Source organism: Novosphingobium sp., assembly GCF_049240505.1.
Taxonomy (GTDB): Bacteria; Pseudomonadota; Alphaproteobacteria; order Sphingomonadales; family Sphingomonadaceae; genus Novosphingobium.
The window spans coordinates 1-56,667 of record NZ_JBMLSM010000173.1 but is presented as its reverse complement, the minus strand read 5'-3'; the positions used below and the strand labels follow the sequence as shown (position 1 = coordinate 56,667).

The 56,667-nt window shown below is 61.7% G+C and carries 50 protein-coding genes and 1 tRNA gene (1 of these 51 only partly in view); 18 read left to right on the top strand and 33 right to left on the bottom strand.

The features are described 5' to 3' along the window. Together gabT and ACOVQ0_RS14070 are read left to right on the top strand one after the other, a co-directional pair. Positions 1-407, top strand: the end of a protein-coding gene (gabT, locus tag ACOVQ0_RS14075; RefSeq protein ID WP_421885569.1) for a 4-aminobutyrate--2-oxoglutarate transaminase. Its footprint begins 892 nt before the window's first position; the window shows 407 of its 1,299 coding nt (coding positions 893-1,299); its start codon lies beyond the left edge, outside the window; its stop codon occupies positions 405-407. Between the two features lie 114 nt (positions 408-521). Beyond that, positions 522-2,891 carry a TonB-dependent receptor gene (locus ACOVQ0_RS14070; RefSeq protein ID WP_421885567.1) on the top strand — a complete coding sequence of 790 codons (2,370 nt, stop codon included), beginning with the start codon at positions 522-524 and terminating at the stop codon, positions 2,889-2,891. Between the two features lie 292 nt (positions 2,892-3,183). Here ACOVQ0_RS14070 and ACOVQ0_RS14065 read toward each other — a convergent pair whose 3' ends face one another. The 3 genes from ACOVQ0_RS14065 to ACOVQ0_RS14055 are packed head-to-tail and all read right to left on the bottom strand — an operon-like array spanning position 3,184 to position 6,617. Next, positions 3,184-4,236 (bottom strand): AraC family transcriptional regulator, encoded by a 1,053-nt coding sequence (locus ACOVQ0_RS14065; protein ID WP_421885565.1) that lies wholly within the window; start codon positions 4,234-4,236, stop codon positions 3,184-3,186. Positions 4,237-4,289: 53 nt separating this feature from the next. Beyond that, positions 4,290-5,711: an aldehyde dehydrogenase family protein gene (locus tag ACOVQ0_RS14060; RefSeq protein ID WP_421885562.1), complete on the bottom strand. Its 1,422-nt coding sequence runs from the start codon at positions 5,709-5,711 to the stop codon at positions 4,290-4,292. Between the two features lie 15 nt (positions 5,712-5,726). Beyond that, positions 5,727-6,617, bottom strand: coding sequence for a fumarylacetoacetate hydrolase family protein (locus ACOVQ0_RS14055; protein WP_421885560.1), 891 nt, complete (start codon positions 6,615-6,617; stop codon positions 5,727-5,729). A gap of 142 nt (positions 6,618-6,759) precedes the next feature. Between ACOVQ0_RS14055 and ACOVQ0_RS14050 the strand changes: the two genes are divergently transcribed. The 4 genes from ACOVQ0_RS14050 to ACOVQ0_RS14035 all read left to right on the top strand — a co-directional run bounded on the left by ACOVQ0_RS14050 (position 6,760) and on the right by ACOVQ0_RS14035 (position 10,808). After that, on the top strand, positions 6,760-7,560 hold the full coding sequence (locus ACOVQ0_RS14050) for an acetoacetate decarboxylase family protein (protein ID WP_421885557.1): 801 nt from the start codon (positions 6,760-6,762) through the stop codon (positions 7,558-7,560). 86 nt (positions 7,561-7,646) lie between these two features. Continuing rightward, complete coding sequence (locus tag ACOVQ0_RS14045) at positions 7,647-7,862, top strand: hypothetical protein (RefSeq protein WP_421885554.1); 216 nt, start codon at positions 7,647-7,649, stop codon at positions 7,860-7,862. Between the two features lie 155 nt (positions 7,863-8,017). Continuing rightward, the gene (locus ACOVQ0_RS14040) at positions 8,018-10,186 is read left to right on the top strand and encodes a catalase (protein ID WP_421885551.1); all 2,169 of its coding nucleotides are present in this window, start codon (positions 8,018-8,020) and stop codon (positions 10,184-10,186) included. 13 nt (positions 10,187-10,199) lie between these two features. Then, positions 10,200-10,808 carry a hemerythrin domain-containing protein gene (locus ACOVQ0_RS14035; RefSeq protein ID WP_421885548.1) on the top strand — a complete coding sequence of 203 codons (609 nt, stop codon included), beginning with the start codon at positions 10,200-10,202 and terminating at the stop codon, positions 10,806-10,808. Between the two features lie 31 nt (positions 10,809-10,839). Here ACOVQ0_RS14035 and cydX read toward each other — a convergent pair whose 3' ends face one another. The 3 genes from cydX to ACOVQ0_RS14020 are packed head-to-tail and all read right to left on the bottom strand — an operon-like array spanning position 10,840 to position 13,698. Beyond that, positions 10,840-10,950, bottom strand: a complete 111-nt coding sequence (gene cydX / locus ACOVQ0_RS14030) for a cytochrome bd-I oxidase subunit CydX (RefSeq protein WP_421885545.1) — start codon at positions 10,948-10,950, stop codon at positions 10,840-10,842. A gap of 12 nt (positions 10,951-10,962) precedes the next feature. Continuing rightward, entirely contained in the window at positions 10,963-12,111 is a 1,149-nt protein-coding gene (gene cydB / locus ACOVQ0_RS14025) for a cytochrome d ubiquinol oxidase subunit II (protein ID WP_421885542.1), read from the bottom strand. A gap of 12 nt (positions 12,112-12,123) precedes the next feature. Next, positions 12,124-13,698 (bottom strand): cytochrome ubiquinol oxidase subunit I, encoded by a 1,575-nt coding sequence (locus tag ACOVQ0_RS14020; RefSeq protein WP_421885539.1) that lies wholly within the window; start codon positions 13,696-13,698, stop codon positions 12,124-12,126. 154 nt (positions 13,699-13,852) lie between these two features. Between ACOVQ0_RS14020 and ACOVQ0_RS14015 the strand changes: the two genes are divergently transcribed. After that, positions 13,853-15,463 (top strand): ATP-binding cassette domain-containing protein, encoded by a 1,611-nt coding sequence (locus tag ACOVQ0_RS14015; RefSeq protein ID WP_421885537.1) that lies wholly within the window; start codon positions 13,853-13,855, stop codon positions 15,461-15,463. Then, entirely contained in the window at positions 15,460-17,058 is a 1,599-nt protein-coding gene (locus ACOVQ0_RS14010) for an ATP-binding cassette domain-containing protein (RefSeq protein WP_421885534.1), read from the top strand. Before ACOVQ0_RS14015 ends, ACOVQ0_RS14010 begins: the two co-directional genes overlap by 4 nt. Here the strand turns inward: ACOVQ0_RS14010 and ACOVQ0_RS14005 are convergent. The 3 genes from ACOVQ0_RS14005 to ACOVQ0_RS13995 form a co-directional block, all read right to left on the bottom strand. Then, positions 17,028-17,813, bottom strand: coding sequence for a sulfite exporter TauE/SafE family protein (locus ACOVQ0_RS14005; protein ID WP_421885648.1), 786 nt, complete (start codon positions 17,811-17,813; stop codon positions 17,028-17,030). The genes ACOVQ0_RS14010 and ACOVQ0_RS14005 overlap by 31 nt on opposite strands. Positions 17,814-17,884: 71 nt before the next feature. Continuing rightward, entirely contained in the window at positions 17,885-18,808 is a 924-nt protein-coding gene (locus ACOVQ0_RS14000) for an MBL fold metallo-hydrolase (RefSeq protein WP_421885531.1), read from the bottom strand. A gap of 26 nt (positions 18,809-18,834) precedes the next feature. Next, positions 18,835-19,038 carry a YgaP family membrane protein gene (locus tag ACOVQ0_RS13995; protein ID WP_421885528.1) on the bottom strand — a complete coding sequence of 68 codons (204 nt, stop codon included), beginning with the start codon at positions 19,036-19,038 and terminating at the stop codon, positions 18,835-18,837. Between the two features lie 148 nt (positions 19,039-19,186). Here ACOVQ0_RS13995 and ACOVQ0_RS13990 point away from each other — a divergent pair, with 148 nt between their 5' ends. Together ACOVQ0_RS13990 and ACOVQ0_RS13985 are read left to right on the top strand one after the other, a co-directional pair. Continuing rightward, positions 19,187-19,531, top strand: coding sequence for a rhodanese-like domain-containing protein (locus tag ACOVQ0_RS13990; protein ID WP_421885646.1), 345 nt, complete (start codon positions 19,187-19,189; stop codon positions 19,529-19,531). A 70-nt stretch (positions 19,532-19,601) separates the two neighbouring features. Beyond that, positions 19,602-19,937, top strand: a complete 336-nt coding sequence (locus ACOVQ0_RS13985) for an ArsR/SmtB family transcription factor (protein ID WP_421885525.1) — start codon at positions 19,602-19,604, stop codon at positions 19,935-19,937. 3 nt (positions 19,938-19,940) lie between these two features. On the opposite strand, the gene ACOVQ0_RS13980 is transcribed toward ACOVQ0_RS13985, so the two are convergent. Genes ACOVQ0_RS13980 through ACOVQ0_RS13960 form a run of 5 tightly spaced genes read right to left on the bottom strand, consistent with a single transcriptional unit; the run spans position 19,941 to position 24,202 of the window. Further along, the gene (locus ACOVQ0_RS13980) at positions 19,941-21,053 is read right to left on the bottom strand and encodes an alpha-hydroxy acid oxidase (protein ID WP_421885523.1); all 1,113 of its coding nucleotides are present in this window, start codon (positions 21,051-21,053) and stop codon (positions 19,941-19,943) included. Further along, entirely contained in the window at positions 21,050-22,027 is a 978-nt protein-coding gene (locus tag ACOVQ0_RS13975) for an FAD:protein FMN transferase (protein ID WP_421885643.1), read from the bottom strand. The genes ACOVQ0_RS13980 and ACOVQ0_RS13975 overlap by 4 nt, the downstream gene beginning before the upstream one ends. A 5-nt stretch (positions 22,028-22,032) precedes the next feature. Further along, complete coding sequence (locus ACOVQ0_RS13970; RefSeq protein WP_421885520.1) at positions 22,033-23,013, bottom strand: DUF4198 domain-containing protein; 981 nt, start codon at positions 23,011-23,013, stop codon at positions 22,033-22,035. 22 nt (positions 23,014-23,035) lie between these two features. Continuing rightward, positions 23,036-23,518, bottom strand: a complete 483-nt coding sequence (locus ACOVQ0_RS13965) for a DUF2271 domain-containing protein (RefSeq protein WP_421885518.1) — start codon at positions 23,516-23,518, stop codon at positions 23,036-23,038. Positions 23,519-23,542: 24 nt separating this feature from the next. After that, a complete protein-coding gene (locus ACOVQ0_RS13960; protein ID WP_421885640.1) occupies positions 23,543-24,202 on the bottom strand; it encodes a PepSY-associated TM helix domain-containing protein in 660 nt (219 codons plus the stop codon). Positions 24,203-24,557: 355 nt separating this feature from the next. Between ACOVQ0_RS13960 and ACOVQ0_RS13955 the strand changes: the two genes are divergently transcribed. The 3 genes from ACOVQ0_RS13955 (at position 24,558) to ACOVQ0_RS13945 (ending at position 28,556) form a co-directional block, all read left to right on the top strand. Then, positions 24,558-26,954: a TonB-dependent receptor gene (locus ACOVQ0_RS13955; RefSeq protein WP_421885515.1), complete on the top strand. Its 2,397-nt coding sequence runs from the start codon at positions 24,558-24,560 to the stop codon at positions 26,952-26,954. A 138-nt stretch (positions 26,955-27,092) separates the two neighbouring features. Next, positions 27,093-27,863: an energy transducer TonB gene (locus tag ACOVQ0_RS13950; RefSeq protein WP_421885512.1), complete on the top strand. Its 771-nt coding sequence runs from the start codon at positions 27,093-27,095 to the stop codon at positions 27,861-27,863. 9 nt (positions 27,864-27,872) lie between these two features. Then, complete coding sequence (locus ACOVQ0_RS13945) at positions 27,873-28,556, top strand: Fe2+-dependent dioxygenase (RefSeq protein WP_421885509.1); 684 nt, start codon at positions 27,873-27,875, stop codon at positions 28,554-28,556. 3 nt (positions 28,557-28,559) lie between these two features. On the opposite strand, the gene ACOVQ0_RS13940 is transcribed toward ACOVQ0_RS13945, so the two are convergent. From ACOVQ0_RS13940 to ACOVQ0_RS13910, 7 genes are all read right to left on the bottom strand, one after another. Next, on the bottom strand, positions 28,560-29,093 hold the full coding sequence (locus ACOVQ0_RS13940; protein WP_421885507.1) for a RidA family protein: 534 nt from the start codon (positions 29,091-29,093) through the stop codon (positions 28,560-28,562). A gap of 138 nt (positions 29,094-29,231) precedes the next feature. Continuing rightward, complete coding sequence (locus tag ACOVQ0_RS13935; protein WP_421885505.1) at positions 29,232-30,254, bottom strand: glycosyl hydrolase family 8; 1,023 nt, start codon at positions 30,252-30,254, stop codon at positions 29,232-29,234. Next, a complete protein-coding gene (gene bcsD / locus ACOVQ0_RS13930; protein WP_421885637.1) occupies positions 30,244-30,684 on the bottom strand; it encodes a cellulose biosynthesis protein BcsD in 441 nt (146 codons plus the stop codon). The genes ACOVQ0_RS13935 and bcsD overlap by 11 nt, the downstream gene beginning before the upstream one ends. A 5-nt stretch (positions 30,685-30,689) precedes the next feature. Next, positions 30,690-34,109: a cellulose synthase subunit BcsC-related outer membrane protein gene (locus ACOVQ0_RS13925; protein ID WP_421885502.1), complete on the bottom strand. Its 3,420-nt coding sequence runs from the start codon at positions 34,107-34,109 to the stop codon at positions 30,690-30,692. Further along, a complete protein-coding gene (gene bcsA / locus ACOVQ0_RS13920) occupies positions 34,093-38,499 on the bottom strand; it encodes a UDP-forming cellulose synthase catalytic subunit (RefSeq protein WP_421885499.1) in 4,407 nt (1,468 codons plus the stop codon). The genes ACOVQ0_RS13925 and bcsA overlap by 17 nt, the downstream gene beginning before the upstream one ends. Continuing rightward, positions 38,496-39,224: a cellulose synthase operon protein YhjQ/BcsQ gene (locus ACOVQ0_RS13915; RefSeq protein ID WP_421885496.1), complete on the bottom strand. Its 729-nt coding sequence runs from the start codon at positions 39,222-39,224 to the stop codon at positions 38,496-38,498. The genes bcsA and ACOVQ0_RS13915 overlap by 4 nt, the downstream gene beginning before the upstream one ends. After that, the gene (locus tag ACOVQ0_RS13910; protein WP_421885493.1) at positions 39,224-39,541 is read right to left on the bottom strand and encodes a hypothetical protein; all 318 of its coding nucleotides are present in this window, start codon (positions 39,539-39,541) and stop codon (positions 39,224-39,226) included. Before ACOVQ0_RS13910 ends, ACOVQ0_RS13915 begins: the two co-directional genes overlap by 1 nt. A gap of 361 nt (positions 39,542-39,902) precedes the next feature. Between ACOVQ0_RS13910 and ACOVQ0_RS13905 the strand changes: the two genes are divergently transcribed. Then, positions 39,903-39,979, top strand: a tRNA-Met gene (locus ACOVQ0_RS13905). Positions 39,980-40,146: 167 nt separating this feature from the next. Here the strand turns inward: ACOVQ0_RS13905 and ACOVQ0_RS13900 are convergent. The 3 genes from ACOVQ0_RS13900 to ACOVQ0_RS13890 form a co-directional block, all read right to left on the bottom strand. Then, on the bottom strand, positions 40,147-40,980 hold the full coding sequence (locus ACOVQ0_RS13900) for a 3-keto-disaccharide hydrolase (RefSeq protein WP_421885490.1): 834 nt from the start codon (positions 40,978-40,980) through the stop codon (positions 40,147-40,149). Positions 40,981-41,041: 61 nt separating this feature from the next. Beyond that, on the bottom strand, positions 41,042-41,416 hold the full coding sequence (locus ACOVQ0_RS13895) for a C-glycoside deglycosidase beta subunit domain-containing protein (RefSeq protein WP_421885486.1): 375 nt from the start codon (positions 41,414-41,416) through the stop codon (positions 41,042-41,044). A 13-nt stretch (positions 41,417-41,429) separates the two neighbouring features. After that, entirely contained in the window at positions 41,430-42,488 is a 1,059-nt protein-coding gene (locus ACOVQ0_RS13890; protein WP_421885483.1) for a sugar phosphate isomerase/epimerase family protein, read from the bottom strand. Between the two features lie 299 nt (positions 42,489-42,787). Here ACOVQ0_RS13890 and ACOVQ0_RS13885 point away from each other — a divergent pair, with 299 nt between their 5' ends. Further along, positions 42,788-43,615, top strand: coding sequence for a nuclear transport factor 2 family protein (locus ACOVQ0_RS13885; protein WP_421885480.1), 828 nt, complete (start codon positions 42,788-42,790; stop codon positions 43,613-43,615). A 168-nt stretch (positions 43,616-43,783) separates the two neighbouring features. After that, the gene (locus ACOVQ0_RS13880) at positions 43,784-46,180 is read left to right on the top strand and encodes a TonB-dependent receptor (protein WP_421885477.1); all 2,397 of its coding nucleotides are present in this window, start codon (positions 43,784-43,786) and stop codon (positions 46,178-46,180) included. Between the two features lie 230 nt (positions 46,181-46,410). On the opposite strand, the gene ACOVQ0_RS13875 is transcribed toward ACOVQ0_RS13880, so the two are convergent. Next, positions 46,411-47,094 (bottom strand): response regulator transcription factor, encoded by a 684-nt coding sequence (locus ACOVQ0_RS13875; protein ID WP_421885475.1) that lies wholly within the window; start codon positions 47,092-47,094, stop codon positions 46,411-46,413. Continuing rightward, entirely contained in the window at positions 47,091-48,686 is a 1,596-nt protein-coding gene (locus ACOVQ0_RS13870) for an ATP-binding protein (protein WP_421885472.1), read from the bottom strand. Before ACOVQ0_RS13870 ends, ACOVQ0_RS13875 begins: the two co-directional genes overlap by 4 nt. A 355-nt stretch (positions 48,687-49,041) precedes the next feature. On the opposite strand from ACOVQ0_RS13870, the gene ACOVQ0_RS13865 reads away from it, so the two are divergent. Further along, entirely contained in the window at positions 49,042-49,245 is a 204-nt protein-coding gene (locus ACOVQ0_RS13865) for a hypothetical protein (protein WP_421885634.1), read from the top strand. On the opposite strand, the gene ACOVQ0_RS13860 is transcribed toward ACOVQ0_RS13865, so the two are convergent. The 5 genes from ACOVQ0_RS13860 to ACOVQ0_RS13840 form a co-directional block, all read right to left on the bottom strand. Further along, positions 49,242-50,420: an NAD(P)/FAD-dependent oxidoreductase gene (locus ACOVQ0_RS13860; RefSeq protein WP_421885469.1), complete on the bottom strand. Its 1,179-nt coding sequence runs from the start codon at positions 50,418-50,420 to the stop codon at positions 49,242-49,244. The two genes, ACOVQ0_RS13865 and ACOVQ0_RS13860, sit on opposite strands and share 4 nt — an antisense overlap. After that, a complete protein-coding gene (locus ACOVQ0_RS13855; RefSeq protein WP_421885466.1) occupies positions 50,417-52,036 on the bottom strand; it encodes an NAD(P)/FAD-dependent oxidoreductase in 1,620 nt (539 codons plus the stop codon). The genes ACOVQ0_RS13860 and ACOVQ0_RS13855 overlap by 4 nt, the downstream gene beginning before the upstream one ends. Positions 52,037-52,079: 43 nt before the next feature. Continuing rightward, entirely contained in the window at positions 52,080-52,658 is a 579-nt protein-coding gene (locus ACOVQ0_RS13850; RefSeq protein ID WP_421885463.1) for a nitroreductase family protein, read from the bottom strand. A gap of 78 nt (positions 52,659-52,736) precedes the next feature. Beyond that, a complete protein-coding gene (locus tag ACOVQ0_RS13845; protein ID WP_421885461.1) occupies positions 52,737-53,153 on the bottom strand; it encodes a DoxX family protein in 417 nt (138 codons plus the stop codon). Between the two features lie 59 nt (positions 53,154-53,212). Beyond that, positions 53,213-53,947, bottom strand: a complete 735-nt coding sequence (locus ACOVQ0_RS13840) for a pirin family protein (RefSeq protein ID WP_421885631.1) — start codon at positions 53,945-53,947, stop codon at positions 53,213-53,215. Positions 53,948-54,069: 122 nt separating this feature from the next. Between ACOVQ0_RS13840 and ACOVQ0_RS13835 the strand changes: the two genes are divergently transcribed. Beyond that, positions 54,070-54,969 (top strand): LysR family transcriptional regulator, encoded by a 900-nt coding sequence (locus ACOVQ0_RS13835; protein ID WP_421885460.1) that lies wholly within the window; start codon positions 54,070-54,072, stop codon positions 54,967-54,969. Here the strand turns inward: ACOVQ0_RS13835 and ACOVQ0_RS13830 are convergent. Then, positions 54,944-55,402 (bottom strand): MaoC family dehydratase, encoded by a 459-nt coding sequence (locus ACOVQ0_RS13830; protein ID WP_421885459.1) that lies wholly within the window; start codon positions 55,400-55,402, stop codon positions 54,944-54,946. The two genes, ACOVQ0_RS13835 and ACOVQ0_RS13830, sit on opposite strands and share 26 nt — an antisense overlap. After that, positions 55,402-56,667, bottom strand: a 1,266-nt coding sequence (locus ACOVQ0_RS13825) for a biotin/lipoyl-containing protein (protein WP_421885458.1), incomplete at its 5' end; no start/stop codon positions are given. The genes ACOVQ0_RS13830 and ACOVQ0_RS13825, both read right to left, overlap by 1 nt.

Below are 56,667 nucleotides of genomic sequence, written 5' to 3'. Positions count from 1 at the left end.
TTGGCGGCACCTATGGCGGATCACCGCTGGGCTGCGCGGCGGGGCTTGCCGTGCTGGACGTGATTGCAGAGGAGAACCTTTGCGCGCGGGCGGTTGAGATCGGTGACCGGATCAAGGCGCGGCTGCGCGGTCTTCGCGATGGCGGCATTGCGGCCATCGGCGATGTGCGGGGACCGGGTGCGATGATTGCACTGGAACTGGTCCACGATGGCGATGCGTCGCGGCCCGATCCCGATCTGACCCGCGCGATCGTGCAGGACGGGGCGAAGGACGGATTGTTGCTGCTGTCGTGCGGGCTGCGCGGCAATGTGGTGCGGTTCCTGCCCGCGCTGACCATGCCCGATGCGCTGCTGGATGAAGCGCTGGACAAGCTGGAGGGCGTGATAAGGCGGGCGGTCGGCGGCTGATTGGCCGGATAAGGCAAGCGACATGCAAGGCCAGGACGCACCTTGCATGTCGCCAATGACAAGGGACCGGCCCCGCCGGCGCATCGCGCTGGTGAAGGGCACTGGGGGGAAATCATGATGACATCTGTGAAGTTCGCGTGTTCGGTTTCGATGCTGGCGCTGATCGGAATGGCCGCTCCGGCCGTGGCGCAGGAAGCGCAGGCAACCGAGGCGCAAGCGGCGGAAAATACCTCGGTTTTTGGCGGCATAACGGTGACGGCCAACAAGCGGGCCGAAAACGTCCAGAAGGTGCCCATTGCGATCACCGCCTATTCGGGCGATCAGCTTAAAGCATTGGGCGTGACCGATGCGACGCAGATCACCCAGCAGGTGCCGGGCCTGCAGCTTAACGCATGGTCGCCCAACGTCACGATCTTCAACTTGCGCGGTATCTCGCAGAACAACTTCACCGACTATCTCGAAGCACCGATCGCGGTCTATGTCGACGATGCCTACATGGGGTCGATCAACGGGCTTTCGGGCCAGTTGTTCGACGTTTCGCGCGTGGAAGTGCTGCGCGGGCCGCAGGGCACTCTGTTTGGCCGCAACGCCACGGGCGGGCTGATTCACTACCTGTCCACCGATGCCAGCAAGGCCGAATTCAACGGCTATGTCACCGCCAGCTACGAGCGGTTCGACCGGCGGGCATTGGAAGGCGCGGTGGGCGGATCGCTGACCGACGGCATCCGCGCGCGCATCGCGGGCCGCGTGGTGAAGGCCGATGGCTATATCAAGTCGGCTGCCGCGCTGCCGGGCGTGTTCGATGGCAACGGGCAGGATCTTGGCAGCGAAAACGGCTGGGCGCTGCGCGGCACGGTGCAAGCCGATCTGGGACCGGATGGAAAGCTGGACCTGTGGGTCAAGCACAGCGAGGACAACAACGTCGCCACCGGCGGTTATGTGTTCGACAACTGCAACCTGCAGGACAACGGCTATTGCGGCACCGATGCGGCGGGGCTGGGCAACGGCAGCGGCGGGGTGATCAACGGGATCACCGGCGAACCGGCCAGCCCGTTCCAGAACTTCAGCGATACGCCGGGCGTGTTCAACCGCAACACCAATATCTATCAGGGCAAGCTGACCTATGATCTTGGTGGCGTGGATCTGACCTCGATCACCAACTACACCGATCTGCGCAAGGATTATCAGGAAGACGGTGATGCGCTGCCGGTAGAGGTTATCGTGTTCCGCACCAACGCGCGTTACCAGCAGTTCAGCCAGGAGCTGCGCCTTGCGGGCGAGAGCGACCGGGTGCGCTGGCAGGCGGGCGCATACTATCTCGACATGAAGATCCGGGGCGGCATGGACACCGTGGGGGCACCAGCCATCGGCGCGGCGCTGGCGGCAGGGCTGCCGGGCGTTTCACCGACCATCGCGGAAACGTATGACGTGCGATCGAAGAACTGGTCGGTGTTCGGGCAGGCCGAATTTGACCTTTCCGACAAGGTGACCGTCATCGGCGGTGTGCGCTATTCGAAGGACACCAAGACCGTCGACTATCGCTCCGCCGTGGTCGAAGGGACAGCTTCCGCCCTGATTGCCACGGACGAGACGTTTTCAGCCACTGTCCCCGGCGCAAACCGGATTTCCGATGGCGATGTGGCCGCGCGCGTGACGCTGAATTACAAGCCCGCCGACGACACGCTGCTGTTCGCGTCGTGGAACCGGGGCATCAAGGGCGGCAATTTCACGCTCAACGGCTATGTGACCGCGCAGACCTTCCAGCATCGTCCCGAAACGCTCAATTCGTTCGAAGCGGGGGTGAAATGGTCCAACCCTTCGCGCACGCTGCGCGTCAATGCGACGGCCTATCATTACATCTACGACGATTATCAGGCCTTCGCGCTGATCGGTGGCGTGCCGCAGGTGGGCAACAGCAATGCCAATGCGACTGGTCTGGAGCTGGAAACGTTCTTCCAGCCCAGCGAACGCTTCAACCTGAACCTTGGCGCGACGTGGGAGCGGACGCACGTCGATACCGTGCAGACGGCGGGATCACAGTTCCTTTCGGTGCTGGTGCCCGGAGCGTCGGTGCCGCAATATTGCGCCGACCAGAACGACGGCACCTACTTCTGCGATTATCCGGCCAAGTCGATCAGCGGGGCCAAGTTTCCCAACGCGCCCCGGTTCAGCTTCAACTATGTGCTGCGCTACAATGTCGATGCCTTTGGCGGCAATGTCGTCGCGCAGGTGGATGGCGTCTGGTACGACAAGCAGTTCCTTGAAGTCACCAACGGCCAGTCGTCGATCCAGCCAGCGTATAACGTGACCAACGCCTCGCTAAGCTGGACTTCGGAGGACGATCGCCTTTCGGTGCAGGTGTTCGGACGCAACGTGTTCGACAAGGCCTACCGCGCCTATGCGCTCAACCTTGGCCCGCTTGGCACGACCTCGGTTTATGCCAAGCCTGCGACTTATGGGATCAGCGCCACGGTCAAGTGGTAGCGCCCGGCAATTCACCCTGAACTAGAGCCAGATGAAATAAGGTTGCACCGCCGAGACGGAGCCGATTTTGGCCCAGCGCGAGGAGAGAGGAGGGAGCCATGCCGTCGCATAGTGACCGACGATCGACGCTGCGATGGGCCAAAATCGGCCCGCCGCAAAGCGGTTGCCTCAGGAAGCCTCTCGGCCAAGGACTGTGGCAGCATCGCGTCTCTTGTCCGGGCAACCAGCCCGGCCTGCGAAACACTCCTTGCCGAGAAGCTTCCTGAGGCAATCCCGGCGATGCAACCTTATGTCATCTGGCTCTTGCGTCGCCTTTCTGCGGGAGGGCGGCGTCATTTTGCATTCGTCTGCGGTAGCGCCCCGGCGATGTGCCGAAATGCCGCGTGAAGCTGCGCACGAAGGCCGCGCTTTCGGAAAAGCCCAGAGCGAGCGCAATTGCGCTGATCTCGCGCCTGCTTTCACGCAAGAGGCGCGCTGCGGCGTCCATCCGGTGGACCGCCAGAAGCGCGCGCCAGCTTGTGCCTTCATCGACCAATCTGCGGTTGAAGGTTGCGGGGGAGCAGCCGAGGCGCTGGGCCACATCGCTGGCCTGCGGTGGACGGTCGAGCGGCACGGCGCTGATCGCCCGCCGCACCCTGTCGGCAAAGCCTTCTGCATCACCGGTTCCAACAGGTTCGCGCCTGCGCAGGTGGTCTTCGATGATCGGGTGAAGCGAAGAACTGAGCGCCGTGCCGCGCCTGTCCAGCAGCGCCGCGTCGAACGAAAAGGCGTTGGCTTCCTGTTCGAAGAATACATCGCAGCCGAAGTAATCCCGGTAACGGGAGTAATCGCCCACGCGCTCATGTTCGAACCGCACTTCGCGCAGTTCGATGCTGCCACCACAGAACTGGCGGGCGAGCGTGAACATCGCGCCGATGGAGTATTCGGTGTCCTGCCTGCGTGCGGTGAGCCGCTGGTCGAGCACCATGTATTCGAACGTGGCCCATTGCGCGCCGGTGCTGAACGTATTGCGCGATGCCTGCTGCATCAATGCCAGATACCGCGTGAAGCTGGTGAAGGCTGCGCCCAGCGTCGGCGCGCTTAGGAACAGGAAGCTCAACGGGCCAAGACTGTCCGATCCGGTAAGCCGCGCGGCGTGCAGCCCGAAGTGCGGGTTGCGCACAAGGTCGGCCGCGCTTTCGAAGAACGCAAGGAACGCGGCCAGCGGGATCAGCCCTTCGGGATCGTCGACCTGTTCCTGTGTGATGCCAAGCCTTGCCAGCAAGGGTGCGGCATCGCGGCCCGTCAGTTCGACACAGTTGGCCACATGGCGGAGGAACTGTGCGGAGATCGTCGGCGCGTGCATGGGAAGCAAAGACTATCGATCACAGCCAAACTGGCAAGCGATCCGCTTGTCCTTCAGGCACCGCCGTAGATCGACTTCACCTCAAGAAACTCCTCAAGCCCCCAAACGCCCCATTCGCGGCCATTGCCCGACATCTTGTAACCACCGAAAGGCGCCGCGCTGTCCAGCCCTGCGCCGTTCAGGTGGACCATGCCGGTGCGCAGGCGGCGGGCCACTGTGCGGGCGCTGTCCTTATCTGCGCCCCAGACATAGCCTGACAGGCCATAGAGGCTGTCGTTGGCGATGGCGACGGCTTGATCCACACTGTCATAGGCGATGATCGCCAGCACTGGGCCAAACACTTCCTCGCGCGCGATCGTGGAATCGGGGGCAACGTCGGTGAAGATCGTCGGCGGCACGAACAGGCCGTTTTCCAATCCTGCGGGCAGGGCAGAGCCGCCGCACAACAGGCGCGATCCTTCGGCAACGCCCTGATCGATCAGCGCGACGACGCGGGCGTATTGCGCTGCGTTGGCAACCGGCCCCATATCGGGATTGTCGGCGGGCATACCGACGGTAATCGCCTGTGCCGCAGCCTTTGCCAACGCTTCTGCTTCGGCCAATCGATCGCGCGGGACCAGCAGCCGCGTAGGCGCGTTGCAGCTTTGCCCGGTGTTGAGCATACAGCCGCGCACGCTGGCAGGAACGACCTCTGCCAGATCGGCCCCCGGTAGCACGATGCTGGCGCTTTTGCCGCCCAGTTCCAGCGCCACCCGCTTTATCGTGGGCGCGGCATTGGTGGCGATGGCCACACCGGCGCGGGTAGAGCCGGTGAAACTGACCATATCGACATCGGGATGGCCGGTCAGCGCATTGCCGATATCCGGCCCAGCACCGTGGACAAGATTGAACACGCCTTTGGGCAGGCCAGCCTCATCCATGATTTCGGCAAGGATCGCAGCGTCGAGCGGGGCAACTTCGCTGGGCTTGAGCACCATCGTGCAGCCTGCCGCCAGCGCGGGGGCGACCTTGGTGGCGATCTGGTTCATCGGCCAGTTCCACGGCGTGATCAGCACGCAGACACCGATGGCTTCGCGTTGCAGCAGCGTGGAGCCGAGCGGGGTTTCGAACGGGTAATCGCGCAGCACGCGGATCGTTTCGGTAAAATGCTGCGGGCCAGACCCGGCCTGCGCCCCGCGCGCAAGGCCGATGGGGGCGCCCATTTCGGCCATGATCGCATCGCCGATCTCGTCAGCACGGGCAACAAGAGCGGCGTTGATCTTCTCCAGAAAGCCAAGCCGCTTTGCGCGGCTGGTGGCCGACCATGCCGGAAAGGCTGCCTTCGCCGCTGCGATTGCCGCTTCGGCATCGGCGGGGCTGCCCAGTGCAACCTCACCGATGACCGAACGGTCCGCCGGGTTGGCGATGGCCGCGCGTGCGTCGGCCACCGGCGCGACCCACGCGCCATCGATGTAGAACCGCGTTGCGTCAGCCATGTCGCGTGCCGGTCCTTACTTCGTTTCGTCGAGCGCGGATTCATAGAAGGCCGCGCCCTGGCCGCCCGCAGCACGCTTTCCGCGAAACTCCCAGTCACCACCCATCGCGGTCGAGATCACTTCCTCGCTTTCGGTCGGCTGCGCGCCGCAATCGTCGCGGATCGGGGTAGGACCGTGAACGATGGTGTTCGAAAGGCTGCCAAGGCCTTCGACTTCGACTTCCACCACATCGCCGATCTGCACCGGGCGGCTGTTGGCAGGGGTGCCTGAAAGCAGCACGTCGCCCGGCTCCAGCGTGATGGTGCGCGCGATGTCGGCCACCAGATAGTGCATGTCCCATTCCATGTTGGCGGTCGTATCCTCCTGTTTGAGGACGCCATTCACATAAGTGCGGATCATCTTGTCTCGGAAATCCCAACCGGTAACGAGGCCGGGGCCGATGGGGCAAAGCGTGTCTGATCCTTTCACGCGCAGCATGGAACCCGCATCGGTATCGCGGAAATCGTGCAGGCCATAATCGTTGGCAACCGAATAGCCGAGGATGTAGGCACCCGCTTCGGCAGGAGAGATGTTGCGGCATGTCTTGCCGATGACGATGGCGATTTCGCCTTCGTAGTTCAGCCACTTGCAGCGTTCGGGGCGCACGATGGCACCGTTGTGGGTGTTGAGTGCGGTCAGCGGCTTCTGGAAATAGGTGGGAGCAGGCGGCAGCCTGGTGATGAATTCCTGCACGCGGCTGTGGTAGTTCAGGTGAACGCAGATGATCTTGGACGGGTTGCAGGGCGCAAGGTGCACCGCCTCGTCGACGCCAATGCTGCGCCCGTCTCTGGTGACAAGTTCATCGCCCTGACGGGTGGTGAGGATCGGATAGCCATCAAGCAGGATGCGGCGATATTCGGTGGTCATAGGGCCTCGACTGGGATCGTGAAGATGGATTGTTGAAGCACACCATAGGGCGGCACCGGCCATCCGGCTTTGGCCGTTGTGGCCAAGCTTGGGTCGAAAGCCGCGCTAGAACGAGGGCTGACCGCAATTCGTCGAGGATCCCATGACCGACCTGAAGGGCCTGTTCTACCCGCGCACTCCTACCGGCAAGGCCAGCATCGTGCCGCCCGTGCCGTGGCACTATTCGGGCGAACTGATTACACTGGAATACCGCACCGACCCGGCGAAAGTTGCAGCGCTTTTGCCCGAGGGCTTCGATCTGGCCGATGAAGATCCCGGTGCCGTCGCCGCGATCTGGGCAGACTGGCAATCGACCGGAGAAGACCCTGCACAACTGCTCGATCCCATCCGCGTGCAGTACAAGGAGATGTTCATCGTCGTCCGCTGCAAGTTCCAGGGCAAGACGTATTCGCGCTGTGTCTACATCTGGGTGGACAAGGAATTTGCCATGCTGCGCGGCCAGCACCAGGGATATCCGAAGAAACTGGGTTCGATCCACATGAGCCGCCCGGTCTATGTCGGGAAGGCCGGGCCACGCCTTGCGTCCGGCGGCACCTTCGGGGTGACACTGGCAGCGTTCGACCGCCGCCTTGCCGATGGGCGCTTCACCATCACCGAACCTTGTGAAAAGCCCGGCTTCGTCAACGGTCATCCGATGGCGCACAACCGCTGGATGCCAGCGATTGAAACGGACGGCACGCAGAGCCTGAATGAAGTCGTCACCATGTCGAGCTTTGACGTGGATTTCGGCCGTTGCTTCAAGGGTGACTTCGATCTGGCCTATTTCGACAGCCCGGTGGAAGAACTGCTCGACATCACACCGCAGGAAAAGATCGCCGGTTACTGGCACGAGGTCGGCGTTTCGTGGAAAGCAGGGACGACGCTGTTCCGCAACAACCTGTAAAACGCCATCTGCGCGCAACAGGCGCGCAGTTCTTGCAGGGAACCATGTCTCCCAGCACTCGTTCAGGCGGGTGAAGAGGACGACATATGCTTGGCAAGATCATTTCTGCAGTTGTTGGCAAGAAGATTGCCGAACGGACCCCCGGCATGAGCGAGGGTAGCGGCGCGCTTATGGGCGTTGTCGCCGCCACCGCCATGCGTCGCATGGGGCCGATGGGTATGGCGGCGGCTGCCGCCGGAACGTGGCTCGTATCGCGCCACTTCAAGAAGAAGCAGGCGCGCCAGCGGCACCTGCCATATTGATTCACGCCTGACGGCAGGCCGCTCGTTCCAGAAGGGACGGGCGGCTTCGCTGCAGGTGAAACCCGGAACTAAAATCAAACGACCCGCGTGCCGGGCGGAACCTGTGTTCTGCCTGCGCGCTGGCTTGCGCGTGCGCAACATGAAGGAAGCTGACGATGGCTAAGACACCCCCAGCGAAGTCCGAAAGCTCAAACCCTGTGACCCCCGCGCTCGAAAACGGGCTGGCAGACCATCAGCCCGGCAGTGGGAACGCCGCATACGAAACCACCAACGGCAATGCCGGTGAAACCAAGCAGAACGCAGGCGCGAAAGCCGATGACGCAGCATTCCTGACCGACAACTTCGGTCATCGCCTCTCTGACAACCAGAACAGCCTGAAGGCGGGCGAGCGTGGCCCGACGCTGCTGGAAGACTTCATCCTGCGGGAGAAGATTTTCCACTTCGATCACGAACGTATTCCCGAACGCATCGTCCACGCGCGCGGCTCTGGCGCGCACGGCGTGTTCGAAGTGACGAAGGCCATTCCCGAACTCACCAAGGCTGGCCTGTTTCAGAAAAAGGGCACAACCTGCCCCGTCTTCGTGCGTTTCTCCACCGTCGCAGGCGGGGCAGGGTCAGTCGACACGCCGCGCGACGTGCGCGGGTTTGCGGTCAAGTTCTACACCGATGATGGCAACTGGGATCTGGTGGGCAACAACATCCCGGTGTTCTTCATTCAGGATGCGATGAAGTTCCCCGATCTGGTCCATTCGGTAAAGATGGAAGCCGATCGCGGCTATCCGCAGGCGGCGAGCGCACACGATACGTTTTGGGATTTCGTTGGCCTGATGCCGGAAACCCTGCACATGATCATGTGGGCGATGAGCGACCGCGCCATTCCCCGCACGTTGCGGATGATGGAAGGCTTCGGCGTCCACACCTTCCGCTTCGTCAATGCTGCGGGTGAGGGCAAGTTCGTGAAGTTCCACTGGAAGCCGGTTCTCGGCATGGAATCGCTGATCTGGGACGAAGCGGTCAAGATCGCCGGGGCGGACCCCGATTTCCACCGGCGCGATCTGTTCGAAAGCATCGACGCCGGAACCTTCCCCGCGTGGGACTTGGGTGTTCAGGTGTTTGACGAGGATTTTGCCGCCAGCCAGCCTTACGATGTGCTGGACGCCACCAAGCTCATCCCCGAAGAGGACGTGCCGGTTGAGATCGTCGGTCGCATGACGCTGAACCGCAACGTCGACAACTTCTTTGCCGAGACGGAGCAGGTCGCCTTCCTCCCCAGCAACGTCATCCCCGGCATCGATTTCTCGAACGACCCACTGCTGCAAGGCCGCCTGTTCTCCTATCTCGACACGCAGAAGTCGCGCCTCGGCACCACCAACTTCCACCAGATCCCGATCAATGCTCCCAAGTGCCCGTTCCACAACATGCAGCGCGATGGGTTGATGCAGACGCTGGTTCCCACCGGCCGCGCGAACTACGAACCGAACTCCTTGGACGAAGCGGGCGAAGACAGCGGCCCGCGCGCCTGCCCGGAAACCGGCTTCACCTCGTTCCGCGAAAATGGCGAGCGTAACGATCCGACCGAGAAGGTGCGGGTGAGGGCGGAACTCTTTGCCGATCACTACAGCCAGGCCGCGCTGTTCTTCCATTCGCAGACGGAAAGCGAGCAGGCGCACATCGCCTCGGCGCTGGTGTTCGAACTGTCGAAAGTATCGCTCGAACATGTCCGCACGCGCGTGCTGTCGCGCCTGCGCAACGTGGACGAGGAACTGGCTCAGCGCGTTGCCGATGGGCTGGCGATGGACCTGCCCGAAAAGGCTCCTGCGGCACGCGAACCGGTGAAGATGAAGCCGTCCGATGCCCTGTCGATCCAGAAGCAGGCGAAGAAGACCTTCGAAGGCCGCAAGGTCGGCATTCTCTTTGCCGAAGGATCGGACAAGGCAACGATTGACGAATTGAAGGCGGGCGTGGAGGCCGAAGGCGGCAGCGTCTTCCTCGTCGCGCCCAAAGTCGGCGGCATCCCGGTGAAGGGCGGCACGCTCAAGGCCGATGGCCAACTAGATGGTTCGCCATCAATCATGTTCGATGCGGTCGCTTCGGTGCTGATGCCCGATGCGGCGCAGAAACTCTCGCAGCAGGGCGCAGCGGTGCAGTGGTTCATGGACGCCTATGGCCATTGTAAAACCATTGCTCACTGCAAGGGCACCCAGATCATTCTCGACAAGGCTGGCGTCGAAAGGGACGAAGGCGTCGTGCCCAACGACCAGCTTCTCAGCGTCGGCCCTGTGCGTCACTTCGCGCGCGAGCCGAAAATCCGCAACCTCGCCTGAAGGAGCGCAGAAAATGGCTACCAAGGCAAAGCAAGAAACCCCGGCAGCAGCAAAATCGAAGGCCATCGCAAAGGCCAAGGCGATTGCGCCCGATGTGCCGGTCCGCATCGGCCAGACCCCGGAAACCGATTTGCGGGGTCTTCCCGATGTGTTCGGTCGGCTGATCGAGGATCACGACCGCCACCGCGCTTTGCTGTCCATGATCGAGGCAACCGATGGCAAGAGCGAAGACCGCGCTACCCTGTTCGAAGAACTGGTCTACGAACTGAAAGCCCACGCCGCCGCCGAAGAGCAGGCGCTGTGGTCCACCGTCCTGCGCAATCCCGAAACCACCGAGTTCGCGCGCCACGCCGTTGCCGAGCACAAGGACATCGACAAGATGCTCGATGATCTGACCGCGCGCGACATGGCCACGAAAAAGTGGATGGAACGCTTCGCCGACCTGAAGCACGAATACCTGCACCACATCCGCGAGGAAGAGCAGGAGCAGTTCGTCGAAAGCGAGAAGATCCTGTCAGACGCCGACCGCAAATACATGCGCACCGTGTTCGAACGCCGGAAGAAGGAAGAGAAGGCCGCCGCCGAACTCAAGCCGAAGCTGAAGATCAACGATATCGCGTAATCGCGCAGGCCTGATTGCGGAGGGCGGAGGACTATTCTTCCGCCTCTCCCGCATCGCCCATGCGGAACTCGTTCCACATGCCGTTGATGATCCCGAACGCCACGGCAAGGCCAAGGCCCAGAACCCAGGTAAAATACCACATCTGCCTTGCTCCTCAGTAAAAGTCGGGGCTGTTCTGGATTTCACGCATGGTCAGCCGCCCGAACAGCACCTTCATGGCCCACGCGGTATAGGCCAGCACCAGCGGCAGCATCACCACCGTCACCAGCAGCATGATCCACAGCGTGAGATGGCTGGACGAAGCGTTCCACACCGTCAGGCTCGATCCCGGATCGATGGAACTCGGCAGGATGAACGGGAACATCGACAGGCCCACCGTCGAAATGATCCCCACCGTCGCCAGCGACGATCCACCGAAGTTGAGCAGATGGTTCCGCCCGCGAATGCCCACGAGTGCCAGCACCGGCCCGGCCAGCCCCAGTAGCGGCGCAAGCAGCGTCCACGGCTGCGCGGCATAATTGGTCAGCCAAGCGCCCGATGCGGCAACGGCCTCTGCATAATGCGGGTTCGATGGCCCTGCGGTATCGACAAGGCTTGCCAATCGGAAGCCCATGCCCGCCTGCGCCACCATCACGCCGCCCAGCGTAAACAGCGCAACCGATGCCATAGCCGCAACACTGCCAATCCGCCGCGCCCGGTCCAGCACCGGCCCATCCTCGATCTTCATCGCTAGCCAGCCCGCACCGTGCAGCACCAGCATCGCCACCGACAGCAGACCGCTCAACAGGGCAAAGGGTGTGAACAGGCCCAGCAGCGTCCCTTCATAGAAGCTGCGCAGATCGCCATCCAGACGGAACGGCACGCCCAGCAGCACGTTGCCCACCGCCACGCCGAACACCAGCGCGGGCACAACGCCCGAAACAAATAGCGCCATGTCCCACCGGCTGCGCCATGCGGCGTCGGAATGCTTCGAGCGATACTTGAACGCCACCGGCCGCAGGATCAGCGCCGCCAGCACCAGAAACATCGCGATGTAAAAGCCCGAAAAGCTCACCGCATAGACGAAAGGCCAGGCCGCAAATATCGCCCCGCCGCCAAGGATCAGCCACACCTGATGGCCTTCCCAATGCGCTGCGACGGAATTGATCACCAGCCGCCGCTCGGCATCGTCCTTGGCCACAAAGGGCAGGAGCGTGGCCACGCCAAGGTCATAGCCATCGGTCAGCGCAAAGCCGATCAGCAGCACGCCCATCAATGCCCACCAGATGATCCGCAGCGTTTCATAGTCGAGAGGAATACCCATCGTCCTCGCTCCTTATTCGGCGGGAAGCGGCGCAAAGCCACCGCCCAAGGACGTTTCGTCTTTTGCTTCCGGCGCATGTTCCACCGGTCCCTTGCGAATGGCGGACAGCATCAGCCGCACCTCGATCACCGCAAGCACCGAATAGAGCGCGGTGAACCCCGCAATCGTCGCCCACACTTGCCCCACGGTCAGCGACGAAGCGCCAAGGAACGTCGGCAGCACGCCTTCCACCGCCCACGGCTGACGCCCGATTTCGGCCAGCAGCCAGCCGAACTCGATGGCCACCCACGGCAGCGGGATCATCGCTACCGCCAGTTTCAGGAACCACCGCTTCTCGAAATGGCAGGTGGATGAGCAATAGAACGCCAGTGCGAAGAAACCGATGAACGCGAAACCCAGCCCGGCCATCAGACGGAACAGCCAGAACATCACCGGCACGTTGGGGATCGTATCGCGCGCGGCCATCAGGATCTGTGCGTCGGTCGCCTTGCGTGGATCGTCGATATGGCGCTTGAGCAGCATGGCATAGCCAAGATGCGCCCTGTTCCGCTCGAACGCTTCGCGCGCGGCCAGGTCGGTGCGGTTGGCTTTCAGCTTTTCCAGCGCGTCATAGGCCAGAATGCCGGCGCGAATCCGCTCGTCCGCTTTCAGCACCAGATCGTTGATGCCCATCACTTCGCCCGAAAGGCTGCGGGTCGAGATCAGCCCCAGCACATAGGGGATCTTCACTTCATAAGCGGTCGTTTCGGTTTCAAGGTTCGGAATGCCGAAAATCGAAAGCCCCGCAGGCGCAGGTTCAGTGTGCCACATCGCCTCGATCGCGGCGAGTTTCATCTTCTGGTTATCGGTCAGAGCATAGCCCGATTCATCGCCCAGCACGACGACCGAGAGGCTTGAGGCAAGGCCAAAGGCAGAGGCGACCATCATCGATCGCTTGGCAAAGCCTACCCATTTGCCCTTCAGCAGATACCAAGCCGAAACGCCCAGCACGAAGACCGAAGCGCAGACATATCCCGCGCTGACGGTGTGGACGAACTTGGCCTGCGCCACCGGGTTGAACAGCACCGCGGCGAAATCGGTCACTTCCATGCGCATCGTATCGGGATTGAAGTTCGCGCCCACCGGGTTCTGCATCCACCCGTTGGCGATCAGGATCCACAGCGCCGAAAGATTGCTGCCCAGCGCCACGCAGAAGGTCACGGCCAGATGTCCGACGCGCGAAAGCCGGTCCCAGCCGAAGAACATCAGCCCCACCATCGTCGCTTCAAGGAAGAACGCCATCAGCCCTTCGACGGCCAGCGGCGCGCCGAAAATGTCACCGACATAGTGCGAATAGTAGGACCAGTTGGTCCCGAATTCGAACTCCATCGTAAGGCCCGTGGCCACGCCCAGCACGAAGTTGATGCCGAACAACTTGCCCCAGAAGCGTGTGATCTGCCGCCAGATCGGGCGGCCAGTCATCACATAGACGCTTTCCATGATGACCAACAGGAACGAAAGTCCAAGCGTCAGCGGTACGAACAGGAAGTGGTACATCGCGGTCAGCGCAAACTGAAACCGCGAAAGTTCGACTACGGCCATATCCATCACGAAAGTCCCTCTGGATCGTGAAGCATCAGAAAACGTGCCCCCGAAAGGCCCGACTCGACTTGGCCCGCCATCTATCACATTTCACAATATCAGAAAACGGTAATATAAACTTGCAGTCGACTGTCTTCACGCGCCATAAGCCCGCCAAGACATGGCTGATCCTGCTTCCACATTCCTGAAAACCCCATCGCATCAGGTGCGTGTGGCGGCCTTGTGGTGGAGTGCGGATGTGTTCGGCGCGGCGCTGTTTGCGGGTGCGCTGGCGTTCTGGCTGGGCAGTGCTGTCGGTATGCGCACGCCATTGGCAGGCACGATTGCACTCGTCGCGCTGGCGTTCAGCGGAGCGCTACGGGGTATTGCTCAGGCGCGCGGAGCCTTGCGGGGGCAGGTGAATGCCAATGTCACCAAACAGTTGTCGCGCGCGCGCCTCTTTGCCGCGTTTCTGCCCACAAGCTATCGCCGTGGTAGCCTTCCCGGTGAAGATATCCGCGCGGTCATCGATGATGTGGAAGTCCTTGATGGCTATGTTGGCCGGTTTGCGCCGATCCGAACGGCAGCGGTGATCTCCCCGCTCGCCTGCGCTGCGCTTGCCGCGCTCGCAAGTTGGGTGGCCGCCGCAATCATGCTGTCAACGCTGCTGCCATTCGCCTTCGGTATGGTTCTCGCGGGCAGCGCGGCGCGGGTTGAAGCAGAGCGCCAGCATCGCGCGCTTTCCCGCATGACCGGCCTGTTCGTGGATCGCGCCCGCACGCTGCCCATCATCGTCAGCTTCGGCGCAGAGGATCGCATCACCCGCCAGATCGCCGATGCCGCGCAGGACGTGGCCACGCGCACCCTGCGCGTGCTGCGCATCGCTTTCGTATCCAGCGCCGTGCTCGAATTTTTCGCAGCGCTCTCGGTCGCATTGGTCGCGGTCTATTGCGGGTTCTCGCTGCTGGGCATTCTGCCATTCCCTGCGCCTGAGCGGCTGGACCTGACGCGCGCGTTCTTCGTCCTCGCCCTTGCGCCAGAATTCTACCTCGGAATGCGCCGCATGGCCGCTGCCTATCACGAAAAGCAGCAGGGTGAAGCCGCGATGGCCACCGTGCAGCCCGAACTCGCGCGGGCGGAGGCGATGCTCGATGAGGCGCGCCCCACCGCCACCGCGCCCCAAGGCTGGACGATCGAAAACCTGCTCGTCCGCTATGATGATGGGGCCACCATCGGCCCGTTCAGCGCGGCTTGGCCGCAAACTGGGCTTCATGCCATCACCGGCGCCACCGGTTCGGGCAAGTCCTCGCTGCTTCATGCGCTGGTCGGTATGGTGCCGGTCGCCTCGGGAAAATTGCTGGCCGCTGGTCTGGAAACGGCCCCCGGCGCACTCAATCCGCATATCGGCTGGAGCGGACAGCGCCCCTTGCTCCTGCCCGGCACGCTTGAGGAAAACCTGCTGCTCGGCAGTGCGGACGGCACGGACTGGCGCGTTCTTGCGCGCAGGCTGGGCCTTGACGCCTTGCTCGATACACGCGGCGGCGATCTGGCAATCGATCCGGTCGGCTCGGGCCTTTCAGGCGGAGAACGCCGCCGCATTGGCCTTGCGCGCGCGATCCTGTCAGGCCGTCCGATCCTGCTGCTTGATGAACCCACTGCCGATCTAGATGCGGTAACCGCGCAGCGCCTGGTGGAGGTGCTTATAGCCATCGCGCAAACCCGCCTTGTCATCGTTGCCACGCATGATCCGCAGCTGCTTGCCGCCGCGCAATCCACGCTGTCTTGCTCATGAATGGCATTCTTCCCATCGCGCAGATTGCAAGGCGCAGAGCGGGTTTTGCCGCCAGCCTTGCCGCTGCCCTTGCAGCGCTGGCGGGCGTCGGCCTGCTCGCCATATCGGGCTGGTTCCTTACCGGCGCAGCGCTGGCCGGGGCGGGCGGAGTGGTGGCCGTGCAGGCTTTCAACTACCTGCTCCCCAGCGCAGGCATTCGCGGCCTTGCCATCACACGCACGCTGGCGCGCTACTTCGAACGGTTGCTCGGCCACCGCGATGCCCTGCACGGACTGGCAGACCTGCGCCCCCGCCTGTTCGCGCGCCTCGCAGCGGCGGACGTGGCCGAAATGGCGCAACGGGGCGGCGGGGTGATTGCGGCGCATCTCGGCTCCGATGTGGAAGCGCTGGAAGATCTGGCCATCCGTCGCGTTTCCGCCGTATCTGCCATCGCAGGCGCGCTGGCCGGGCTGGGCGCGGCGATGCTGGCTGGCCCTGCGTCCGCAGCGGTTCTTGCTGCAGGTCTTGCCACCAGCAGTATCGCCACTCGCCTGGCGGCCCCGCGCCTGCTGGCACAACCGTGGCGGGATCATGGTGCAGCGCTTGAGCGCCTGAAAAGCCTCTATGGCGAATATGCCGGGGCCAGCGTGGAAATCGCCCTATTCGATCAGACGGACCGCGTGGCCGCATTGCTCGCAAAACAGGCCGCGCGGCTGGATCACGCACGTCTCGCCATCGTCCGCGCGGAAGGTGCGCTGCAAACGCTGCAACTGACCACCGCCTCCATCACCGTGGCCGCCATGTTGGGCACGAGCAGCGCCGCTCTGCCGTTGCAGGCGCTCGCCGCACTGGCAGGAGCTGCCGCGTTCGAAGCGCTCGGCGGCCTCGGTCACTCCTTCCTGCAACGCGCGCGTGTCGATGCGGCGCTCGCGCGGCTCGAAGCGATTGCCGCGCTGCCAGAGCGGCCCGGAAGCGATTCCACCTTGCCGGCCTGCCCAGCCATCGCTCTCGGCGTCGGCGCTGCGGCGGTGCACGTTCCGGCAGGCGGGCGTGTGCGGATCACCGGACCATCCGGCAGCGGGAAGACGCGCTTGGCGATGACACTCGCCGGTATGCGCCGCGATGCGCCAGAAACCGCGCTGGTCGATGGGATGCCTGCGGCCAGCCTCGGCATCGAAGTCCTGCGCCGGGTCTTCGCCATTTCCGCACAGGACGCGCAGTTGCTCGCGGGCACAGTCGCCGACAATCTGCGTCTGGCGCGGCCCGGTGTGACCGAGGCGGAAATGTGGGCGGCGCTCGAAGTCGCCTGCCTTGCCGATACGGTGCACGCCCTGCCTGCCGGACTGGACACATGGCTTGGCGCGGATGGTGCGCGGCTATCGGGTGGTCAGCGCAAGCGCTTGTCACTCGCCCGCGCGCTGCTGGCGGGCAGGCCCTGGCTGGTGCTGGACGAACCGAGCGAAGGCCTTGACCTGCAAACAGAAAAGCAGATGGCGCAGGCGCTTGACATATGGCTGCGCGAAACTGGCACCGGTCTGGTGCTGGTAAACCATCGCCCCGGCCTGAACGGACTGGCGGAACAGACCTACGCCGTGAACGCCACCCAGTTGCGATAGAGCATGTATGCTGCGACCACCGCAATCAGTCCGGCAAACAGGGTATTGAGCAAACCCTTCGCCCCCGCAAGACGCTTTGCCGCCATTGCGCCAAGGATCGAGCCGACAATCCCGCCCGCGATGAAGGTTCCCGCCAGCGGCAAGTCCAACAGGCCCGAAACCGCATAGTTTGCGGCGGTCGTAAGCCCGAAGGCAGCGACGGCAATCAACGAGGTGCCGATAGCACGGTAGATCGGCATGGCGGTGGACGCCACGAGTGCAGGGACGATCAGGAAGCCGCCGCCGATGCCGAAGAAGCCCGACAGGATGCCGGTTCCGATGCCGAACAGCACCACCTTCGGCAGATTGTCGCGGTTGCACTGCACGCCTTCGATCCCGGCATCGCCGCGCCCGCGATACATCAAGGCTGACACGAGGATCATCAGCAAGGCAAAGAGAAACAACAGTTTTTCGCCGTCGAACGCCTTGCCCAGCGTCGATCCGCCCAATGCGCCCATCACGCCTGCGAGCGCGAACGAACCACCGCAACGCCAGTTCACGTTCCGAGTCCGCGCATGGTTGAACAGGCCCGCCAGCGCATTGGCAGCAACCGCCAGCGCGCTGGTGCCGATGGCGAGGTGGGGGCTTTTAACGCCGACTACATGGACCATGAGCGGGACGGCAAGGATCGATCCTCCACCGCCGACGAGGCCCAGCGTGAAACCGATCAGAACGCCGCTGACGCTGCCAAGCAAATACTGGATTTCGCTGTACATTTGCGGACCTTCGGTGAGGTTCAGGAACGCCCAGGTGCAGCTAGGTGCATCTAGGTGCATCTAGGTGCACTTCAGAGAACGTTGATCGGAAGCTTCAGATAGCGCGTTCCATTGCCTTCGGGTTCAGGCAGATGCCCGGCGCGGATGTTGATCTGTATCGATGGCAAAATCAGGCGCGGCATTCCCAAAGTGGCGTCCCGCGCCTCGCGCATCTTCACAAAATCATCCTCGGCCACATCACCGTGAACGTGGACATTGCCGGTGCGCTCTGCCCCGATGGTGGTTTCCCAAACGAAGGTATCGCGGTTCGGCGCCTTGTAATCATGGCAGAGGAACACGCGCGTTTCGTCGGGCAATTGCATCAGGCGGCGGATCGAGCGGAACAGCGTGCGCGCATCGCCGCCGGGGAAATCGGCGCGGGCGGTGCCATAGTCCGGCATGAACAGCGTATCGCCAACAAACACCGCATCGCCAATGACATAGGCCATGCAGGCAGGCGTGTGGCCGGGCACGTGCAGCGCCACGGCGGGAATGCTGCCCAGCGCGAAAGATTCGCCGTCCTGCATCAGCCGGTCGAACTGCGACCCATCGCGGGCAAAGCTGTCCGGCTCGTTGAAAATCGTGCCGAACACGCCCTGTACGGTCAGGATATCGCGCCCGATCACGATCTTCCCGCCCAGATGCTGCTGCAGATAGGGCGCATCCGAAAGATGATCCGCATGGGCGTGGGTTTCCAGCAGCCAGTCGATACTCAGCCCTTCAGCTCGGACATAGGCGATCACTGCATCAGCCGAAGCGTGGGTGATCCGGCCCGAAGGCTGATCAAAATCCGCAACGGAATCAATGATTGCGGCGCGTTTCGTGGCGGGATCGTGCACGACATGGGTGGCCGTGAAGGTCGGCTCGTCAAAAAACGTGCGGACGACCGGCATGGTGCCCAAAGCGACGGTTTCCGTCACTTGTGCAATGGCTTGGCGGAGTGCGGTGTCAGTCATCGCTCGATAGTCCTTTCAGACTGGCGTCATTTGAAGACATTGCCGGTGCGGATGCCCAGTTTCTTGAAGGCCATTGCTGCCGGGCAGAAGCCGGTAAAACCAGCGACGAGCAGGCTGAGGCCGGCCAAACCAGTGAGCAGGAGGAACCCTGGGTTGACCCAGTAGGCAAGCGCAGCACTGGCCAGCACGACCAGTCCGGCAAAGCGAAATACGGCGGATTCGACCGTCATTTGAGTGTCTCCTGTACGAGGCGTCAATACTCGATAATAGATTATGATTGACGTATATAATGTTTTTATGATATTAGCAATACATAATGTTAAGCCCGTCCATTCGCCTGCAATCCAGCAAGGCAGATCGGGAAGAAAGGTGGATCAGATGGTTTTTGGCTTTGGCAAAAACAGCGCACCCAAGCACAAGGAAGTGACCGCGCAGGAACTCCACAATCTGTTGCAGGCGGGGCAGGCGCTGGTGGTGGATGTGCGCGAGGTCAATGAGTTTGCGGAAGGGCATATCCCCGGCGCAGTGAACATGCCGCTGTCCACCTTCCAGCCTTCGCAACTGCCTGAGGGCGGTGCGAAGACGCTGGTGCTCAATTGCCTTGGCGGCAAACGCTCGGGCATGGCGCTGGACAAATGCAACACTGTTCAGGCCGCAGTCGATACGCACCTGGCAGGCGGCTTTGGCGCTTGGCAATCGGCCGGTCTGCCGGTCGAACTCTGACGGTTCTCGTCATCCCGGCCATCAACGTGGTATTGCGTGATTGCGACCGTCCGCTTACGGAACTTCGACCATGAAGCCGACCGATCTTTCCGAATTGAAAAGCAATGCCAACCGTATGGCCGGGCGTCTGCGTCTGATGAGCCATCCCGAGCGGCTGCTGATGATGTGCCGGATGGACGAGGGTGAGGTTTCGGTGACGGAACTGGTCGAACTGACCGGGCTTTCGCAATCGGCGGTATCGCAGCACCTTGCACTGCTGCGCGAGGAAGGCGTGGTGACGATCCGGGGCGAAGCGCAGACGCGCTACTACAGCCTGAAAGACCCGATCGTGCGCGGCATCATCCATGCGATGTGCGAGCTTTGCGCTGAACATGGCATCGACGGGACTGTTGCTGCCAAGGCTTGAAGGTTAACCCGCGCGCAGCGTGGGGAAAAGGCAGCCTGTATCGATTTCATCCAGCGTGCGGCACCCGGTCAGCGCCATTGCCAGTTCGAATTCGGCCTGCAACACCCGCAGCGCATGGGCGACGCCCAGCGCGCCTGCGGTGGCAAGGGCGTGGAGGATCGGGCGCCCGACCAGAACGGCGCTTGCGCCCAGTGCCAGCGCGCGCAGAACATCGGTTCCGCGCCGCACGCCGCCGTCGATCAGCACGGGAACCTGTCGGTCAACGCAACCGGCAATAGCAGGAAGCAAGTCTATTGCCGCAGGCACACCGTCGAGCGTGCGTCCGCCGTGATTGGACACGATCAGCCCATCGACGCCGCAATCAAGCGCGCGGCGTGCGTCTTCAGGATCGACGATGCCTTTGAGCAGAATCGGCAGGCGAGTCAGGCTGCGCAGCCACGAAATGTCCTGCCAATCGGGCACGCTTTCCAGCAGCGGAGTGCCAAACAGGAGCGCACCTTCGGGACCGGGCGCGAGGCTGCACATTCCTTCGAGATTTACCGCGTGAATATGTGGCGGCAGGGCAAAGCCCGCTCGCGCTTCGGCATTGCGCACGCCATTGACCGGGGCGTCTACGGTCAGGACGAGTGCGCGATATCCTGCTGCTTCTGCGCGCGCGACAAGGCTTTCGGTAAAAGCACCGTCGGGCTGGATATAGAGCTGGAACCACGGCGCACCGGGCGCGGCGCTGGCGATATGTTCGATCGGCTGGCCCGCCTGCGTGCTGACGACCAGCGTGGTTCCGGTAGCCGCAGCGGCCAGCGCAGTGGCTGCTTCGCCATCGGGGTGGACAAGGCCGTGGAACGCCATCGGCGCGATGAGGATCGGTGCGGCCATATCACAGCCGAACAGGGTGAGGGCGGTGGACGCGCCCTTCATCGGACGCAGCACGCGCGTGCGCAACGGCAGGCGCGTGAAGGCCGCCACGTTCTCGCGCAGGGTCCATTCATCGCCTGCGCCGCCGTTGATATAGGCCCATGCACCCGGCTCGACCCGTTCGCGCGCGTAGCCCTCGTAATCGCCAAGCGCGGCGATCTGCGGCGGAATTTGCGTGAGTTGAGGCAGGAGCGCAGTCATAGCATTGCGCGCAGTGCAGGGCTGAGCCACTCGGCCCCGGATCGCAGCAAGATGCGCGCGGCCAGATCATGGCGGATGGCCAGCATCTGCGCGTCTGGCAATTCCACGACGCTGAGTGCGGTTGCCCAGGCATCGGCTTCCATGCAGCGCCGGTGGATCACGCTGACGGCGGTGGTAGCATGAATGGCAGGGCGTCCGCTGCGCGGATCGAGCGTATGGGCACCGCGCAGGTAATCGCCAGATGTGGCAACGGAAAGCTGATGCAGCGCCACGCGCAACGGAGGCAATTCCAGCCCCGGCGGGCTTTCTAGATCGACCCACCACGGATCGCCATCGGGGCGCATCCCGCGTCCGGCGCATTCGCCGCCGATGTTCACAAGCGCGTGGCCAAGGCCAAGATCGCCCAACAGGTCTGCCACGGCATCTGCGGCATAGCCCTTGGCAATGCCCGAAAGATCGAGCCACACGCCGCCGAGCTGGTGGAGCATGGCAGTTTCCGATGCGAAGGCCAGCTTGTGCCACCCGGACAGGCGCAGCGCTTCGTTAATGGCGCTGTCGTTAGGCGCGTCCTGTACAGGTTTCGGGCCAAGGCCCCACAGATCAGTCAACCGGCCTTGTGCAGGATCGAATGCGCCATCGCTATGGCGGGCAATGTCGAGCGCGCAGGCCATGACCGTGGCGAAATCGGTTGGGAGCGCGGCTGCGCTGCCTGCAGGTGCGCGGTTGTATCGGGAAAGATCGGAATCCGCTTCCCAATGACTCATTTCGCGCACGATACCGTCGAGCCGCACCTGTATTCGGGCTTGCAGGTCGTCGGCAGCAAGATTGGCCTTGGCGGGCAGGGCGGCCTGCACCTGCCATGTGGTGCCCATTGTCTCGCCAGCAAACGCGCAAAGCGGCGCTGCGGGATCGAATCCCCGCAGCGCCGCAGCATCGATATCGGCTGGCACCGCAATGCGCGGTGCCGGGGCCATATCTATCACGGAGCGAGCACTTCCAGCGTGGCGGTGTAGCTCATGCGGCGTTTGGCAGCCTTGGCGTTGGATGGCTTTTCATCCGTTACGCTGGCGTTGAGCCAGTAGAAGCCTGCGCCCGCCCAGTTCACGGTCACGAGGCCTTGTGCATCGGTTTTGAGCTTCTGCGTCTGGTCGCTTTCGCGATAGCGGCGGCCACCGGGGATCACTTCGACTTCAAGCCCTGCAGCGGGCTTGCCATCGACGAGGAAGCGGAACTGGCCCGGTTCGTTCGAGACGAGATCGGTGGGCAGGGTGACGGGCACGAATTCAAGGCCCTTGCCGGTGGGCTTCAGCAGGGTGTCGTTCGGCTCACCGGCGCTGATGAAAAATTCGTTGCGCCCGACCGTTTCGGTGAGGTTGAGGTCGGTTGCGCCAGCGGGAATTTCATCGACGGTGGCGACGATGTGGCTGGGGTCGATCTGGGGGCGTCCACCCGGAGCGCCACCGGGGCCACCAGCGCCGGGACCACCAGCACCGGGAGCGCCAGCAGGCGCGCCGGGAGGCGGTATCATGGCCTGACCGGCAGGGGCACCGCCGGGAACTGAGCCTGCGGGCGCTCCCGGTGCCGGGGCCGGACCGCGGCGACGACCGACCATCCACGGTTCGCCATTCACCTTGAACGTGCCGCCGATGCCGTTGCTTTCCATGCCGATGCGCCACGTGCCGGGCTTGTCGATCTTCACGTCGAACGTGGAACGATAGCGTCCGCGCGATGCGTTCTCGACCTTGCCCATCGAGCCATCGGGTGCCCAGACCTTGACGTTTTCAGCCGGAAGCGGCTGATGGTTGGGTTCGAACGGTGCGGTGGATGCGCCCATGTCCACAGTCACGCTCTGCACGGTGTCAGACAGGACGGTGGTGGAGGGCAGGAGCCAGGCGTTGTGCGCTGCGGCTGGGGCAGCAATGCCGGCGACGGCGGCAAGCAGAAGGGACTTGCGGATCATGTCTTTGCCTTTCGGATGAAAATCAGCGGGCGGAAATGACGATGGCGCCCAGTTCGGACTTGCCACTGGCCTTGCCGTTGGCGGCTGGGATGCTGAGCGGAACCGAAACCAGTTCGCGTCCGCCATCTTCGCGCGCCGCCTCTACGTGCAGCGTATAGGCGCCGGGCTTGATGTTCGCGGGGATGGGGATGCGGTGTGATCCGGGCGCACGGGTTGCGCCGCTGACGCCGTTGGCAGGCAGCTTCAGGCTGCGACCGCCCTTGCGCCACCACGTGCGCAGGTCTGCCAGCCATTTGGTGCCGGGTTCATTGCCCACCTTGTCGACATCGTACCATACCGCCAGCGTCCGCGCCGCGCCGCCGCCGACAGGTTCGATCCACGCGGCAAGGTAGGGCACGTGGTATTCCGAAACGGCGATGCGCGGGATCGTGACGGTGATCGTTCCGGCTGAAGCAGCGGTCGGGGCGGCGATCACGCCCGCGGCAAGGATCAGGCTTTTCTTCATAGGGCTTTGTCCAATCTTACGAATTCATGCGTGCATGAAGAACAGGATGATGATCAGCGGAATCGCCGTGCCAAGGCCCACAAGCGGCCATGTGGTGGGGCGGTTCTTTGCGTGGAGTTGCAGCAGGAGCAGGCCGGTGAACGTGAACACCACACAGGCGACCGCCAGCACATCGATGAACCAGAACCATGCCGCGCCGGTGTTGCGGCCCTTGTGCAGGTCGTTGAAAAACGAGATCCAGCCGCGATTGGTCTTTTCCGCCTCTACGTTGCCGGTGGCGCGATCAATGCTGACCCAGGCATCACGGCCCGGCCCGGGCACGGCGACATAGACTTCCGCGTCCGACCATTCTGCCGCAACGCCATGCGCCTTTACCCCGACAAGGCGCTGCACGTCGTCAGCGACGGGGGCCGGGAGCGGCTTGGCATCGGTGGCGGCGGCAGTGGCAGGGCCTGCTTCAAGCGCTTTTAGAGAAGGGGAAGCCAGTTGTGCCTGCGCGGTTTCCACCTTCGGTTCGCCGCCGATGGTGGCGGCATGGTTCAGCGTGAGGCCGGTGACCGAAAACACGAACATCGCGGTGAGCGAGACGGCAGCACTGATCCAGTGCCACGCGTGAAGCTGCTTGAGCCAGAACTGGCGCGATGACTTTGCCTTGCGGCGCGCTGCCTTTGCAGCAGGAGTCAGCGCCGGAGTGGCGCGATCGCGCGGCGCTGCGGCACGCGGCGTTTCATCCGCGCGGCTTTCCGCATCCGTTCGCTCCATCACGTCCAAGTCGTGGCCTCCCGGCGTAGTATGTGCCCCAATCGATGCGCGGCGTATCCCCTTAATGCGAACGATGCGCAAGAGCGAAATATGCATTAAATTGTCGCGATGCGCGAAAGTCCCAGAAAATATGGGTTTTCGCTCATCCCTGTCAGCCATGACCGATCTTGAACATAAAATATGAATGAAGTTTCCCGCCTTTCGTTGACAATGCGAGTGACTCGCAATAGCGGCGCTTTCACAGATCGAAACAATCCATTCACGATCGGGGGAATACATGACCAAATCGAGATCAGTGCCGTCATTCCTGGCGCTTAGCTGCGTAGGGGCGATGACCTTTACGGGGCCGGCGCAGGCGCAGGAGGCGAGCGAGGGGCAGCGCCTTGGCGGCGTGACCGTGACCGATACCGCGATCGAGGAGCAGCAGATCAAGGTCGATCGTGCAGCTTCGCCCAAGTACACCGCGCCGCTGCTCGATACGCCGCAGACGATCACGGTGATCTCGTCCAAGTCTATGCAGCAACAAAACCTGCTGACGCTGCGCGACGTGCTTCAGACAGTGCCGGGCATCACGTTTGGCGCGGGCGAGGGCGGCTTCGGCTATGGTGATCGCATCATCCTGCGCGGTCAGGATGCCAAGAACGATGTGACCATCGATGGTGTGCGCAGCGGCGCTTTCCAGAACCGCAATGAAACCTACAACATCGAACAGATCGAAGTGTCGAACGGCGCCAATTCGGTGTTCAATGGCGGCGGTTCGGTAGCGGGCAATATCAACCTCGTTACCAAGAAGCCGCTTGCCAATGACCAGAGCGTGATCAGCGCTGCCGTGGGCACCGATAACTATTATCGCGCCACGGTGGACATCAACCGTCGCGTGTCAGACCTTATCGCAGTGCGCCTGAACGCGGTCTATCATGAGAATGACGTGCCTGGCCGCGATGTGGAATTCTACAAGCGCTGGGGCGTGGCGCCTTCGATCACGATTGGCGTGGACAGCCCGACCAACCTGACGCTGCAGTATGAACACCTCGACGACAAGGCCATGCCGCAATACGGCTTGCGCTATTACGCAAACCTTGGCGGCTTTCTGTCGGACTTCGATCGCAGCGGTTACTACGGCTTCGCCAATCTCGATAAGCAAAACTCGAAAACCAACGCGGTTCAGGCGATCTTTTCGCATGAGTTGGGCGAGGGCGTTAGCATCCGTAACCTGACGCGGTATGAACATATTGCTCAGGACACGGTGACCAGCCAGCCCACTGGCACATTCTGCCTTGCCTCCACAGGGCTGCAGCCCGGTACTTTTGCAGTGCCTTCGGTCGAAGCTGCCTGCCCGGCAACAGTTCCCGCAGGCTATTACCTGCCCACAGGCGGGCGTGGCGTGCAGCGCTTCATCAACAACAGCACGTTCTACGATCAGCTTGATCTCACGGCGAAGTTCTCGACCGGCGGCATCGAGCACTCGCTGGTCATCGGTGGATCGGCGCTGTGGGAGGATTTTGACCAGACGCAGGGCAACCTGCCGCGCAATGCAGATGGCACGACGCCAACCTTCGCGCTGGTCAACATCGCGAACCCCGGCGAAGTGGTGCAGGGCCCTGCCGGTTTCACCTATGGCAGCAATGTCTACACCGGCCCGGTCAACTTCATCCAGAGCGGTGTGAACAGGGGGAAACGCCGCGCGATTTCGGCCTATGCGTTCGATACGATGAAGTTCGGCGAGATGTTCGAGCTGAACGGCGGCGTGCGATATGAAAACGTGCGTGGTTCGAACCGCACGGTTTCCTACACCACGACCGGCGCTACCCTTGGCCAGATCAGCGGCACGACGGGGCCGTTCGAGAGCGAGAACAATCTGTTCTCCTATCGCATCGGTGCCGTGTTCAAGCCGACGCCGAACACCAGCCTTTATGTGGCGACCGGCACGTCGAAGAACCCGTCGCAAACCGCAGTGGATGGTTCGTGCGCCGTTGCCACCTGCAACCTCGCGCCTGAAACCACCAAGAATTATGAAGTGGGCGCAAAGGCCGATCTCTTTGACAAGAAGCTGCTGGTAACGCTGGCGTGGTTCCGCAACGAACGTGACAGCATTCGCGTGCCGTCGGGCGATCCGACGGTTGTCGAACAGCGGCTGGACGGTAATCAGCGCGTGCAGGGCATTTCGTTCGGTGCATCAGGCAATATCACCGAAAACTGGACGATTTCCGCCAACTACATGTATCTGGATGCCAAGATCCAGCAGGGCGTATCGGACTTCTGCCTTGCCAATCCAGGCACGGCCTGCGGCACATCCGCGGCATTTCCAGACCCAACTGGCGGCACGCAACTGACCAATACGCCCGAACATTCGGGCAGCCTGTTCACCACCTACCGCTTCGGCTTCGGGTTGGAACTGGGCTACGGCGTGACCTATCAGGGCAAATTCCTGCTGAACTCGCCCACGCTGGCGCTGCTGACTGCGGGAACATATGTGCCCTATTACGTCCCCAGCTACACCATCCATCGTTTCATGGCGTCATACCCCATCACCGACCGCCTGATGGCGCAGGTGAACGTGCAGAACTTCACCAACGAGAAGTACGTCACCACGGTGCGGAATGCCTTGGGCGGTAGCTGGGCGCAGCCCGCGCCGACGCGCTCTGCGGTGTTCAGCCTGAACTACAGCTTCTGATCGGAAGCACCACGGTTTCAGGCCGCCTTGCTCCGGCGGGGCGGCCTGAAGCATTTTTGATCTCGATCATTTCAAATAATGCGAATCTGTTGCAAAAGATTTCTTGCATTTGATAGCGATTCGCAGTTGGAGTGCGGCATGTTCCTTGAACGAGACAACTTCGTGATTGCGGACGAGCAGAGCGAGTTCGCCGCATATCCTCCTCGCAGTTCGCCTGCGCCAGTTGCTTTGGCCGAAGCCGCCTATGCCCCATCCGGCGGGCGTTACGGCGAAGGGCGCAAGAGCAACTTGTCCGGCGTGGCCTTGGCCGTCGCGGTTCATCTGGCAATTGTGCCGGTGTTGCTGGGGCTGGGATACCAAGCCGTGGCGAAGCACGAGGACCGTTTCGTTGCGGTGAACCTGACGCCGCCACCGCCGCCGCCGCCAGCATCCACACCGGACAAGCCGCAGCAGCAGAAACTCGAAACGCGGATCACGCCGCCGCCGGTGCCACTGATCGTTCCGGTCTCGCAGCCCATGCAGGTTGCGGTTGCCGATCCCATGCCTGTGTCGCAACCGGTGGCTGTATCCGCGCCGCCAGCGCCGCCCGCACCCCCGGCACCGCCAGCGCTTCCATCAACGGTCAGTTCGGACTCGCTTGGAACGCGGATGGTTTCGGGCGCACCGCCGCGCTATCCGGTCGAAAGCCGCCGCAAGAAAGAACAAGGCACGGTCGAACTCCTGCTTGTTCTGGGCATTGATGGCGCGGTCGAGGCGATTTCAGTCGTCAGGAGCAGCGGCTTTGCCCGGCTGGATGACGCCGCGCTTTCCGCCGTTCGCCGCTGGCGCTGGCAGCCCACGTCTCGCAATGGTGCGCCGGTGAAGGTCAAAGGCGTGGTGGAAATTCCCTTCGTTCTGCAATCGGCCTGACGAAAACCAATGCTGCTGCCCATTCCCGCCCTGTTGCGGCCTGAAGCGGTTGCCGCCCTTCGCGCGCTGATCGATGCCGCCGATTGGGAAGATGGCAATGTTACCAGTGGCCATCAGGCGCGGCTGGTGAAACACAACCTGCAATTGCCCGAAGACAGTGAAGCCGCGCGGGAGGCAGGAAAGATCGTTCTGGCAGCGCTTTCGGCCAATCCGCTGTTCATCGCTGCCGCGCTGCCGCTGCGTATCTATCCGCCGATGTTCAACAGTTATGCGGGTGGGCAGACCTATGGCCTTCACGTTGACAATGCGATGCGTCTGCGGGCGGGCACGGATTGGCGCGTCCGCTGCGATCTGTCGATGACCGTCTTCCTTGAAGACCCGGCGGACTATGATGGCGGCGAACTGACCATAGAAACGCGCTTTGGTGCGCAAGCGGTGAAGCTGGCGGCGGGGGATGCCGTGCTTTATCCTTCGTCGTCATTGCACATGGTGCAGCCGGTAACGCGCGGACGGCGGGTGGCGAGCTTTTTCTGGATACAGTCGATGGTGCGCGATGATTCCGCGCGCGATACGCTGTTCGAACTGGATCAATCGATCCAGACCCTTGCGGCGCAGGTGGGGCAGGGCGATCCGGCGATTGTTCGCCTGACCGGTGTCTACCACAATCTCCTGCGCCAGTGGGCCGAGGCCTGAATTTCAGCGCTTCTTGGCGGCAATAGCCTCAATCTCGATCAGGAACTGCGGGGCGGCGAGCGCTGCGACCTGAAAGGTTGAACGCGCGACGGTGCCGGGGTTTTCAGGCGTCTTGAAAAACAGTTTGAAGCCTTCGTTCGCGCCGGCAAAATCCATCTTGCCGAGCTGGGGATCAGCCGCAACGAACAGTGTCAGCTTGATGACGTCGGCCATCGTGTAACCGCGCGCTTCAAGGATCGTCCTGATCCTGTTCAGCACGCTGATCGTTTGGGTTTTCGTATCGCCATAGTCGGCGATCGTGGAGCCGGGCTTTGCGGGATCGAGTGGGGCTGCAAGCTGGCCAGACAGGAAGATCATGTCGGTCCCGGCTTTTACGTCTGCGGCTTCAAGGATCAGCGCGTTGGGGTTTGACTGGATCTTGGTCACTTGCGCATTGGCGGTGGCTGGTAGCGCGGCGGTGAAAAGGCAGGCCGCCAGCGAGGCGAGCCACGCCGCAGTGCGTGTATGGTTGTGGGTAAAATGCGGGCTGGGAGACATGCAACACTCCTGATGGACACCAGCTTACTGCCCCGGCGAAGCGCACGGTGCAGCAAAATCTGCCAGCACAGTAGGAGCGCGTTGTCTTGCGCTCGAATCCTTTGTTGGCGGATGCAGGTGTTGGCAGATGCAGGCGGTTCAGCTGAGGTGGTGCGCCAGCAGTTGCAGGATTGCGGAGTAATAGTCCTGATCGAGCGTTTCGGGCTGTGCGCCGCCCAGCGTGCGGGCCACCACGGCTTTCCCACCTGCAGACAGGCCGTAGGGTGCTGTTTCGCCCGTCTGCACGTCAATCCACGCCGGGATTTGCGCGCCGCTGGTGGACAGGCTGCGCCACCATGCGGCTACGGTATCGGCCACGGCCATTCGGCGGCCTGCACTTGCATAGAGCGGCACGCGGATCGCATCAAAGCCGAAGCGGGGAGGCTTGTCACTGGCGGGTGATAGCTTGCCGTCGGGGGCGATTTCGAACCAATCGACCGGGAGTGACAGGTTGCCGAACCGCGCGGCGGTGAGCAGCTTTATGCCATCGTCCGTAACCGGCGCCCAAACCGCCTCGCCATCAAGGGCGGCAAAGGCATCGAGCGCGGACCAGATGTAGTAAGAGGGATTTACGACGGTGCGATGCGCGTCGGCAAAGCCTTGAAGCCCCGGCAGCAGTACCAGATGGCCAGAGCGCTCAATCACAAGGCGGCTGCGGATCGCGCTGCGGATTTCGGCCGATTGGCGGCCGTAATCAGGCAGCTTCCAGGCCTGCGCGGCGCGGGCCAATGCCCAGGCGATCAGGATATCGCCATCGGTTGCGTTATTACGATCCGCCACGGCCACGGCATCGCGCGGATCATACTTCCATGCGTGGAGCGCCATGTCATCGCGGCGTAGTGTTTCGGCGGTCCATCGGGCAAGCGAATCAAAGGTTTCGCGGTCGTTGTTGAGGCTTGCCAGCAACATTCCATAGCCCTGGCCCTCGCTGTGGCTGATGTTGCCGTTTCCGTTGTCGATCACGCGTCCGGCAGGTGTGATGAAGCGTTCGCGGAAGGCGGGCCAGAAGCCTTGCCGCACTTTGGCGTTGCCGCTTGGCACTTTGGCGCAGGCGGCGGTCAGCACGGCGATGCCGCCGAGAATGACATCGCGGCGATCGAAACGCAGGGGATCAAACTCCATGACGCAGTTCGATTGTCCGTTCATGCCAGATGGCGGAAGTCTGAACGCCGGGGGCGCTGCCCAGTGCGCGGAAGCACGCATCGAAGGTGCCACGCAGGAGTTCGAGGAGGAAAGGGCGGGCGGCGGGAGAGAGAACCTCAGGGCGCAAAAGGCCCGGATCATGTTCCACCACCAGCGCCGTTTCATCGGCGTGCAAACGGCACTCGCCAAGGTCCAGATCGCTCCAGAGGCGGTTCAGGTGCATCTCAAGGTCGTTCAGACCGGCAACCTGATCAAGGCGCACACGCGCGGCAAGACGCTGCCCCAAAGCAAAGCCGAACCCCGCGATCTGCTGGGGCGAGGCGGCATCGGCCAGTTCGGCAACGACATCGGACAGGATCAGCGGAACGCCGGGCGAGCGGGTGCTGCCAAAGGCTTCGCGCAGGGGCATCTGGATCACCGGGTTCCTCCAATCGCCTGCCGAATTCCTATCAGCGAGCGGAATTCCTCGTATTGTCCGAAGCTTGTGAACGAAATGTTGCCACCGACCTGTGTATTGGGAGAAACCTTGTAATAAACTTCGCCGCCCGCCGAAATGGCGAAGCCGGTGCGGCTCAGGCTATCATAGCGGGCGCGCACATCGGTGTTGAGATCTTTCAGAGCATCGAGATTGCCCTGAAGCGCCGGATCGGTGGGATAGAGCGCGGTTTCATCCTGGCTGAAGCTCTGGAAGCCGGGGGTAAGGTTCGCCTTGATATCCAGCGTTTCGCTTTCCAGCGTGTAGTTGATCGGGAAACCGATCGACAGGAAGCTCTGCGGGCTGAAATAGCCGCCGTGGCCATACGTGAAGTAGTTCTGGTTGTTGTCGTAGGTCTGGTAGTTGGCGTTGATGCCGCCGGTCAGTTGTGAACGCTGGCCCTTGATCAGGCGCAGATATCCACCAACGTTGGCTTCGATCCCGCGATTGTTGCGCACGTTGGTGCCGCGATACTGGTTATAGGCGACTTCGCCGTAAACGCCGTTGCCGTTGCGGTCATAGGAGAACCCGGCACCGCCGCCGGTGCGCATGACCTGACCCCAGCGTTCGCCGGTCACCGGATCGCGCGTGCCTGCATAGGAGACGATGGAATCTGTGACGGGTTTGCGCTCGGCCCATGCCTTTGCCTGCACGCCGGGCGAGAGTTCGGGCGTGATCGCGGCGCGGAAGGTGGCTTTGGTTTCGCCCATGCCGATGGGCGTGGTGCCGCCTTCGATCTGCACGGTGCGATCGGCATAGCCTACGGTGAATGCCACGCCGGATGCCTGTTGCGTCTGCGCCTGCGTAAGCACGGCGCGCTCTTCATCGACGATGGCTTGGGCTTCGATGGTGGCGTTCTGACCGAAGCGGGCGAGGCCTGAGCCGGTGGGGCGGCCGGAATCGATCACGACCGCCTCGGCGCGGGCCTTTACGCGGCCACCGGCAAGGCCAGTCGAAAATTCGGCAGTACCCTTGATTTCGCTGAGCGCGCTGAGGCCAGCTTCACCCTTGCGGCTGCGGTAACCGGTCTGGAGATCGGCGCGAGGGCGCGAATCTTCGCTGAGGGTTTCGATATCGGACGCGATAGAAGCGAGGACTGGATCGACCGGGCCGGTGGGCGCGGCGGACCCGAAGCTGCTGTCTGCCGTGGACATCGTTGGTGCCGGTACGCCAAACGATCCGGCAGGAGCGCCGCCCCATCCGGCGGGCGCCTGCGCCACCATCGATGGCATCGTGGCGCTAGGTGCAGCGGAGGCATAGGCTTGGGGCGCATAGCCGGTGCTGGCGTATGTGTTGCCCACGGGCTGCGACGGAAGGCGCGTGCCATTGCCCAGCGCAAAGGGATTTACTGCGGCAGGTGCCGGGGCAGCAAAGGCTTGCGCGCGGAAGGGGTTGCCGTCTGCCGCGCCAGTCGTGGCGGCAAAGGGGTTTGCGCCCGGCGCGATGGCCGTGGTGCCACCGTTCTGGCGGGCGTAGAGTTCGCGCGCTTCCTTGAGCAGGCGCACGGCGGCGCCCTTGTCCCCCCGATCCTGCGCCACGCGGGCCAGTGTAATGTGGACCTGATAGTCATCCGGGTAGGCTGAAAGAGCGCGGTCGGCGGCCTGTTTTGACAGATCGCGGTCACCCGCTCCCTGAGCCGTTTGCGCAAGGCCGAGCAGGGCATCGCGGTTGCGGGCATCGCGGGCAAGCACGAGTTGATAGGACTGTGCGGCGCGGGCAGCCATGCCGCCGCTTTGGTAAAGGCGGGCGAGCGCGGCAAGGATTTCGGTGTTGTCGGGTGCGGCGTTCCATGCGCCTTGCAGCAGATCGAACGCAGGTGCGAACTGGCCGACAAGGCGCATCCGGTCTGCCTGCGACACTGCAAGCCCTGCCGACATCCGCGCCACCGCGCGTTGCGCATCGGGCGAAGAACCACCGAGCGCCGAAGCCTTTTGCAAGGCGGCCCGCGCAAGATCATCGCGCCCGGTGCTGGCCAAGACGCGCACCAGCGCATCGTAACCGCCTAGGTCGGTGATCTCACCATCCAGCGCCGACTGGGCGAGGCTGGCGGCGCTGGCTTCATCACCCAGATCATAGAGCGCGCCAGCCACTTCGGCGCGGCGCGCGGCCGGCAGCGAAGGCACGCTGGCTATCTGGCGCAAGGCCGAGATCGCACCGGCCTTCTGTCCGGTTTCGGCAAGTGCCTTGGCGCGGGCGATGGCGGCTTCGATCTTGATCGAGATTGCAAAGTTGCGCATCGCCGGGCTGCGGCGGCTTTCGGGCACACGCTCTACCAAGGCCGAGGCGGCGAGCAGGTTGCCGAGATCCTTGTTGATCAGGGCAGCGGCATAGAGCGCATCGGGATCGGTCGACTGGGCGAGCGAGCCGACCAGCGATTCCGCTTCTGCACGGCGACCGCGCCCGATCATGAAGCGGGCAAATTCGTAGCGAATCCAAGGATCGTTGCGATCTGCAAGGAGGCCGCCCTGAAATTCCTGCTCGGCGGCGTAGTCATCACCCCGCGCCATCGCGGCCAGGGCGCGGCCTCTGGCGGCGCGGCTGGCAAGGCGGGCCTCGTCGGCACCGCCGCCTGCGCTGGCCTGACGATAGAGATCGGCGGAATCGGCAAAGCGGCCCTGCTTTTCATAGATCTGCGCCAGCAGTTCCAGCGCGGGCTGCGGCTCGGCATATCCGAGGCGCACGGTATCTTCGGCGATTGCCTGCGCCTTGTCCACGAAGCCTCGGTCGAGCGCTTCGCGAGCGTCTTCGATGCCGCCGAAGAAGCGCGCTGAGGACAGGGCCTCGGCCCAGCGTCCGGCACCGGGCAGGCGGGACGCGCGTTCGAGCAGGTCGCGGGCTTCGGCAAAGCGGTTCTGCCGCAGGCGCACAATGCCAAGGCCGCCCAAAGCATCACCATCGTTGCGATTGGCGACCAGCGCGCGTTCGAAACGGGAAGCTGCGCCGGAAAGGTCACCGGAATCAAGCGCGGAGAAACCCGCCACGCGCGCAGTTCCGGCAGTGTTTGCAACCGAGCGGGTAGGAGTGGGCGTCGGCTTACGCGATGTTGGTGCAGCTTTGGCAACTGGCGCGGCCCGGGCAGGTGCGGGAGCCGGTTTTGCCGCTGGAGCGGGAGCCGGTTTGGGGCGCACAGGCGCTGCTTCTGCCGCTGAAGGATCAAGCGCGCGGGCGCGGCGCAGGGCCTGGTCCGCAAGATCGTTACGTCCCTTGGACCGCCAATAGGCGGCCTGATCGAGCAGAGCTTTGACAGCAGGCGTTTCAGCCAGCGCGACTGTGGGCATCGTTACGCCCGCCAGCAGGGCCGCGATAAGTGCGAGCCGCACGGAACTTTGCATCCGGCGCATCTCAGGCACCCTTTTCATCGTTGGCAGCAAGTCGGGCCTTGGCCTGACGGCTGAAGAACAGATAGACCGGGCCGGTGAGGGCCAGCGCCAGCAGAAGGGTCGAAAGGGCCATCAGCAGCGGACGTTTGCTGAACCAGTAGGCCACTTTCATCCACACCGGCAGCGAACCGACCCAGTAGGTTGGCCCGATGGCATAGCTGGCCATGCCATCGCCCGATGTGACCGACAGATCGCCCTGAATCTGGGCGTTGATTTTCGCATCGGCCATGCCATCGACCAGTTGCGGCAACTGGCGCACATCATCCGCCAGCAGGGCAACAACGGTGCGATCAGTGGCGTAAGGCGAACGGAAGCTGGCGATGCCGGTAAAGCCGCGCGCGCTTTGCACGATGGCGGCAACCTCTTCAGGATCGGCCTGATCGCGATTGCTGAACAGCGCGCCGACATATTGCAAGGGCGAACCCTGGCTGACTTTCAACCCGCCGCCTTCAAAATGGACGGGCGCGTTCGCAAAGAACTGTTCGGCCCCGGCAAGTGTGGCGCTGCCGATGACAAGGATGTCCTGATCGGCAAGCCGTTCTGGCTGGATACGGTCGGCAACGGTAACACCGGTGGCGGCAGCGCCGGTGGCATCGCCAAACCGCCCCATCAGGCCAAGGAAAGCCTCGACTGACGCGGCTGAGGGGTTGCCCGCCATGATGACCGTGGTTTCGGCCAGATCGGGACGCACCGTGAATGGATAGCCTGCGCTTGCAAAGGGGGCGAGATCGGGCATTTCGATGCCGTGATAGGCATCGGTCAGATCTATGGTCGATTCAGGCAGGACCGAGACGCGCACGTTATCGGGCAGCATTCCGGTGCACTTCTGCTTGTTGGCCACGATCAGGTTGTAATCGAAAACAACCTCGTTCTGGCCGAACAGGGCATAGCGCGGCAGGACGACGCTCTGGTGCCCATCGTGGCTGTTTGCGCCTTTGGATCCGAACAGGCCGGTCCACCAGCTTCCCGTCAGGGGCAGCGTTTTGAGGTATTGGCCGTTCATCGAAACATCGAGGCGCGAGGCATCGCGATCGAGCCAGTTGGCGATGGGATAGCGATAGCGCAGATCGATCTCGCCCCCCTGACGCGGCCAGAAGAACAGGTCCGGCGCGACGCGGAAACGGGCTGTCAGCGGGCCGGGGGGAAGGCCAAGGCCTTGCAGCGCATAGGGTTCGGTCAGCTCGCCAAGGCGGATCGCGCGGTCGGTGGGCAGCCAGCGTGGCGCGCCATAGCGGGGCCAACTGGGGATGCGTGCGCCTTCGAAGCTCATGCGCGGGCCGCCGAACACGCCCTTGCCGGTGGCGATGGCACCCGCGGCAAGACGCAGTTCGGCATTGTCGCGGCCCATGATGACAAGCAGCGTGCCATTCCTGTCGCGCGGGTTGGCGATGACGGCAGCCGAGGGACCGTTCACCGCAAGGCCGAGTTCGGGCATCGCGCCGTTGCGATTGAGGAACACCACGGCGTTGCCGGTGGGGATCTGGCCGAATGAAGGCTTGAACGCGAAACCGCGATAGCTGGCAAGGCTGCCCAGCCACGATGCGATTGGGGCGGCGGCCTCAAGCTCTCCCGCGCGGGGTTGGCCAGCGAAAACGAACGGCACTTTCAGCGTGGAGTTGATGCCCTTTTCAAAGAATGGCGCTGGCAGACGTGCCAGATCAGGGCGCATTGGCAGATGCTGTTTCGTCAGATCGAGCCATGAGCGGGTGTTGCTGATGTTTGCCCAGAGCAGGCTGTTGAACGGATCTTCGCAATCGCGCGCATAATGGCCGATCAGGCGCAAGTTGAGCTGGTTGTCGCCCGGCAGGAACAGCGCCGGGTTGACCGGAACGGTGATGACCTGTCCGCCGGAGTTTTCGGATCGCAGCGGCACGATCTGCGCGACTTCGCCGTTGACGATCACGACAAGCTGGCTGCTGTCGCCTAGAAGTGCAGGGGACCATGCTGCCTGAAGCGTGATCGTTGCGGCGCTGACCACTTCATCCTGCCGGATGCCGAAGGGTATGCTGATTTCGCCGCGCGTGCCCTGAAGGCGGATCGCATTGCGGATGCGCAAGTCCTTGAAGGTAAGGCGTTCTGTATCGAGCGCCGTGGTGGCTGGTGCGGGTGCTGAGGGCGCGACGACGGGTGCGGCACGCACTGCGCCGGGCAGCATTGCATAACCGGCGGTTGCAAGAGCAAGCGCGATCGCGGCGGCTTTGGCCAGCGGTGCAGCTGTGAAGCCTGGAGTCTTTTCGGCGTCCTTTGTGGCCTTCGCCATTGCAGCCTGCTCTGCCTTTTGCACCCTGCGTTCGGCAAAGTTCAGGCGCAGCGCGCGCTTTACGGTCATGGCATCGATCACGATAATATCCTGAAGCGAGCGCAGTCCGGCCACGCGCTCGGGTGGGGCGGGGCGCTGCCAGGCGTCGGCTCTGCCCATGATGGCGCGCACAAGCTGGCGTGCGGCAATGTTTTCCAGCGGCCTGAACTTGACCGAAACGAAGCCATCGCGACGGCGCACCTGATCCACGCGGATGGCCAGATTTTCAGCGCCCGTAGACAGCACGACATGCGTCACCGCGATATCGAGCGGCGCAACGCCGGTGGGCAGTTCAATTGCAGCGCCGCCCATCGAGATATCGGTGGTCACGCCCTTGGCAACATGGCCTGACGCGAAGTGAACGGTTACAGGAAGGCGGGCTTGCAGGCGAATTTCCTGCCGCGACTGGCGGGTTTCACGCGCGACCGATACGGCCGCGAGCAGCAGGATCAGGCTGAAGCTTGCCCATGCAAGGTTCAGCGCGAGCGTATCAAGCTGGACGTTGAAATACTGCGGGAAGAACACGTACTTGGCGATGGCCAGCGCCATGCCGCCAACCAGCAGGCCAACCGTGATCAGGTGCGGCTTTACAATGGCCCAATCGAAATAGGTCTGGTCCAGCACGCCGCCCTTGTCAGTCACGTTGAACTTGCCCTTGCGGGGCTGGAACCATGTGATGACGGTGGGCGCAACCAGATGGAAGGCGAGGATCGTCTCATAAATCTCGCCCCAGAATGGACGCCGCCAGCCAACCTGCTGCCGTTCGGATGCAACCTGTGAACAGAACAGGTGGGGCAGGGCATAGGCAAAGATCAGCGAGGCAGAAGCCTGAATGATGTTCTGGCCAAAGATCAAATAGGCAAGCGGGCTGGTGAGGAACACGATGCGCGGCAGCGGAAACTGGAAGTGCAGCATGGCATTGAGATAGCAAAGCCGCTGCTGCCACTTCAGGCCCTTGCCGAGCAGCGGATTGTCGATGCGCATGATCTGCGTCATCCCGCGCGCCCAGCGGATGCGCTGACCGACGTGGACGACAAGGCGTTCGGTGGCAAGGCCAGCGGAAAGGCGGGCCGAGATATAGGCGGTGTTCCAGCCCATGCGCTGCAGTTTCAGCGCGGTGTGCGCGTCTTCCGTCACCGTTTCGCCCGCAAAACCATTGGTCTGCATCAGCGCTTCGCGGCGGATGACGGCGCACGATCCGCAGAAGAACGTGGCGTTCCACAGGTCGTTGCCGTCCTGAACGGGGTTGTAGAACAGGTCGCCTTCGCCCGGCATATCGCGCACGGGTGCCAGATTGCGCTGCACCGGATCGGGGGAATAGAAGAAGTGCGGCGTCTGCATCAGCGCCAGCTTGGCGTCCTTCTGGAACCAGCCAAGCGACAGTTGCAGGAACGAGCGCGTGGGCACATGGTCGCAATCGAAAATGGCGATAAGCTCGCCATCGGTCTTTTTCATTGCGGCGTTGAGATTGCCGGCCTTGGCGTGAAGGTTGTTGTCGCGGGTGATGTAGCCGCAGCCCGCTTCACGCGCGAAGGCGCGGAATTCGGGGCGGCGGCCATCATCGAGGATGAACACCCGGAAACGGTCAGCCGGGTAATCCATGTCCATCGCGGCGTAAACCGTGTTGCGGACGATCTCCAGGCTTTCATTGTAGGTCGGAATATAGACATCGACCGTTGGCCACGTGTTCGGATCGCCCTCGATCTCTACCGGCGGGCGTTCGAGCGGCCAACTCGTCTGCAGGAAGCCGAGCAGCAGCAGAACCCATGCGTATAGCTCTGCAAGATAGAGGCCGCTGCCGAACAGGAATTCGGGCAGGGTATTGAACTGCAGGGTCTGCGTGGTGCGCCAGAACATATAGCGGGTGGAGGTGAGGATCGCCAGAATCCCCAACGTCAGCGCCGCCTTGCGTGAACCGCGCCGCGAAAGGACCATCGTGCCAATGATCGTCCCACCCGCCATCAGCCATTGCTGATGCAGGTCAAGCGGAACACCGATCACGACGGCCGCCGCGAAAAGGATCGCGCCGATGGTCAACCACGGCAGTAGCTTGTTGTAGAGACGGATCATGCGGCGTCGCTTTGCGTGTCGTTCGATTCAGGCACAGCGCCGGGCAGGGGAGGGCCTGAGAGCAGAGCTATCCGTTTGGCGATGCCGGTGATGTCGGCAAGCGCCGCGCTGGCGGGCGAGTGGCGCGAAAGAGGCTGCATCATTGCGCCCGCTTCGGCCACGGCTTCATCTGCATGGATTGTGGTCAAGAGCCGCTCGCCCAGCAGTTCCCGCACGAAGCTGGCGGCGTGGCGGCCGAGCCTGCGCGTATCGTCACAGCGGTTGAGGACGAAGAATGTGGCAGGAGGCAGCGTCTCCAGCGCGCCGGGCAACCCGTATATGCATTCTGCCGTGGGTGCGAGCACGCATAGTTCGATATCGGCGAAGGGGCGCAACTGTTCGGCGGCGCCTGCTGCTGCGCCCGAAAGATCGGCGATGTGGATCACTTCGCCGGCAAAGCTGAAATCGCCGCTGGCCAGACCTTCGCCCAGATCCTTGCTGGCTGATTGCGCTGCCGCATCCAGCAGTCTGACCCCGTGAATTGGACCTGCCGCAGCGGCAGGCGCATCGAAGCCCGGCAATGGCTGATGCGGATCAAGGCCGAAGTGAAGCCCAAGCGTGCTGCTTTGCGACAGATCGAGGATCACCGCCGATTGGCCGCCGCTGGCAATGGTCATTGCCAGATTGGCCACGAGGCTGGTCACGCCGACGCCGCCGCGCAGGCCGGAAATCAGGACAAGCGCCATCAGATCGCCCCCTTCTTGGCTGCGGCAGAGATCTGCGCGAGCAGGCTGCGCACGTCACCGCCGGGCTTATTTGCGGTTGCGGCGTCGTCCCCGCCATATTTGCGTGAAAGAACCGAACCGATTGGCGCAACATCCGGCGATGATTCCGCAAGAGCAGGGGGCAGGCCATGAACTGCGCTTTCAAAGACGCGCGGATCGCGGATGACCGCTTCGAAGACAGGCCAGGTTTCCAGTTCGGAAAAGCGGTCGGCGAATTCCTTGTACCTGAATTGGCTCCGCCCCAGCCTGCCCAGCAAAGTCTTTACGTCGGACCGCATTTTACTGTCCCTGCTTGAGGGGCGCAGCGCATCTCCAATCGGTTCATTCTCGAAGGAAATGCAGCTATACCCTTAGTAGATTTACGTAATTCCTCGCAGACAATGGTAAACGCGGAGATAATTACGGAAAATTTATCGTTCAAAATCAGGGATGCCACGCTGGGTCTTTGTAGGAGATTTACGGCGCTTGCAGCCGCTCCGGTTTGCGAAGGCACGCTTGCAACCACCGTGCGCCAACCATCTTTGCCGATTTTTATGCCGAACGAAAAAATTCCCCGGTTAACCGGTTGACCGTGCGCCCCGGCGCGGTTAGGAGCGCGGCCTACCGACGATCCAGCCCAACGCGGCGACGGTCTGATGTGGCGGAGTAGCTCAGCTGGTTAGAGCAGCGGAATCATAATCCGCGTGTCGGGGGTTCGAGTCCCTCCTCCGCTACCAATCATTTCCCAATCAAATCTGATGGTTGGCGTTGAAGTGATTTCTTGCGCTGTGGTTGGTTTACACAGTGCCGTAAACCGTGTTGCCATTTATCACGCGGACAGGCGGTCTATCAGGCTGATGATCACGCGTTCTTCGTCGACATATCGCGCGTGCCTGTTTGGATATCAATACGATCCCTGCTTCCTTATCAGCGCGATGTCTTCGGCTGAAAGATCGCGGATCATCACATTGCGCAGGAAAACCTCTGCCGCTTCGAACTCAAGCGCGATCCGCCCGGTTTTCAGGGGCTGTTGGTTGCGGTCGATCATGTTGAACAGCGTATTGACGATGCGCCCGTTTACCAGATGGGCTGCCTGATCTTCGAAAGCGATCAGATCGATCGTGTTCCAGCCATCGATCCGTTCATAATCGCTGGCATGGCGGTGCCACTGGCGCGCAATTCCGCCTGCGTTGACCGGGTCGGCATAAGTCCTGGGCAGGCCGGGAAAGTAGGTGGGCCAGAGCGGCGTGCCGCCGAGAAGGGGGCCCTGGAGCGCCTTGGTGTTGACCATGATCGCATCGCCGATATCGCCTTCTTCGAACTGAAATTCGACGCAATCGGGGAACAGGCGATCCAGTTCTGGTCCCATGTGATAAAGAAGGCCTGAGTTGCGGCGTTGCCATACGCGCGGCGCAAACCGACGTTCGCCAAACCGGAAGTCCATGCGCAAGTGATAGTTGCCGTGGAGCGTTTTCGTGGCGAGGTGGCCAAAGCTGGCCTTGTCCGGTCCGGTAAAGCTGCTGCCCAACATGTGCAGCACGCCCTTTTCAATGCGGATCGCGCCGTGACGGTCAATGTTGCCTTCGCCGTCCTGATAGATCGTCCAGCCATCAAGATTGCGGCCATTGAAGAGCGCGCGCCAAGGCGATGACGGCGCTGAGGCGCGGGCGGGACGGGGGAGGTTGGCTGCAACGGTCAGGGCGGCGAGGCTTTGCAGCATGATGCGGCGGCTGGGCATCCGGTTCCCCGATCTATCTGTTTTTGCCTAAGGCCCCCGCTTTCGCGGGGGCGCAGAGGTTTTATGCGGCCAACGCCAGTTCCTTGGTGTCCTTGGTTGTAGGCACGAAGGGCAGGTAGGAAACGCGGTTGCGCACGGCGAAAGTGATCGTGTGGCTGCCGGCGGAAAGGCCGCCATTCAGCACGATGATCTGCGCCTTTTCGCCGAAATTCCAGCGATTGTCGTAGCAGGTTTCCATTTCGTCGAGCGTGTAGGTCTTGCCGCGAACCGAAAAGCGAACCGCTTCCCGTGGCTGCAATTCTCCATCAAGCGTGACCTGGATGTCCTCGATCATCGAGAGGCCAAGGCCGCGATAATAAGGCAGGCGACCAAGGAAGGAAAAACCCCCTTCGACAGACTGGAGGCTGCCTTCGACGATCATCTTGTTGTCCATCATGGCAATGCGCTCCTTATTCTGCGGCTTCGCGGGCGGCTTCAGCGTCGGCCGATGCGGTGGGCGAGGTTTTGATTGTTGGCACTTCGGTTTCGCCCAGCAGTTTGGCGAGCATCACCTGCTGGCGGCGAACCTGTTCAACCGAATCCGGCTCTTCGGCATCTTCGATCCAGCGGTTGCCTTCGTATTCCGAGCAGATGTAGCCTTCATAGCCACCCTGCTGCAGCACCTTGACGATTTCATCATAGGGGATCGAAGGTTCCACGCAGTCTTCGTTCATCTGGTAGAACTTGCCGTGGATGTTGTGGATGCGCGGCATGTAGTCGAGCATTCGCTTGGGTTCGAACGCGGCGTTGTGGCGCATGGTTTCCGCCATCGCGATGGCGGGGCCGGTGCCGCCCATCTGCTGCACATTCAGGATCACGTATTCCGACAGTACGCGGTCTTCGTAAGCCTTTTCCACGTAGTCGGCGATGGCCTTGGGCACGCCGATGCGCATGAACTTTTCTTTCCACACAGGCGGGAAGGAAAACAGGAACATGCCCATGTCGGGCAGGAAGCCCAGCGCATCCGAGCCGGACTTTTCAAAGGCTTCGGCGTGGCGGATGATCCACGGATGGTCAAAGTGCAGGGGGGCGTGAACCTCGATGAGGATCTTGATGCCCTTTTCTTCGGCGTAGGGCGCGGCGGCGACCAGCACTTCGGGCGCGATCGAGACGAGCGCGCGGATATACTTCATGCCGAGGCGTGTGCCGAAGTCGATGTCGTTCCTGACGCTGGCGACCTGCTCTTCAAAGGGCATTTCGCGGCCCTTGTAGCGCTTGTAATCGAGCATGAAATCGTGGCTGACAGGCGTGCAGTCGTACTGCTTGATCAGCCGGTGCCAGTTATCGACGTCATCCTGCGCAACGCCATATTCCGGCCAACCCCAGAAAGTCTGTTCGCCGATGATCTCAATGCCCTTGGCACCGAGTTTCGAGCTTACGCGAATGCAGTCTTCAAGGGTCATCTTACCTTGAAAGGTCTCGTTCTGATAGGAATAGAGGCTCACGCCCCGTTTGATCTTGCTGGACACAGGTCACCTCTTGGTGGGTTTTGGCGATAGCCGGACACGGGCTGATACGGGTCAGTGCCGAGTTTGCATGTCGGTGATTGCGCAGGGCTGCACAGCGCCCGCCCTTCGCTCTCTCCTGGGGTCTGATGCCCTCTATTGGAATATACATTCTACTAATTCACGTCTGCCGTCAAGGGGCATCAAACGGCGCTTGATCTGAATTTAGAATGATCATACTTATTTTGGTAATGGCGGTGATCGGTGTGATCGACACGCCAGAAATAAGCCGGGCGACCAAGCCGGGCAGAGGGAGATTTCGGATGACCGTAAAGACGTTGCAGGCGGCCGTGCTGTGCCTTGCTGCGGTTGCAGGCCTTGCTGCGCCAGCGCAGGCGAAAGACGATCTTGGCGCGTTGCAAGAGCAGGTGGCAGCGCTGAAAACCGAAGTGCAATCGACAAGAGATCGGGGTGCGGTGGAGAACCTGTTCTCCAAATACATGTACCTGCACAATGCCTTTCGCGACACGGACATCATCCCGCTATGGGCGAAGAAGGGCACGCCCGGCGTGCGCGCACAGTACAGCAACCTTGGCGTCTATACCGATTGGGACAAGATCATGTCCTACCATCAGGGCCGACCTGCTCCTGTCAGCAAGCTGGTGTTCCACTATGTCACGACGCCCGTGATCGAAGTGGCGGGCGATGGGCAGACGGCGAAAGGACTGTGGATCGTCAACGGCCTTGAATCCGGCCTTGTCGATGTTGAGCAGGCAAAGAACATGCCTTCGTGGATGTTCGAGAAGGATCTGGTGCAGGGCAAGAAGGTGTGGATGCACAACGTCTACATCAAATACGGCGTCGATTTCATCAAACAGGACGGCCAATGGAAGATCTGGCATTTCCACTGCTTTGAAGTTGCGCGTGCGCCTTATGGGATGGGCTGGATTCCGTTTGCAGCAGCGGCGCAGGACGATGCCTTCAACGTTGACCTGATGTATGTGGGCGATGACGGCAAGCCGGTATTCATGCCGAAGGCCGATGGCCCTGCTACGATCCTGTCCAACACGTATCGCACGGACACGTCCCAACGGCTGGAGGCGCGTCCGCCGGAGCCATACCGGACTTTCAGCGAAACCTTCGAATATTGAAAATTGTTTCGGGGAGCAGCCTTGGCGTTGCCAGGCTGCTCCGCCCCAAGCGCCGCATCTGCAATCGGAAATAAAATTCTGTGGCGCGATGAAAATAGAATTGCTATACCAAAATCACCATTCGGATTCGCGAACCGGCGAATGTCACCAAGAGGGAGGATGACAGGCATGAAATCTCTATCGATCAGGAATCTGCTGCTCACCGGCGCAGGGGCGGTTGCGCTTTCCAGCCCGGTCATGGCGCAGGAAGCTCCGCAATCGAACGCGGCTGAAGCCGTCGATGACAACGTGATCATCGTGACGGCACAGAACCGTGCACAGAATCTCAATGATGTTCCCATTGCAATCAACGTCGTTACGGCGGAGCAACTGGAGCAAGCTGGCTTCTCCAGCATGAACGACATCACCAAGATCGCTCCGGTGGTTCAGCTCAATCAGGATCAGGGAACGGTCAAGATTTCGGTGCGCGGCGTTGGCACGACTTCGAACGACGAAGCGCAGGACACGTCCGTCGTCGTCAATATCGACGGCGAGTACATCAATCGTCCCGATGTGATGAGCATTGCGTTGTTCGATATGGAGCGCGTCGAAGTGCTGCGCGGCCCGCAAGGCACGCTTTACGGCCGCAACTCGACCGGCGGGGCCATCAACTTCATCACGCGCCAGCCGGGCAATGAATTCGGCGTCAACGCATCCGTCAGCTATGGAAACTATAACGCGATACGCGCGGATGGCGGTGTTGACGTTCCGCTGGGTGATACGGCGGCAATTCGCGTCTCGGGCTTCTACGAAGATCGTGACGGTTATCTCAAGCACTCGGCGGGCGGCGGCTTCTTCGTGTTTCCGGCCTATGCGGCTGGCCGCTCTGACGATAACACCGCTTACGGTGGTCGCGTTGCTCTGCGGCTGAACCCCACCGATGCACTCACGGTCAATCTGTCTGCCGACTATGCCGACCGTCGGTTTTCGCCCGGTGTCTTTGCAGGCGGCAACCTGAATGCGGCAGGCAATGGTCCTACAGGCGGTGCTTGCAACAATGGTTTTGCCCGTGTCGCACCGCGTTATTCGCAAGTGCTGTGCATTCCTTCGCAGACCAATCTCCTCGCTTCGGTCAATCGCGGAGAGTTTGCCGCACCGAACTATGGTATCGGCAGGGTCGGTGCCAATTCTTGGGCCGTTCGTGGACGGATTGCCTATGAATTCAGCCCAGCGGCGACACTGACCTACACCGGGGGCTACCGCGAATATTCTGGAGACGAAGATAGCCGGGCAACGCTGCCGATAATCTATCAGTCATTCGGCTTTATGGACGAAACCCGGACGCAGAGCCACGAATTGCGCCTGAACGGCGACATCGGCGGCGTGATCTATCAAATCGGCGGGTTCTACTTCAAGGAGAAGGTGGAAAACGAAAGCGGGTTCATGCTGCCGAGCTTCATTTTCGGCGCACCGCCCTTTACCAATGGTGCACCCACACCCGGCACATTCCTCAGCTACTTCGGCCGCAAGGTGGATAGCGAAAGCAAGTCGGTGTTCGGGCAGGTCGAAGTGCCGTTCGGTGAACAGATCACCGCGATCGGTGGTCTGCGCTATACGGACAACAGCCGTGATGCGATCTATATCAACGCCAACCCGTTTGGTCCTTCACGTCCGTTCCTGTTCGCTACCGGACCAAGCCGGAAGAACCTCAACGGGATCAATGCAACCGTGTTGCCGCTTGGCAGCAACGATAGCAAGGTCACCTGGCTCGCCGGTTTGAACTACAAGCCCAGCAGCGATACGCTGATCTTCGTGAAGGCTTCGACCGGCTTCAAGGGTGGCGGCTTTGACTCGGTCGGCGCATACCGGCCCGAAACCAACACCGCGCTGGAAGCAGGCTGGAAGCAGACTTTCGGCGATCGCGGTCAGCACCAGTTCAACCTTGGTGCGTTCCATTACGACTACAAGGACTTGCAGGTTTCGGTGTTGCTCGACACTGCCGTTGGCGGGCAGACCTTTAACGCGGGTAAGGCCAAGATCTGGGGATTGGAAGCATCGGCGGACTTTCAGCTTGACGAGCGCACGAACTTCCATGCTTCGGCAAACTACCTGAACGCCGAGTACAAGGAACTGCTCGCCCAGTTCAACGTGTTCGATCTCTCCGGTGCTCTCAACGGCATTGGCGATCTCGACCCGACGACGGCGGGCATCCAGCAGCCGAACTTCGCGGGCAACCGTCCGCCGTTCTCGCCCGAATGGATCATCACGGCAGGCCTTGATCACACTTTCGCGCTGGGCGATCTCGGCGAGTTGACCGCGCGCGTTGATACGATCTTCAAGAGCAAGTACTTCACGGACTTCTACAATTACCGCGACGGTACGCAGAAAGCCCTGACGCAGACCGACGCCAGTCTTGAATACAGCCCCGAGGACAAGAAGTTCTCGATCACGGCTTTCATCAAGAACATCGAGGGCACCCGTCCGCTGACCTACGGCAGCTTCGTCTCCGCCGGCCCGGATGATATCTTCAACTGGCAGTTCGGCGCACCGCGCACCTATGGCGTGCGTCTCAGCGTCGATTTCTAAGTCGGATCAATTCGAAAACGGAAAAGGGGAGCGGGTTACCGCTCCCCTTTTTCTTTGGCGATTGTATCGTATACAAACACATATCGTCATTGCGAGAAGGCGAAGCCGACGAAGCAATCCAGAGTTGGCTTAAACCGCTCTGGATTGCTTCTCCTCGCTATGCGAGGCTCGCAATGACGATTGCAAAAAGTGCGTGTTTGCAAGCTACATAATCGCCTTTTTCTTTGCGCTCAAGCGATCAGTCGATACCCGAAGCCGCGCACATTCTCGACCAACGGGGGACCAAGCGCGTGCAATTTGCGGCGCAGGCGGCTGAGGTAGACTTCGACGATATTGGTCAGCGGATCGTCTTCTATCCCCCACACGGCTTTCAGGATTTCGCTGCGCGATATCACCGATCCCGGTGCTTCCATCAGCAGGCGCAGAACGCCCATCTCCTTGACGGTCAATTGAACCGGTGTGCCGCTGCGGGTAAGAGTCATCGTGCGCGGGTCGAAATGCAGATCGCCCACGGTTATCGTGCCATCGGGATGTCCGGCGCGCACAGTGGGGCGTTCGATCCGGCGCGTTACGGCATCCATTCTCGCCAGCAGTTCTTCGAACGCAAACGGCTTTGCCAGATAATCATCGGCACCGCTTTTCAGCCCGCGAATACGGTCTGGCACGTCATCGCGTGCCGTGACCATGATGATCGGCGTGGTCACGCCCGCCTCACGCAGCGTTTCGCAAACCTCGAAGCCATTCCGGTCGGGCAGGTTGATGTCCAGCAGAATGAAATCGAACGAAACACTGCACGCCAGTTCGATGCCGGTGTTGCCATCGGTCGCAAGCGTAACCGTGCTGCCTTCCTTCGAAAGACCGCGATGGAGCACGCCAGCCAGTTCGACTTCATCCTCGATGATCAGCAATTTCATGACACGGTTCCATGCGCCAGATCGGCGTCAGACATAAGGGGGAGGCGGATCGAAACGGTAGTCCCTTCGTGCAGGCGACTTGAAAGGCTGATTGTACCGCCCATCGTTTCCATGATCGACCGCGCAATCGAAAGACCAAGACCTTGCCCGTTGCGGAATGCTTGGCCACGGCCCAAGCCCGGATTATCGGCAATACTGCCTGCGCCCGCCTTTCGCCCGCCACGGCGGAAGCGCTGGAACAGGTGCGGGATATCTTCCGCAGCAATCCCGTTGCCCCGGTCAGTCACGGTAATCAGCGCTTCGCCTTCCTCTGCTGTGACCGTAACATCCACTTGCGGCGCGTCTGACGAATAACACACCGCATTGTCGACTACGATGCGGATTACCTGTTTCAATCGTGTCTCATCGCCTTCGACTGTCAAGGCTTCGGGCGGCTGCTTCAGTGTGATCCGTCCACCATCGGCTTCGATGACCCGGCGAAAATCCTCAACGCAGTTCTGCACCGCCGCTGCGGCGTCCATCGGTGCGATGCTGGTTTGCAGTAGCGGTTCTTCCGCTCTTGCGATCTGGAGCATGTCCTCGATGATCTCGCCCATCAGCGTTGATAGACGTACCACCCGGTCCAGCCCGACACGCAGTTCATCAGGTGGGGCCTCGCTATTGCGCAAGGTGATTTCCGCTTCGCTGCGCATGATCGAAAGCGGCGTGCGCAATTCATGGCTGGCATCGGCAAGAAACTGCTGGCGCAGCCGGTTGGCGCGTTCGAGCGAGCGATTGGTCGATGCCAGTTCATGCGTTCTGCGCGCAACGGCCCGTTCCAGTTCGTCGTTAGCCTGCTGCATCGATGCTGCCGACGTTTCGATTTTCTCAGCCATCGCGTTGAAACTGCTCGCGATAGCGCGAAATTCGCTGGTGCCCACCAACGGCGTGCGCTGGGCATAATCGCCCTCGGCAATGGCTTGGGTGCTGCGCCAGAGATTGGCCAGCGGGTGGATCATCTTGCGCTGCGCCCACAGTACGCCAAGCACGCCAAGCAATCCCACGAAAATTGAAGTGCCCAGCAGGGTCCAGATGACGCCTTCGAACACTTCGGTCGCCACGCGCTTGGTCGTCTTGACCTCGCGTTCTTCGACGCTGATGGCCTTTAAGGCGTAGTCTTCCCATTGAGTGTCTTTGCCATCGCCCAGCAACGCTCGTTCAAGATGGGTGCCGATCAACTGCAATTGTTCGCGCTGGTTCATTTCCTCCTTGATCGCAGCGGCGCGGCGTTCAGGCGGCAATGGCGTTTTGCTCAGCAACCGGATTTCGTTGTTGAGGTATCGGTCAGCATTTGAAACGTGCGCTCGCACACCGTCGATATAACTGTCGCGTTCTTCCAGAAACGTATCGGGATCGGTGAACCTTTCCTGCTGCAGCGTGTATCCCAGCACGGCCAGTCGTTGCAGGGCGCTCAGGGATTGGGTGGAGGCATCGCTCAGTTCAAAATGCGCGCTGACCATACGGATTGCGTGCGATGCAACCAGTGCAGGCCCCACAACAAGGGCAATGACAAACAGCAGTGCAAACCATAGCTTGATGCGAAGCGACGTCACGAAACAACGGCTCCCCACCGAATGCGCAGTTGTGCACATTCCCTCGCGGGAATGCACGCATTCGATTGTGATGCAGATTTTGCTCTGCCTCGCGCGTATCCAAACATCAAACCCGTTTCCCCCGAAACCCGCACAATGGCGCCCGCGGCGCGCATGGTTGCAGCGATATTGCGCTGCAGTTGCAAGTCTTGCCTTCGGCCATCTTGTCGGCCAAGTCGCTTACAAGCAACGAATAGTCCAATTAAGTTTCGATGAAAGCACGAAAAATTGGCTCTGTGCTTGCTTGGCGATCAAATTATCAGCTTTGCACAAGCCGAGCGTGACACCGCCGACAGCCTCTGCCAAGACCCTTTCCATGCGCACGACCCACGATGAAGTCAGTGTAAGGCTCTATCACCTTTCCGATGGCCCCGAAGGTGGGGCTGCGGAAACCCTGTTCTATGGGCCGCTATATCGCGCGCTGGATATGGCGGCGGCCCAGCCTGAAGAGGTGCAGGAAGGCTTGTTCATCGCCACGGATAACGATGTGGTTGCCTACCTTGATCTGATTGGAGATTAGACGGTTTCGCCTGCGGCACGGCCACTGGCCCATGCCCATTGGAAGTTGTAGCCGCCCAACCATCCGGTCACGTCAACCGCTTCACCAACGACATGAAGTCCTGGCACTTTGGCGGCCGCCATCGTCTTTTGTGACAAGGCCTTGGTCGAAATACCCCCGGCCATGACTTCTGCCTTGGCATATCCTTCGGTGCCGTTGGGGTGAAACTGCCATCGCGCAAGTTGCTCCTGCGCGCTACGCAGGGCGGCATCGCGGCAAACCCCCAGTTCACCATCAATACCGATGCGTCCCGCCAGTGTTTCGGCAAGTCTTTCCGGCAAACGCCGCGCCAGGATTGAACGCAAGCCTGCCTTGGGCCGTGCGCGCTTTTCCTCGATGAGCCAATCAGGCCGTTCGTCGGGCAGAAAATCCACTGCAATGGGCGTGCGGTGCTGCCAGTAGGACGAAATCTGCAACATCGCCGGGCCGGACAGCCCCTTGTGTGTGAACAGTGCGGCTTCGCGAAATGCCGCCTTGCCCCAGCGTGTCACAACGTCTGCAGATACGCCCGACAGCGATCGGAACAGCGCTTCATCCTCGCCCAGCGTGAATGGGACAAGGGCGGGGCGCGTTTGCACCACTGGCAGGCCAAAGCGCCGTGCTACGTCCATCGCAAATCCGGTGGCACCCATCTTGGGGATCGAAAGCCCTCCGGTTGCCAGTACCAGAGCAGGCGCGCTGTAGTCTCGCCCGTCAATCCCCACGCGGAATTGCCCGTCGGCATGGTCGAGTGCTGAAACGGGCTGGCCGAAAGCAAACTTCACGCCGCCAGTCCGACATTCGGCCATCAGCATGTCCACGATTTGTCGGGCAGACTGGTCGCAGAACAGTTGTCCCAAGGTCTTTTCGTGCCAGGCAATTCCGTGGCGGTTCACCATTTCGAGGAAGTCAGACGGCGTATACCGCGCCAGTGCAGACCGCGCGAAATGCGGATTTTCGGAGATGTACCGATCGGCGGCCGTGTGAATGTTGGTGAAATTGCAGCGCCCGCCGCCGGAAATCAGGATCTTCTTCCCCGGCTCGTCGGCATGGTTCACCAGCAGCACGCGCCGCCCCCGTTGCCCGGCGGTAAGCGCGGCCATCAGTCCCGCCGCGCCCGCGCCGATCACGATGGCGTCGAAAGTCCGGTCGCTCACTTCAGCACTTCAGCGGCCAGCGCTTCGGCCACCTTGATACCGTCCACCGCTGCGGAAAGGATGCCGCCAGCATAGCCTGCGCCTTCACCCGCAGGATAAAGCCCGCGCGTGTTGAGGCTCTGGCAGTCTTTCCCGCGCGTGAAGCGCACGGGCGAGGATGTGCGCGTTTCCACGCCGGTCATCACCACATCGGGATTGTCGTAGCCCGGCACCATGCGCCCGAACGCGGGCAGGGCCTCGCGGATGGATTCGATCACGAAATCTGGCAGGCACTTCTTGAGTTCGGTCAGGTGGACACCCGGCTGATAGCTGGGGATCACTTCCCCAAATTCGGTCGAAGGGCGGTCGGCCAGAAAATCGCCCAGCTTCTGTCCCGGTGCCATATAGTTGCGCCCGCCTGCCTCGAACGCCAAGCTTTCCCAATGGCGTTGGAAGGCAATGCCCGCCATTGGTCCACCGGGGTAGTCGCGATTGGGATCGATATCCACGACGATGCCCGAATTGGCGTTGAACTCCGCACGCGAATATTGGCTCATACCGTTGGTTACGACGCGGCCTTCTTCGCTCGTCGCCGCCACAACGCGCCCACCAGGACACATGCAGAACGAATAGACGGTGCGCCCGTTCTTGCAGGTGTGGGATATCGAATAGGCAGCTGGCCCAAGGATTTCGTTGCCCGCGCTGGGGCCATAACGTGCCTTGTCGATCCAGCTTTGCGGATGCTCGATGCGCACACCGATGGCAAAGGGCTTTGCCTCCACATGCACGCCACGGTCGAACAGCACCTGAAAGGTATCGCGCGCCGAATGGCCAACCGCCATGATGACGTGGCGCGCGGGCAGGAACGATCCATCCGAAAGGTGCAGGCCTGCAAGTTGCCGCACGCCGTCCGCGCCGGTTTCGATTTCGAAATCCTCGACCCGCGTCTGGAAGCGATATTCGCCACCAAGGCTCTCGATCGTCTCGCGCATCGACATGACCATCGTGACGAGGCGGAACGTGCCGATGTGCGGATGCGCCTCGGTCAGGATATCGTCGGGCGCGCCCGCTTTCACGAACTCCACCAGCACCTTGCGGCCCAGATGGCGCGGATCCTTGATCCGGCTGTAGAGCTTGCCGTCAGAGAACGTGCCCGCGCCACCTTCACCGAACTGGACGTTCGATTCCGGCTCCAGCACCGAACGCCGCCAAAGGCCCCAGGTGTCCTTGGTCCGTTCACGCACGGCCTTGCCACGTTCGATGATGATGGGCTTCAGTCCCATCTGCGCCAGAATCAGCGCGGCAAGCAGTCCGCACGGCCCCGCGCCGATAACCACCGGGCGTTCGCCATCCCATCCTGCCGGAGCCATGACGGGAAACTTGTACGATGTGTCGGGCGTGGCCCGCACGTTCTGGTCGTCTTCAAACCGCGCCAGCACATTGGCTTCATTTCGCACCACGCAATCAACCACATAGGTCAGCAGGATAGCGTGCTTCTTGCGCGCATCGTTGCCGCGCCGGAAAATCTGGAAGCGCGTCAGGTCGTCAGGTTCAATTCCCAGTCGCGCGCAAATGGCCGCCGGCAAATCTTCGGCGGCGTGATCGAGCGGCAGTTTCAGTTCATTGATACGAAGCATGGCGCCGCCCTAGCGAAAACGCGCGGGCAGCGCCACTTGTGCGTTATGCCTTGAACGGCCCCTCGAATGCGATGTCGCTCACCGGCTTGCGGTCGCTCACCACTTCGCGCTCCTGCAACATCTCAGGCAGGTTCTTCACATCGCCCTGCTTGCCGATCACGAAGGCCATTTCCACGCGATAGCCTTCGGGCACGTTCAGCACTTCTGCGGCCTTTGCAAAGTCCACGCCGGTCATGCCGTGGGTGTGATAGCCCATGTGTTGCGCCTGCAAGGCCGCGCTGGCCCATGCCGCACCGGTATCGAAGCTGTGGCTATGGTTCGGGTTGTTGCCCTTGTCGCTGCGCATGAATTCGTCCGACACGGCGAACACCAGCACGCCTGCTTCCTTTGCCCAAGTCTGGTTGAACGGCACCAGCGCCGAAAGGAACGCTTCGAAATTGGCGTCGCCCTTGTGCGCAAAGGCAAAGCGCCACGGCTGATAGTTATAGGCGCTGGCAGCAAGGCCAGCCGCTTCGAAAATCACGTCAAGGTCTGCCTGCGGCACAGCGGAGCCATCAAAAGCGCGCGGGCTCCAGCGTTCGACAATCAGCGGCAGAACCTTGGGAGAAGCGGTACGGGTCATGGGATACTCCTTGGAGAGGTGGAGAGAAAGACAGGTGAGGCCGGAGCGGTCAAGCGCTCCGGCCTGCGGGGGGACGTATTAGCGGGGGCTGAAACCAAAGCGGCCGGATCCGAAAGCGGCAACCTGCAGAAGGCCACCGGCCATCGCCACATTCTTGAAGAAGTGGATGAACTGGTTCTGATCAGCAAGGTTGGCATGGAAGCTGAACGCCGCGGCAAGGCTGAATACCGCGATGGCCGAAGCGACGATGCGGGTCTGGTATCCGGCGATCAGCAGCAAGCCACCGACCAGTTCGACCGCCACGGCTGCGGCATAGGCAAATGTCGCCAGTGGCAGGCCAGCGCTTTCGATGTAAGCGATGGTGCCAGCCGGGTCAGCCAGCTTCGATGCGCCGCTCAGCACAAAGATTGCGGCCAGCAGAACACGCCCGGCGGCGGCCATAAGGTCAGACGGAAAGGATGATGCGCGGGCAGCATCCAGTGTGATGGAGGTCATGGGATCGGTCCTTTGCAACATTCGTGATTGCGGGATGTGTGGAAAGATTTCGGTCATGATCAGGCCGCGTCGACGAGCACAAGTTCGGCATCTTCAAGAGCGATAACGACAATCTCGTTCACGCCTGTGATCGCCACGCCATCGCGGGCATTGGCTTCCACATCGCCGATGCGCACCTTGCCCTTTGCGGGGACGAGATAGGCGTGGCGGTCTTCGCTAAGCGTATAGCGCACCGTCTCGCCTGCTTTCACCGTTGCGCCCAAAACGCGGGCATTGGCGTTGATGGCAAGCACATCGGTGTCACCCGCAATCCCCGAAGCTAGCGGCACGAACGCGCCTTCACGGCTGTCTTTGGGGAAGGGGCGGGCACCCCAGCTTGGCGCATGGCCGCGACGATCGGGAATAATCCAGATCTGAAACAGGCGAGTCTCCTCGTCTTCCAGATTGTATTCCGAATGGCGTATCCCGGTCCCGGCCGACATGACCTGCACGTCGCCCGCTTCGGTCCGGCCTTCGTTGCCCAGGCTGTCGCGATGGGTGATTGCGCCCTTGGTCACATAGGTCACGATTTCCATGTCGCTGTGCGGGTGGGTGGGGAACCCGGTTTGCGGGGCAATACGATCATCGTTCCAAACCCGCAGCGCACCCCAGTGGACACGCGCCGGATCATGGTATTCGCTGAACGAAAAATGGTGATGTGCGTCCAGCCAACCATGATTGGCCGCGCCAAGCGATGCAAAGGGCCGCAGTTCGATGTGCGCTTTGGTGCCGATGTCTTTCAAAATCTGGGTCATGGCGATTTCTCCGGTCGGGCGATTGTTTTGCGCCCCGATGGGAGGGAGATAGGCCTTGCGGTTCATTCGGAATATCCCGATAAAATCAATCAGAACGTTCGAATAAGTTGAAGGGTATGGCTATGGATGTCGGACAACCAACCCTTGACCAGTTGCGCCTGTTCCTTGCTGTGGTTGATGAAGGCAGCTTCAACGCGGCTGCACGCAAGCTGGGGCGTGCAATCTCTGTCGTCAGCTATGGGATCGTCACGCTCGAAAGTCAGTTGGGCGTAACCCTGTTCGACCGGGAAGGATCGAAGAAGCCCGTGCTCACGCCTGCCGGCAAGGCGATGCTGGCACAGGCGCGGGCGGTTGCCGATGATGTCGATGCCCTGCTGTCCGGGGTCCGCAACTTCAATCAGGGGCTTGAGGCCGAACTTGGCCTTGCCATCGATGTGATGTTCCCCACGCCACTACTGGCAGCGATCCTGCGCGAATTTCAGGAGCTTTATCCCACCGTGCTGCTCCGCCTCCATGTCGAGGCACTGGGGGCCATCGCCGGACTGGTGGTCGATGGACAGGCCCAGCTCGGCATCGGTGGCCCGGAACTCGTCGCCCTACCCGATCTTGAACGCGAAGCCATTGGCGAAGTCGATCTCGTCCCCGTCGCTGCGCCCGGTCACCCCTTGGCGCAGATGGACTCGATCCCGCCGGGCGAGGCGCGCAAACACCGCCAGCTTGTGCTGACTGACAGGTCAAAACTCACCGAAGGTCGTGACTTCTCAGTTTTTTCCGCAAGCACTTGGCGCTTGGGCGATCTCGGCGCACGCCATGCGCTGATGCGTGAAGGTATCGGTTGGGGCAACATGCCCATGCACCTGATCGAAAGCGATCTTGCCTCTGGCCGCCTGAAGCGCCTGACCATCCCCGAATGGCCCGGCATGGCCTATCGCTTCCACGCGCTATGGCGGCGTGATTGCCCCGGCGGCCCTGCGCAGAATTGGCTACGCGAAGCCTTCAGGCAGCGGCTGGTGCCGTCTTGAGCAAGGCCGAACGCAGGCAGCGGCACACCACTTCGCCACGCTGGTTGATCAGTTCGTGCCTGAACGTCACGATCCCCGCATCCGGCCGTGATTTGCTTGCGCGCAGTTCCACCACCTCGCTCGTCGCGCGCATCGTATCGCCGATGAACACGGGAGCGGGCATCAACAGCTTGTCATAACCAAGGTTCGCCACCAGCGTGCCCAGCGTGGTGTCTCCCACCGAAAGCCCGACCATCAGCGCAAACGTGAAAGTGCCGTTGACCAGAATCTGCCCAAACTCGCTGGCCTTCGCCGCCTCGGCATCAATATGCAACGGCTGCGGATTGTGGGTCATGGTGGAGAACAGCAGGTTGTCCGTCTCTGTCACCGTGCGCCGGATTTCGTGCGCGATGGTGTCGCCGACCTGCCACTGATCGAAGAAACGCCCTGCCATCAGCCCTCTGCCTTTTCGATCTTCACCAACAGTGCCTCAACCTGCACCTGCGTCCCTGCAACCGCGTTCAACTCGGCCACAACACCGTCGAACGGCGCGGTGAGGGCATGTTCCATTTTCATGGCTTCCAGCACCAGCAACTTCTGCCCTTTGATCACAGACTGCCCCGCCGCAACATCCACCGAAATGATCTTGCCGGGCATAGGGGAAACGATCGCGCCGTCTGACGCTGCGCCAGCACCACCACCCTCGGTCCGCGCAAAGCGCACCATCAGTCGTTCGCCGCCCTCGTCAATGTGGGTAGTTTGTTCTGCTGGCCAGGCATCGAATGCAGGCTCGTGCCGCAAATCCACCAGAAACTGCCGCCCGAACTGGTCCGCAAGACGCACTTCGCGGCGCGAAGGCGCATTCAGCCGCAGCCCTGATTGGCTAGCCCACGGATTGCTGCCCGGCGTTCCAGCCAGGCGCAACGCAGCCTTGCCCAGTGCTTCTGGCGAAGGTTCGGGCCGTGTCGTCAGACTCTCAAGGTTGCGTTCGATCAGTCCGGTATCGACTGTGCCTGCGCCAAAATTCTCATGCCCCAAAAGTCTCCACAGGAACCCACTGTTGGTTATCAGCGGTCCGACCACGCCGTCGTTCAGCGTGTCGCGCAGTGCTGCAATAGCCTCATCGCGGGTATCGCGGTGAACGATGATCTTGGCGATCATGGGATCGTAAAACGGCGTAATTTCGGCCCCTGCTTCCACCCCGGTATCGATGCGCGCCTGATATTCCGGGAAATGGAAATCATTCACCCGCCCAACACTCGGCAAAAACCCCTTGGTCGCATCCTCCGCATAGAGCCGCGCTTCCATCGCCCAGCCGTTGATGCTCAACTCGTCCTGCCGCTTCGGCAGCACCTCACCCGAAGCCACGCGCAACTGCCATTCCACCAGATCGACGCCGGTGATCTCCTCGGTCACCGGATGCTCCACCTGCAACCGCGTGTTCATTTCCATGAACCAGATGCGGTCCGCGCGCAGGCCTTCGGAGGCGTCGGCGATGAATTCGATCGTGCCTGCGCCGACATAATCGACCGCTTGCGCAGCGCGGACGGCAGCGGCGCATAGTTGCGACCGCGTTTCTTCATCCATCCCCGGCGCAGGGGCTTCCTCGATCACCTTCTGGTGACGGCGCTGTAACGAGCAATCCCGTTCAAACAGATGGACGATATTTCCAAGCGTGTCCCCGAACACCTGAACTTCAATGTGCCGCGGCTGCTGGAT

Bases quoted from the DNA above. Each gene is read 5' to 3' on its own strand.
- ACOVQ0_RS13850 (WP_421885463.1), bottom strand. From the start codon at position 52,658: ATGACCCGTACCGCTTCTCCCAAGGTTCTGCCGCTGATTGTCGAACGC.
- ACOVQ0_RS14040 (WP_421885551.1), top strand. From the start codon at position 8,018: ATGGCTAAGACACCCCCAGCGAAGTCCGAAAGCTCAAACCCTGTGACC.
- ACOVQ0_RS14005 (WP_421885648.1), bottom strand. From the start codon at position 17,813: ATGTACAGCGAAATCCAGTATTTGCTTGGCAGCGTCAGCGGCGTTCTG.
- ACOVQ0_RS13965 (WP_421885518.1), bottom strand. From the start codon at position 23,518: ATGAAGAAAAGCCTGATCCTTGCCGCGGGCGTGATCGCCGCCCCGACC.
- ACOVQ0_RS13970 (WP_421885520.1), bottom strand. From the start codon at position 23,013: ATGATCCGCAAGTCCCTTCTGCTTGCCGCCGTCGCCGGCATTGCTGCC.
- ACOVQ0_RS13835 (WP_421885460.1), top strand. From the start codon at position 54,070: ATGGATGTCGGACAACCAACCCTTGACCAGTTGCGCCTGTTCCTTGCT.
- ACOVQ0_RS13865 (WP_421885634.1), top strand. From the start codon at position 49,042: ATGCGCACGACCCACGATGAAGTCAGTGTAAGGCTCTATCACCTTTCC.
- ACOVQ0_RS13855 (WP_421885466.1), bottom strand. From the start codon at position 52,036: ATGCTTCGTATCAATGAACTGAAACTGCCGCTCGATCACGCCGCCGAA.
- ACOVQ0_RS14000 (WP_421885531.1), bottom strand. From the start codon at position 18,808: ATGACTGACACCGCACTCCGCCAAGCCATTGCACAAGTGACGGAAACC.
- ACOVQ0_RS13935 (WP_421885505.1), bottom strand. From the start codon at position 30,254: ATGGAGTTTGATCCCCTGCGTTTCGATCGCCGCGATGTCATTCTCGGC.
- ACOVQ0_RS13845 (WP_421885461.1), bottom strand. From the start codon at position 53,153: ATGACCTCCATCACACTGGATGCTGCCCGCGCATCATCCTTTCCGTCT.
- cydX (WP_421885545.1), bottom strand. From the start codon at position 10,950: ATGTGGTATTTTACCTGGGTTCTGGGCCTTGGCCTTGCCGTGGCGTTC.
- ACOVQ0_RS13980 (WP_421885523.1), bottom strand. From the start codon at position 21,053: ATGACTGCGCTCCTGCCTCAACTCACGCAAATTCCGCCGCAGATCGCC.
- ACOVQ0_RS14045 (WP_421885554.1), top strand. From the start codon at position 7,647: ATGCTTGGCAAGATCATTTCTGCAGTTGTTGGCAAGAAGATTGCCGAA.
- ACOVQ0_RS13840 (WP_421885631.1), bottom strand. From the start codon at position 53,947: ATGACCCAGATTTTGAAAGACATCGGCACCAAAGCGCACATCGAACTG.
- cydB (WP_421885542.1), bottom strand. From the start codon at position 12,111: ATGGGTATTCCTCTCGACTATGAAACGCTGCGGATCATCTGGTGGGCA.
- ACOVQ0_RS13945 (WP_421885509.1), top strand. From the start codon at position 27,873: ATGCTGCTGCCCATTCCCGCCCTGTTGCGGCCTGAAGCGGTTGCCGCC.
- ACOVQ0_RS14010 (WP_421885534.1), top strand. From the start codon at position 15,460: ATGAATGGCATTCTTCCCATCGCGCAGATTGCAAGGCGCAGAGCGGGT.
- ACOVQ0_RS13895 (WP_421885486.1), bottom strand. From the start codon at position 41,416: ATGATGGACAACAAGATGATCGTCGAAGGCAGCCTCCAGTCTGTCGAA.
- ACOVQ0_RS13880 (WP_421885477.1), top strand. From the start codon at position 43,784: ATGAAATCTCTATCGATCAGGAATCTGCTGCTCACCGGCGCAGGGGCG.
- ACOVQ0_RS14050 (WP_421885557.1), top strand. From the start codon at position 6,760: ATGACCGACCTGAAGGGCCTGTTCTACCCGCGCACTCCTACCGGCAAG.
- ACOVQ0_RS14015 (WP_421885537.1), top strand. From the start codon at position 13,853: ATGGCTGATCCTGCTTCCACATTCCTGAAAACCCCATCGCATCAGGTG.
- bcsD (WP_421885637.1), bottom strand. From the start codon at position 30,684: ATGCCCCTGCGCGAAGCCTTTGGCAGCACCCGCTCGCCCGGCGTTCCG.
- ACOVQ0_RS14065 (WP_421885565.1), bottom strand. From the start codon at position 4,236: ATGCACGCGCCGACGATCTCCGCACAGTTCCTCCGCCATGTGGCCAAC.
- ACOVQ0_RS13925 (WP_421885502.1), bottom strand. From the start codon at position 34,109: ATGAAAAGGGTGCCTGAGATGCGCCGGATGCAAAGTTCCGTGCGGCTC.
- ACOVQ0_RS13875 (WP_421885475.1), bottom strand. From the start codon at position 47,094: ATGAAATTGCTGATCATCGAGGATGAAGTCGAACTGGCTGGCGTGCTC.
- ACOVQ0_RS14070 (WP_421885567.1), top strand. From the start codon at position 522: ATGATGACATCTGTGAAGTTCGCGTGTTCGGTTTCGATGCTGGCGCTG.
- bcsA (WP_421885499.1), bottom strand. From the start codon at position 38,499: ATGATCCGTCTCTACAACAAGCTACTGCCGTGGTTGACCATCGGCGCG.
- ACOVQ0_RS13940 (WP_421885507.1), bottom strand. From the start codon at position 29,093: ATGTCTCCCAGCCCGCATTTTACCCACAACCATACACGCACTGCGGCG.
- ACOVQ0_RS14020 (WP_421885539.1), bottom strand. From the start codon at position 13,698: ATGGATATGGCCGTAGTCGAACTTTCGCGGTTTCAGTTTGCGCTGACC.
- ACOVQ0_RS13900 (WP_421885490.1), bottom strand. From the start codon at position 40,980: ATGCCCAGCCGCCGCATCATGCTGCAAAGCCTCGCCGCCCTGACCGTT.
- ACOVQ0_RS13915 (WP_421885496.1), bottom strand. From the start codon at position 39,224: ATGGCGCTTGTCCTGATTTCCGGCCTGCGCGGCGGCGTCGGCGTGACC.
- ACOVQ0_RS13975 (WP_421885643.1), bottom strand. From the start codon at position 22,027: ATGGCCCCGGCACCGCGCATTGCGGTGCCAGCCGATATCGATGCTGCG.
- ACOVQ0_RS13995 (WP_421885528.1), bottom strand. From the start codon at position 19,038: ATGACGGTCGAATCCGCCGTATTTCGCTTTGCCGGACTGGTCGTGCTG.
- ACOVQ0_RS13990 (WP_421885646.1), top strand. From the start codon at position 19,187: ATGGTTTTTGGCTTTGGCAAAAACAGCGCACCCAAGCACAAGGAAGTG.
- ACOVQ0_RS13885 (WP_421885480.1), top strand. From the start codon at position 42,788: ATGACCGTAAAGACGTTGCAGGCGGCCGTGCTGTGCCTTGCTGCGGTT.
- ACOVQ0_RS14035 (WP_421885548.1), top strand. From the start codon at position 10,200: ATGGCTACCAAGGCAAAGCAAGAAACCCCGGCAGCAGCAAAATCGAAG.
- ACOVQ0_RS13955 (WP_421885515.1), top strand. From the start codon at position 24,558: ATGACCAAATCGAGATCAGTGCCGTCATTCCTGGCGCTTAGCTGCGTA.
- ACOVQ0_RS13830 (WP_421885459.1), bottom strand. From the start codon at position 55,402: ATGGCAGGGCGTTTCTTCGATCAGTGGCAGGTCGGCGACACCATCGCG.
- ACOVQ0_RS13950 (WP_421885512.1), top strand. From the start codon at position 27,093: ATGTTCCTTGAACGAGACAACTTCGTGATTGCGGACGAGCAGAGCGAG.
- ACOVQ0_RS14060 (WP_421885562.1), bottom strand. From the start codon at position 5,711: ATGGCTGACGCAACGCGGTTCTACATCGATGGCGCGTGGGTCGCGCCG.
- ACOVQ0_RS13985 (WP_421885525.1), top strand. From the start codon at position 19,602: ATGAAGCCGACCGATCTTTCCGAATTGAAAAGCAATGCCAACCGTATG.
- ACOVQ0_RS14055 (WP_421885560.1), bottom strand. From the start codon at position 6,617: ATGACCACCGAATATCGCCGCATCCTGCTTGATGGCTATCCGATCCTC.
- ACOVQ0_RS13910 (WP_421885493.1), bottom strand. From the start codon at position 39,541: ATGCGGTCCGACGTAAAGACTTTGCTGGGCAGGCTGGGGCGGAGCCAA.